This window comes from Bacillus sp. UNC438CL73TsuS30 (genome assembly GCF_000482325.1).
Lineage (GTDB): Bacteria > Bacillota > Bacilli > Bacillales > Cytobacillaceae > Neobacillus.
On record NZ_AXVA01000005.1, the window covers coordinates 199,653 to 257,323 of the forward strand.

Annotated in this window: 57 protein-coding genes, 1 tRNA gene and 2 other annotated features (1 of these 60 only partly in view); of the genes, 53 read left to right on the forward strand and 5 right to left on the reverse strand. The window is 39.4% G+C overall.

The genetic code is table 11. The features are described from left to right. The first annotated feature begins 615 nt into the window (after nt 1–615). From M028_RS0101110 to yihA, 15 genes are all read left to right on the forward strand, one after another. A complete protein-coding gene (locus M028_RS0101110) occupies nt 616–1,080 on the forward strand; it encodes an acyl-CoA thioesterase (RefSeq protein ID WP_026572263.1) in 465 nt (154 codons plus the stop codon). A 128-nt stretch (nt 1,081–1,208) separates the two neighbouring features. Continuing rightward, nucleotides 1,209–1,433 carry a spore germination transcription factor GerE gene (gene gerE / locus M028_RS0101115; protein WP_026572264.1) on the forward strand — a complete coding sequence of 75 codons (225 nt, stop codon included), beginning with the start codon at nt 1,209–1,211 and terminating at the stop codon, nt 1,431–1,433. Between the two features lie 243 nt (nt 1,434–1,676). Then, nucleotides 1,677–2,126, forward strand: a complete 450-nt coding sequence (locus M028_RS0101125; protein WP_026572265.1) for a MarR family winged helix-turn-helix transcriptional regulator — start codon at nt 1,677–1,679, stop codon at nt 2,124–2,126. A gap of 16 nt (nt 2,127–2,142) precedes the next feature. Continuing rightward, nucleotides 2,143–2,937 (forward strand): glutamate racemase, encoded by a 795-nt coding sequence (racE, locus tag M028_RS0101130; RefSeq protein ID WP_026572266.1) that lies wholly within the window; start codon nt 2,143–2,145, stop codon nt 2,935–2,937. Between the two features lie 134 nt (nt 2,938–3,071). Further along, the gene (locus tag M028_RS0101135; RefSeq protein ID WP_026572267.1) at nt 3,072–4,130 is read left to right on the forward strand and encodes a GerMN domain-containing protein; all 1,059 of its coding nucleotides are present in this window, start codon (nt 3,072–3,074) and stop codon (nt 4,128–4,130) included. A gap of 173 nt (nt 4,131–4,303) precedes the next feature. Next, nucleotides 4,304–5,059: a ribonuclease PH gene (rph, locus tag M028_RS0101140; protein WP_026572268.1), complete on the forward strand. Its 756-nt coding sequence runs from the start codon at nt 4,304–4,306 to the stop codon at nt 5,057–5,059. Further along, a complete protein-coding gene (locus M028_RS0101145) occupies nt 5,056–5,667 on the forward strand; it encodes an XTP/dITP diphosphatase (RefSeq protein WP_026572269.1) in 612 nt (203 codons plus the stop codon). The genes rph and M028_RS0101145 overlap by 4 nt, the downstream gene beginning before the upstream one ends. Next, entirely contained in the window at nt 5,664–6,182 is a 519-nt protein-coding gene (locus tag M028_RS0101150) for a metallophosphoesterase family protein (protein ID WP_026572270.1), read from the forward strand. The genes M028_RS0101145 and M028_RS0101150 overlap by 4 nt, the downstream gene beginning before the upstream one ends. 106 nt (nt 6,183–6,288) lie before the next feature. Continuing rightward, nucleotides 6,289–6,365, forward strand: a tRNA-Arg gene (locus M028_RS0101155). A gap of 105 nt (nt 6,366–6,470) precedes the next feature. Continuing rightward, nucleotides 6,471–7,502 carry a tetratricopeptide repeat protein gene (locus M028_RS0101160; protein WP_026572271.1) on the forward strand — a complete coding sequence of 344 codons (1,032 nt, stop codon included), beginning with the start codon at nt 6,471–6,473 and terminating at the stop codon, nt 7,500–7,502. A 165-nt stretch (nt 7,503–7,667) separates the two neighbouring features. Then, nucleotides 7,668–8,945 carry a trigger factor gene (gene tig / locus M028_RS0101165; protein ID WP_026572272.1) on the forward strand — a complete coding sequence of 426 codons (1,278 nt, stop codon included), beginning with the start codon at nt 7,668–7,670 and terminating at the stop codon, nt 8,943–8,945. A 410-nt stretch (nt 8,946–9,355) separates the two neighbouring features. After that, nucleotides 9,356–10,612, forward strand: coding sequence for an ATP-dependent protease ATP-binding subunit ClpX (clpX, locus tag M028_RS0101170; RefSeq protein ID WP_026572273.1), 1,257 nt, complete (start codon nt 9,356–9,358; stop codon nt 10,610–10,612). 173 nt (nt 10,613–10,785) lie between these two features. Further along, on the forward strand, nt 10,786–12,453 hold the full coding sequence (gene lonB / locus M028_RS0101175; protein ID WP_026572274.1) for an ATP-dependent protease LonB: 1,668 nt from the start codon (nt 10,786–10,788) through the stop codon (nt 12,451–12,453). 195 nt (nt 12,454–12,648) lie between these two features. Continuing rightward, nucleotides 12,649–14,976, forward strand: coding sequence for an endopeptidase La (gene lon / locus M028_RS0101185; RefSeq protein ID WP_026572275.1), 2,328 nt, complete (start codon nt 12,649–12,651; stop codon nt 14,974–14,976). Then, on the forward strand, nt 14,973–15,557 hold the full coding sequence (yihA, locus tag M028_RS0101190) for a ribosome biogenesis GTP-binding protein YihA/YsxC (protein WP_026572276.1): 585 nt from the start codon (nt 14,973–14,975) through the stop codon (nt 15,555–15,557). The genes lon and yihA overlap by 4 nt, the downstream gene beginning before the upstream one ends. A 101-nt stretch (nt 15,558–15,658) precedes the next feature. Here the strand turns inward: yihA and M028_RS0101195 are convergent, their stop codons facing one another. Next, on the reverse strand, nt 15,659–16,147 hold the full coding sequence (locus tag M028_RS0101195; protein WP_026572277.1) for a LiaI-LiaF-like domain-containing protein: 489 nt from the start codon (nt 16,145–16,147) through the stop codon (nt 15,659–15,661). A gap of 215 nt (nt 16,148–16,362) precedes the next feature. On the opposite strand from M028_RS0101195, the gene hemA reads away from it, so the two are divergent. The 8 genes from hemA (at nt 16,363) to ysxE (ending at nt 25,096) form a co-directional block, all read left to right on the forward strand. Next, on the forward strand, nt 16,363–17,706 hold the full coding sequence (hemA, locus tag M028_RS0101200; protein WP_026572278.1) for a glutamyl-tRNA reductase: 1,344 nt from the start codon (nt 16,363–16,365) through the stop codon (nt 17,704–17,706). 11 nt (nt 17,707–17,717) lie between these two features. After that, a complete protein-coding gene (ccsA, locus tag M028_RS0101205) occupies nt 17,718–18,551 on the forward strand; it encodes a cytochrome c biogenesis protein CcsA (RefSeq protein WP_026572279.1) in 834 nt (277 codons plus the stop codon). Between the two features lie 164 nt (nt 18,552–18,715). Beyond that, nucleotides 18,716–19,651 (forward strand): hydroxymethylbilane synthase, encoded by a 936-nt coding sequence (gene hemC, locus M028_RS0101210; protein ID WP_026572280.1) that lies wholly within the window; start codon nt 18,716–18,718, stop codon nt 19,649–19,651. Beyond that, complete coding sequence (locus tag M028_RS0101215; RefSeq protein WP_026572281.1) at nt 19,648–20,424, forward strand: uroporphyrinogen-III synthase; 777 nt, start codon at nt 19,648–19,650, stop codon at nt 20,422–20,424. The genes hemC and M028_RS0101215 overlap by 4 nt, the downstream gene beginning before the upstream one ends. Then, nucleotides 20,425–21,405 carry a porphobilinogen synthase gene (gene hemB / locus M028_RS0101220; RefSeq protein ID WP_026572282.1) on the forward strand — a complete coding sequence of 327 codons (981 nt, stop codon included), beginning with the start codon at nt 20,425–20,427 and terminating at the stop codon, nt 21,403–21,405. Between the two features lie 22 nt (nt 21,406–21,427). Then, nucleotides 21,428–22,717 (forward strand): glutamate-1-semialdehyde 2,1-aminomutase, encoded by a 1,290-nt coding sequence (hemL, locus tag M028_RS0101225; RefSeq protein WP_026572283.1) that lies wholly within the window; start codon nt 21,428–21,430, stop codon nt 22,715–22,717. Between the two features lie 181 nt (nt 22,718–22,898). Continuing rightward, nucleotides 22,899–23,981, forward strand: coding sequence for a stage VI sporulation protein D (gene spoVID, locus M028_RS0101230; RefSeq protein ID WP_026572284.1), 1,083 nt, complete (start codon nt 22,899–22,901; stop codon nt 23,979–23,981). Between the two features lie 77 nt (nt 23,982–24,058). Further along, nucleotides 24,059–25,096 carry a spore coat protein YsxE gene (gene ysxE, locus M028_RS0101235; protein WP_026572285.1) on the forward strand — a complete coding sequence of 346 codons (1,038 nt, stop codon included), beginning with the start codon at nt 24,059–24,061 and terminating at the stop codon, nt 25,094–25,096. A 19-nt stretch (nt 25,097–25,115) separates the two neighbouring features. On the opposite strand, the gene M028_RS0101240 is transcribed toward ysxE, so the two are convergent. Continuing rightward, on the reverse strand, nt 25,116–25,310 hold the full coding sequence (locus M028_RS0101240) for a hypothetical protein (protein ID WP_026572286.1): 195 nt from the start codon (nt 25,308–25,310) through the stop codon (nt 25,116–25,118). Nucleotides 25,311–25,477: 167 nt separating this feature from the next. Here M028_RS0101240 and M028_RS0101245 point away from each other — a divergent pair, with 167 nt between their 5' ends. The 3 genes from M028_RS0101245 to M028_RS0101255 all read left to right on the forward strand — a co-directional run bounded on the left by M028_RS0101245 (nt 25,478) and on the right by M028_RS0101255 (nt 31,202). Further along, nucleotides 25,478–26,797 (forward strand): O-antigen ligase family protein, encoded by a 1,320-nt coding sequence (locus M028_RS0101245; protein WP_026572287.1) that lies wholly within the window; start codon nt 25,478–25,480, stop codon nt 26,795–26,797. 82 nt (nt 26,798–26,879) lie between these two features. Continuing rightward, nucleotides 26,880–27,111, forward strand: a binding site (T-box leader). A gap of 64 nt (nt 27,112–27,175) precedes the next feature. Then, nucleotides 27,176–29,821, forward strand: coding sequence for a valine--tRNA ligase (locus M028_RS0101250; RefSeq protein WP_026572288.1), 2,646 nt, complete (start codon nt 27,176–27,178; stop codon nt 29,819–29,821). Between the two features lie 61 nt (nt 29,822–29,882). Beyond that, on the forward strand, nt 29,883–31,202 hold the full coding sequence (locus tag M028_RS0101255) for a bifunctional folylpolyglutamate synthase/dihydrofolate synthase (protein WP_035423581.1): 1,320 nt from the start codon (nt 29,883–29,885) through the stop codon (nt 31,200–31,202). Nucleotides 31,203–31,255: 53 nt separating this feature from the next. Here the strand turns inward: M028_RS0101255 and M028_RS0101260 are convergent, their stop codons facing one another. The 3 genes from M028_RS0101260 to M028_RS0101270 form a co-directional block, all read right to left on the reverse strand. Continuing rightward, the gene (locus M028_RS0101260; RefSeq protein ID WP_197031356.1) at nt 31,256–32,095 is read right to left on the reverse strand and encodes a hypothetical protein; all 840 of its coding nucleotides are present in this window, start codon (nt 32,093–32,095) and stop codon (nt 31,256–31,258) included. 103 nt (nt 32,096–32,198) lie between these two features. Continuing rightward, nucleotides 32,199–32,645 carry a type II secretion system protein gene (locus M028_RS0101265; protein WP_026572291.1) on the reverse strand — a complete coding sequence of 149 codons (447 nt, stop codon included), beginning with the start codon at nt 32,643–32,645 and terminating at the stop codon, nt 32,199–32,201. Nucleotides 32,646–32,649: 4 nt separating this feature from the next. Continuing rightward, nucleotides 32,650–33,108: a PulJ/GspJ family protein gene (locus M028_RS0101270; RefSeq protein WP_026572292.1), complete on the reverse strand. Its 459-nt coding sequence runs from the start codon at nt 33,106–33,108 to the stop codon at nt 32,650–32,652. Nucleotides 33,109–33,269: 161 nt separating this feature from the next. Here M028_RS0101270 and M028_RS0101275 point away from each other — a divergent pair, with 161 nt between their 5' ends. From M028_RS0101275 to M028_RS0101405, 27 genes are all read left to right on the forward strand, one after another. Beyond that, complete coding sequence (locus tag M028_RS0101275) at nt 33,270–34,118, forward strand: hypothetical protein (RefSeq protein WP_026572293.1); 849 nt, start codon at nt 33,270–33,272, stop codon at nt 34,116–34,118. A gap of 53 nt (nt 34,119–34,171) precedes the next feature. Next, a complete protein-coding gene (locus M028_RS0101280; RefSeq protein WP_026572294.1) occupies nt 34,172–35,506 on the forward strand; it encodes a G5 domain-containing protein in 1,335 nt (444 codons plus the stop codon). A gap of 23 nt (nt 35,507–35,529) precedes the next feature. Beyond that, on the forward strand, nt 35,530–37,191 hold the full coding sequence (locus M028_RS0101285; protein WP_026572295.1) for a GspE/PulE family protein: 1,662 nt from the start codon (nt 35,530–35,532) through the stop codon (nt 37,189–37,191). Nucleotides 37,192–37,202: 11 nt separating this feature from the next. After that, complete coding sequence (locus M028_RS0101290) at nt 37,203–38,252, forward strand: type IV pilus twitching motility protein PilT (protein ID WP_026572296.1); 1,050 nt, start codon at nt 37,203–37,205, stop codon at nt 38,250–38,252. Next, nucleotides 38,245–39,450: a type II secretion system F family protein gene (locus M028_RS0101295; RefSeq protein ID WP_026572297.1), complete on the forward strand. Its 1,206-nt coding sequence runs from the start codon at nt 38,245–38,247 to the stop codon at nt 39,448–39,450. Before M028_RS0101290 ends, M028_RS0101295 begins: the two co-directional genes overlap by 8 nt. Before the next feature lie 140 nt (nt 39,451–39,590). Further along, the gene (locus tag M028_RS33800; RefSeq protein ID WP_051590879.1) at nt 39,591–40,055 is read left to right on the forward strand and encodes a prepilin-type N-terminal cleavage/methylation domain-containing protein; all 465 of its coding nucleotides are present in this window, start codon (nt 39,591–39,593) and stop codon (nt 40,053–40,055) included. Continuing rightward, nucleotides 40,052–40,807: a prepilin peptidase gene (locus M028_RS0101305; protein ID WP_035423582.1), complete on the forward strand. Its 756-nt coding sequence runs from the start codon at nt 40,052–40,054 to the stop codon at nt 40,805–40,807. Before M028_RS33800 ends, M028_RS0101305 begins: the two co-directional genes overlap by 4 nt. A gap of 15 nt (nt 40,808–40,822) precedes the next feature. Further along, nucleotides 40,823–41,818, forward strand: coding sequence for a type IV pilus biogenesis protein PilM (gene pilM / locus M028_RS0101310; protein WP_026572299.1), 996 nt, complete (start codon nt 40,823–40,825; stop codon nt 41,816–41,818). Then, nucleotides 41,818–42,693, forward strand: a complete 876-nt coding sequence (locus tag M028_RS31360) for a PilN domain-containing protein (protein WP_051590880.1) — start codon at nt 41,818–41,820, stop codon at nt 42,691–42,693. The genes pilM and M028_RS31360 overlap by 1 nt, the downstream gene beginning before the upstream one ends. Beyond that, nucleotides 42,690–43,496, forward strand: coding sequence for a hypothetical protein (locus tag M028_RS29200; protein WP_051590881.1), 807 nt, complete (start codon nt 42,690–42,692; stop codon nt 43,494–43,496). The genes M028_RS31360 and M028_RS29200 overlap by 4 nt, the downstream gene beginning before the upstream one ends. A gap of 119 nt (nt 43,497–43,615) precedes the next feature. Further along, a complete protein-coding gene (locus M028_RS0101325) occupies nt 43,616–44,692 on the forward strand; it encodes an SPOR domain-containing protein (RefSeq protein ID WP_026572300.1) in 1,077 nt (358 codons plus the stop codon). 228 nt (nt 44,693–44,920) lie between these two features. Beyond that, a complete protein-coding gene (locus M028_RS0101330) occupies nt 44,921–45,493 on the forward strand; it encodes a Maf family protein (protein ID WP_026572301.1) in 573 nt (190 codons plus the stop codon). 55 nt (nt 45,494–45,548) lie between these two features. Beyond that, nucleotides 45,549–46,220 (forward strand): RadC family protein, encoded by a 672-nt coding sequence (gene radC / locus M028_RS0101335; protein ID WP_197031363.1) that lies wholly within the window; start codon nt 45,549–45,551, stop codon nt 46,218–46,220. 163 nt (nt 46,221–46,383) lie between these two features. After that, a complete protein-coding gene (locus tag M028_RS0101340; RefSeq protein ID WP_026572303.1) occupies nt 46,384–47,406 on the forward strand; it encodes a rod shape-determining protein in 1,023 nt (340 codons plus the stop codon). A 21-nt stretch (nt 47,407–47,427) separates the two neighbouring features. Next, the gene (mreC, locus tag M028_RS0101345; RefSeq protein ID WP_026572304.1) at nt 47,428–48,306 is read left to right on the forward strand and encodes a rod shape-determining protein MreC; all 879 of its coding nucleotides are present in this window, start codon (nt 47,428–47,430) and stop codon (nt 48,304–48,306) included. Next, a complete protein-coding gene (gene mreD / locus M028_RS0101350; RefSeq protein ID WP_026572305.1) occupies nt 48,303–48,821 on the forward strand; it encodes a rod shape-determining protein MreD in 519 nt (172 codons plus the stop codon). Before mreC ends, mreD begins: the two co-directional genes overlap by 4 nt. Before the next feature lie 275 nt (nt 48,822–49,096). Beyond that, nucleotides 49,097–49,777 (forward strand): septum site-determining protein MinC, encoded by a 681-nt coding sequence (gene minC / locus M028_RS0101355; protein ID WP_026572306.1) that lies wholly within the window; start codon nt 49,097–49,099, stop codon nt 49,775–49,777. A gap of 1 nt (nt 49,778) precedes the next feature. Continuing rightward, complete coding sequence (minD, locus tag M028_RS0101360) at nt 49,779–50,582, forward strand: septum site-determining protein MinD (RefSeq protein ID WP_026572307.1); 804 nt, start codon at nt 49,779–49,781, stop codon at nt 50,580–50,582. A gap of 193 nt (nt 50,583–50,775) precedes the next feature. Then, the gene (locus tag M028_RS0101365) at nt 50,776–51,558 is read left to right on the forward strand and encodes a M23 family metallopeptidase (protein ID WP_026572308.1); all 783 of its coding nucleotides are present in this window, start codon (nt 50,776–50,778) and stop codon (nt 51,556–51,558) included. Continuing rightward, nucleotides 51,551–52,417 (forward strand): M50 family metallopeptidase, encoded by an 867-nt coding sequence (locus tag M028_RS0101370; RefSeq protein ID WP_026572309.1) that lies wholly within the window; start codon nt 51,551–51,553, stop codon nt 52,415–52,417. The genes M028_RS0101365 and M028_RS0101370 overlap by 8 nt, the downstream gene beginning before the upstream one ends. Before the next feature lie 358 nt (nt 52,418–52,775). Next, nucleotides 52,776–54,230: an Rne/Rng family ribonuclease gene (locus M028_RS0101375; RefSeq protein ID WP_026572310.1), complete on the forward strand. Its 1,455-nt coding sequence runs from the start codon at nt 52,776–52,778 to the stop codon at nt 54,228–54,230. 47 nt (nt 54,231–54,277) lie between these two features. Then, nucleotides 54,278–54,360: a sequence feature (ribosomal protein L21 leader region), on the forward strand. A 13-nt stretch (nt 54,361–54,373) separates the two neighbouring features. Then, on the forward strand, nt 54,374–54,682 hold the full coding sequence (rplU, locus tag M028_RS0101380) for a 50S ribosomal protein L21 (RefSeq protein ID WP_026572311.1): 309 nt from the start codon (nt 54,374–54,376) through the stop codon (nt 54,680–54,682). A gap of 15 nt (nt 54,683–54,697) precedes the next feature. Continuing rightward, a complete protein-coding gene (locus tag M028_RS0101385; RefSeq protein ID WP_026572312.1) occupies nt 54,698–55,039 on the forward strand; it encodes a ribosomal-processing cysteine protease Prp in 342 nt (113 codons plus the stop codon). Then, nucleotides 55,040–55,333, forward strand: coding sequence for a 50S ribosomal protein L27 (gene rpmA / locus M028_RS0101390; protein ID WP_026572313.1), 294 nt, complete (start codon nt 55,040–55,042; stop codon nt 55,331–55,333). Nucleotides 55,334–55,564: 231 nt separating this feature from the next. Continuing rightward, nucleotides 55,565–56,110: a Spo0B C-terminal domain-containing protein gene (locus M028_RS0101395; RefSeq protein WP_035423646.1), complete on the forward strand. Its 546-nt coding sequence runs from the start codon at nt 55,565–55,567 to the stop codon at nt 56,108–56,110. Nucleotides 56,111–56,171: 61 nt separating this feature from the next. Next, on the forward strand, nt 56,172–57,461 hold the full coding sequence (obgE, locus tag M028_RS0101400; RefSeq protein ID WP_026572315.1) for a GTPase ObgE: 1,290 nt from the start codon (nt 56,172–56,174) through the stop codon (nt 57,459–57,461). 27 nt (nt 57,462–57,488) lie between these two features. Then, a protein-coding gene (locus tag M028_RS0101405) for an ACT domain-containing protein (RefSeq protein WP_026572316.1) crosses the window boundary here: on the forward strand, nt 57,489–57,671 show its 5' end (the start). The gene runs 273 nt beyond the window's last position; the window shows 183 of its 456 coding nt (coding positions 1–183); it begins with the start codon at nt 57,489–57,491; its stop codon lies beyond the right edge, outside the window.

Sequence of the window (57,671 nt, forward strand, 5' to 3'; positions counted from 1 at the left end):
GCGCATTCGGACAGCTATGACTGACCCCAAGGGAAATCGAGTCCGAATCAAGGGTACATTCGGACAGCTATGACTGAAGCCAAGGGAAATCGAGTCCGAATCAAGAGCGCATTCGGACAGCTATGACTGACCCCAAGGGAAATCGAGTCCGAATCAAGGGAGCATTCGGACAGCTATGACTGAATCCAAGGGCAATCATGTCCGAATCAGGGGCGCATTCGGACAGCTTTAACTGAACCCAAGGGAAATCGAGTCCGAATCAAGGGTACATTCGGACAGCTATGACTGAAGCCAAGGGCAATCGAGTCCGAATCAAGGGCGCATTCGGACAGCTATGACTGACCCCAAGGGCAATCGAGTCCGAATCAAGGGAGCATTCGGACAGCTATGACTGAAGCCAAGGGCAATCATGTCCGAATCAAGGGTACATTCGGACAGCTTCGATGAATCCAAAGGCAATCGCGTCCGAATCAGAAGTCTGGGAGAAATGTTAACCATTAATTCTGTACGAAAAACAACAATCTTTGCGAAAACAGCCAAATTTGAATTATAATTAAGACTAAAGGGGAATGAATGACTATTCATCTTGCGTGGAAAAGGAGCGTGACAAATAAGATGGTGAAAGCAATTTATATAGATGATTTTCATAAGTGGCAGCATGAATTTGAATATTTTCTCCCAATCAGGGTTAGGTTTTCTGAAACGGATATGTTTGGACATTTAAATAATACAGTTCCATTCGTTTATTTTGAGGAAGCCCGGACTGAATATTTGAAATCCATTGGTTTTATGGATGAGTGGGTAAAGCCTGAAAGTGAGACATTTCCAGTTGTTGCTGATCTCCAATGTGATTTTTTACAGCAAATTTTTTTCGGTGAAAATTTAAAAGTATATGTAAAAGCCGCTTCAGTCGGAAATTCCTCTGTCGATCTTCATTATATGGGCAAAAAAGAAGATGGTTCTGTTGGATTTGTAGGAAGAGGAACGCTTGTTCAAATCTCAAAAAAGGCTGGGAAAGGCGTTCCTTGGACAGAGAAAATGAGAAATCTGCTTGTACGGCATATCGATGTTAATATATAACGAAACAAAATCATTTTTCAGATAGTATTTATAGTCACTACATTTGTAGAGTTCACATAAGATATGGTGACTAAATATATACCCACCCCACGGTTCATAACTGGCGAAGGCAAGGAGGGTCACAATACTTGAAGGAGAATGATTATACTCACAAGCCATTACTCACCAAACGCGAAAGAGAAGTATTCGAACTGTTAGTACAAGACAAAACAACGAAGGAAATCGCTGGTGAATTATTTATAAGCGAAAAAACGGTTAGAAATCATATTTCCAATGCCATGCAAAAGCTTGGTGTTAAGGGGCGTTCACAAGCCGTTGTAGAGCTCCTTCGAATGGGAGAGCTAGAACTTTAATCATGACCGGCATCCTTTTTTGGGAGGCCGGTTCATATTTTTATAAAGTTATTTTCATAGTGGATGCGGGTGTAAAACGCCGTATTCGTTTTTTTTTGAAAAAAAGAACGCTTCATGTTTCTGCTTGAAATTTAAGCGAAAAAAGTAGAAAATAAATACAAGCTTAACTCATCTTTTGAGAAAACAACTCGTTAAGCGGCGCTTTAAGTTGAGGGGAAAGCATATTATAGGAGTGTATAATACATGAAACTCGAAAATTCACAAAAAGTGAACGGGGAAATAGTGGCGAATATTGAAAAAGATTTACGGTACATATCCGGGATTATTAAACAAAAAGGAAGAGAAATGTTAAGTAATTATAAAATTACTCCTCCCCAGTTTGTTGCCCTGCAGTGGCTTTTTGAAGATGGCGATATGACAATTGGGGAATTATCTAATAAAATGTTTCTTGCCTGTAGTACCACTACAGATTTAGTCGATCGCATGGAGAAAAATCAACTCCTTGTCCGGGTTAAAGATCCGAATGATCGCCGAGTAGTGAGAATTCATCTGCTCGAGGAAGGCGAACGAATTATCAATGAGGTTATCAAGAAGCGTCAAGTATATTTAGAGGAAATCTTAAAAAACTTTACCACAGATGAGATTCTTCTGGTCCAAAACAATTTAAGTAAACTGCATCAGGAAATGCGTTAAGAATGAGGCGAGAAGCTTGAAACAACCAATAGGTGTAATTGATTCCGGCGTTGGAGGGTTAACGGTTGCAAAGGAAATAATGCGACAGCTGCCAAATGAAAAAATCATTTATTTGGGAGATACGGCACGTTGTCCTTATGGGCCAAGACCAACAAAGGAAGTTAGAAAATTCACTTGGGAATTAACAACCTTTTTATTAGAAAAACAGATTAAAATGCTGGTCATCGCTTGCAATACGGCAACAGCTGTTGCTTTGGATGAAATTCGGAGGGAATTAAAAATTCCAGTGATCGGAGTCATTTATCCAGGAGCGCGGGCCGCGATAAAGCGAACAAAAAACTATCGGGTTGGTATTATAGGCACCCAGGTTACCGTAGAAAGTGGCGCTTATGAAAAGGCATTAAAATCGTTAAACAGCAGGCTGTTTGTGAAAGCCCATGCCTGTCCAAAATTTGTTCCGCTGGTTGAAAGCGGCGAATATGACGGGGCGATTGCGGAAAAAATTGTTACGCAATCCTTGCAGCCGATGTTAAATTTAAATTTAGATACATTAATTTTAGGATGCACGCATTATCCGTTGCTTGGACCGCTTATTAAAAAAGTAATGGGTCCGGAGGTTAACGTGATTAGTTCCGGTGATGAAACTGCGAGAGAAATCAGTGCCATCCTTCAATACAACGGCCAGCTCGAAGAATCTGAGGACGAGCCGGAGCACGAGTTTATTACTACCGGATCAAGAGGAATCTTTTCCAAGATCGCCTCGGAATGGCTGGACATGCCGGTTGACAATGTACAAAAAATTAAATTATAAATGGGAGCTCCTCTGGGGGCTCATTTGTTTTTAAAAAGTTTTTTAGAGAATGTCCAAATTTTTTTTTCAAGACGGTCTAAATTTCCGGAAGGCTCGTATACATGGTAGTACAAACTGTCTTGGGAGGGAATTGTATGTCTAAAAATAAAAATAAAGCAGTCATCCTTGTGTCGGCTATGTTTGCTTCGAGCGTTCTATTATCAGGCTGTGGCTTATTTAATACTGAAACGGAAAAGAAAATCGACCCGCCGAAATCCGTCTCCATGGACACTGGAAAAACGGTAAGCAAAGAAACAGTGGCTAAAACCGAAAATGCAAAAAACACCATCAAAACAGAACTATACCTCATCGATAAAAATGGCTATGTAGTGCCGCAGACAATAGCACTGCCGAAAAAAAGTTCTACCGCAACACAAGCTCTCGAATACTTAGTAGATAACGGACCCGTTGAAGATATGCTGCCAAACGGATTTAGAGCAGTCATCCCGGCAGAAACTTCATTGTCTGTTAACATTAAGGATGGCGTAGCCCATGTTGATTTTTCAAAGGAATTTAAAAACTATCAACCTGAAGACGAGTTGAAAATTCTTCAATCCATTACCTGGACATTAACCCAATTTGACTCCGTTAAGTCCGTACAGTTATCCATGACCGGGCATCCATTAACCGAAATGCCGGTAAACGGTACACCAATCAGTGATCACTTAACGAGATCCATCGGAATCAATATTGATACAACGGATGTTGTAGACATTACCAATACAAAACCGGTAACCGTATACTATATTGGCGGTGAAAAAGAAGGCTCGTACTACTATGTACCGGTAACACGACGGGTTAGCAATAATGTAACCGATAATATCACTGCTGCTGTAAATGAATTAATTGAAGGGCCAAGTCAGAAGTCAAACCTTCTTTCAGAGTTTATGTCTGACGCAAAACTTCTTGAAGCGCCAAAAGTGGAAAATGGACAGGTGACATTGAACTTTAATGAGAATATTTATGGAAGCTTCGAAGAAAAGGAGATTTCGCAGGCCGTGTTAAACACTCTTGTATTATCATTAACAGAACAGCCGGGAATTGAAAAAGTTGCAATCGAAGTGAAAGGGAAAGCAGGGCTCAAAAATGAACAGGGTAAAAAAATATCTGAGCCTGTAACTCGTCCGGAAAAAGTAAATACAGGTAGTTTTTAAAAAAAGTTTTTTGTTATACTATATAATGACCATGAAAGAGGTTGGCTTCCCGCCGCCTCTTCTTTATTTGTCTGGCTCTTTAGCGTCCTTAAAAAGACGATTATGCTTTTCTATTTGCCAGATAGGCCGGCTTATACCAACAAGGCGAGCTTGATCATGAAGGAGGAAGGTTAGTGCGTGTTGATGGACGTGAACCATTGCAGTTAAGACCCATACATATTGAAACAAACTATTTAATGCATCCGGAAGGCTCGGTGCTCATTTCTGTTGGGGACACAAAAGTAATTTGCACCGCTACAATTGAAGACCGGGTGCCGCACTTTATGAGGGGAGAAGGCAAAGGCTGGATTACAGCGGAATATTCGATGCTCCCAAGAGCGACGGCATCAAGGAATATCCGAGAATCTTCTAAAGGGAAAGTGTCCGGGCGTACCATGGAAATTCAGCGGCTGATTGGCCGTGCCTTAAGGGCTATTGTAGATTTAAAGTCTTTAGGGGAAAAAACAGTTTGGATTGATTGTGATGTCATTCAGGCTGACGGAGGAACCCGTACGGCTTCCATTACCGGAGCATTTGTCGCGATGACGCTTGCTTTAAATGAATTAGCCGAAAAAAGAGCGATAAAATTCCCCATCACTGATTTCCTGGCAGCGACCAGTGTCGGAATTTTAGAAGAGAACACAACCATCCTAGATTTAAATTACCCGGAGGACTCCGGTGCTTTGGTTGACATGAATGTTGTCATGACCGGAAGCGGAGAATTTGTTGAACTGCAGGGAACAGGTGAGGAAGCTACTTTCTCTTACAACCAGCTTCAAGAATTACTTCATGCAGCACAAGCCGGATTGAGTGAGCTTTTTGAGCATCAAAAAATTGCTCTTGGTGCAGACATAACCGAAAAAATTGAAGAAAGAAGAAAGAATAAATGAGAGAAGTTATTATTGCTACTAAAAACCCCGGAAAAGCGAGAGAATTTGAGAGTATTTTTGCCAAAAGGGGAATCGAAGTCAAAACACTATTAGATTTTCCAGAGATACCTGATGTAGAGGAAACAGGAACTACTTTTGAGGCAAATGCCATCCTTAAAGCAGAAGCGATCTCTAAGGCCTTGAATAAAATGGTCATTGGAGACGACTCCGGTTTAATTGTGGATGTATTAGAAGGCAGACCTGGTATCTATTCAGCCCGATATGCCGGAGAACATAAAAATGATCAGGACAATATTGATAAGGTTCTTTTTGAGCTAAAGGATGTCCCTGAGGAAGAGCGGAAGGCAAGATTTTATTGTGCACTGGCTGTGGCTGTGCCAAATCAAGAAACGATGACGGTTTCGGGAACTTGTGAAGGCCGGATTTTAACAGAAAGAAAAGGGACGCACGGCTTTGGTTACGATCCGATTTTTTATGTTCCGAATTTGGGACTTGCAATGGCTGAGCTCCCTTCAGAGGAAAAAAATAAAATCAGCCACCGCGCAAACGCCTTAAAGAAGCTTGATACGGTGCTGGATTCAATTTTAGAAAGAGCAAATCAATCATGAGCAAAATTTTGATTGTCAGTGATAGTCACGGAATGACAAAAGAGCTTGAAATTCTGCGGGACAGACATATGAAAGATGTCGATTTAATGATTCATTGTGGAGATTCGCAGTTAATGCCAGATGACCAAGCGATTTCAGGGTTTGTCACCGTATTAGGGAATTGTGATTTCGGTGGTTATCCTTTAGAAGTGATCGAAGAGGTAACTGGCCGGAAAATTTTCGTTACGCACGGGCATAAGTATTCGGTTAAGTCATCTTTGATGAATTTAAAGTATAAGGCGCAAGAGGTAAACGCCGATATTGTTTGTTTCGGGCATTCCCATATATTAGGGGCGGAGGTCATTGGTGGAACCTTGTTTTTGAACCCCGGAAGCCTTCGGCTGCCTCGGGAGCGCTTTGAAAAAACGTACGTTATTCTAGACCTAGCAGATGAAAAAATAAAGATGACTGTTTTTGAATTGAACGGTCGTGAATTAGTCGATTTAGGCTATGAATTTACCTTGCCGACAAGATAATGGGGAGTGTATCTCCCTATTTCTTGTTTTTAAAAAACAGCAAATTTATTATTGACTTTTATTTTTTAGGACTATATAATAAATCTTGTCTTTGATAAATGACTACGTCCCAGTAGCTCAGCAGGATAGAGCATACGCCTTCTAAGCGTACGGTCGGGAGTTCGAATCTCTCCTGGGACGCCATCTACATACCAAATGAACTTTACTCACCCAGAAAAAGGTGAGTTTTTTTGTTTTTTACCTAATTCATGCTACACTAATTTTCATCAACCATAAGGGCGGAATTTTATGAAAAAACGGGAACGAGTTAAAAGAAAAGAGAATGTAATCTTCTTTCCCGGGCTAGAACAGCGATTAACGGAAAAGGGCTTAGAAAGCTTGCAATTAAAAAAGTTTGAAGAAGCCATCGAGCTTTTAGAAGGCGCGAAAGAACTTGATCCGGAAAATGGCGATGTCCTAATGGGCTTAGTCTTAGCCTATTTTGAAGCCGGTGCTTACCGCAAAGCAAAAAAACTTGCAAACGAACTTTTACTTAAAGGAATCGGCGATTATTATCAGATGGTCGATTTATATTTGACCATTCTAATCCAGCTGCACGAATATCAAGAAATTGTTTCAACGATTGAAGTCTTATTGGATGAAAAAGAAATACCACCCGAAAAACAGGATCATTTTCTAACCATCCTGCAATTTAGCAAAAGGATGGCGGAACAGAATCAAGCAGATGTGGAAAATGACAATTCGGATGAAACTGGTCTAATGAACAAAAGCCTGAACCTTTTTTCCTTACAAAATACAACCGAACAAATGCTGCTTCTATCCAAACTGGCGGAGAGGAACATTAGACCTTATATAGAGGAAATTAAAGCCTATCTAATCGCAGAAACAGGACAGTCCTTTTTTAAAACAACCCTGCTAACTCTACTAAAAGAGCAGGAATATGACAAGGAAATCGAGGTCCAAAAGTTTCATCAGATCATCAAGATTATCCCGACAAAATTGCCTGAAGTTCATGCCCAGCCCAGGATGGAAAAAATCATAGAACATTTAGAAGATTATCTGGAAAATAGTAACCCGGTTTTATTGTCGGATATAACAGGTATGGTAGAACGAATCTTTTTTATCAGCTATCCTTTCGAGCTGGAGCCGAAGAATGCTAAAGCATGGGCAGCAGCCTTTCATGTTCTAGCAGAGGAATACATGGGAAACGATGCAGAAATAATTGATAGAGCGGAAGAATACGGTGTTCCCAGTGAAGAAATCAATCTAGCAATCGTTAAAATACGAGAAATAGAAGAAATTTCTTACCCTAATTTTTAGGCAGTGTGTTGAAAGAAATCAATCCTATGATATAATGTAGGGGTCGCATTCTGAAGAAATTCGATATTTTACAACAAAAAGTGGATAATGACTTGATAGAACAAGACATATTCATACAATTCGTTACGAATGAAATGAGAATAGATGTTGGAGGGAAAAAACGGTATGACAGCTAAGTGGGAAAAGTTAGAAGGAAACCGCGGTGTTCTTACAGTTGAAGTAAGTGCTGAGGAAGTAAGCAAAGGATTAGACGCAGCTTTCCAAAAAGTTGTAAAACAAGTAAATGTTCCAGGATTCCGTAAAGGAAAAATGCCTCGTGGCATGTTTGAAAAGCGTTTTGGTGTTGAATCACTATATCAAGATGCTTTGGATTTCATTCTTCCAGAAGCATATGGAAATGCAATCGATGAAACAGGCATCGAGCCAGTTGATCGTCCTGATATTGATATTGAGCAAATGGAAAAAGGCAAAGAGCTTATCTTCAAAGCTACTGTTACTGTAAAGCCTGAAGTGAAATTAGGCGAGTACAAAGGCTTAGAAGTAGAAGAACTTGATACAAATGTTACAGATGAAGACGTACAAAAAGAATTAGAAACACTTCAAAATCGTCAAGCTGAGCTTGTTGTAAAAGAAGAAGGTAAAGCTGAAAACGGCGATACTGTTATCCTCGACTTTGAAGGTTTCGTTGATGGCGAAGCATTTGAAGGCGGAAAAGCAGAAAACCACTCACTTGAGTTAGGTTCTGGCTCTTTCATTCCTGGCTTTGAAGAGCAGCTTGTTGGAGTTGCTGCCGGCGAATCAAAAGACGTAGAAGTATCTTTCCCTGAAGAATATCATGCTGCAGAGCTTGCAGGTAAGCCAGCAGTTTTCAAAGTAACTGTTCATGAAATTAAAGGAAAAGAACTTCCAACACTCGATGATGAGTTTGCAAAAGATGTAGATGAAGAAGTTGAAACATTGGATGCATTAAAAGAAAAAATCAAAACTCGTTTAGAAGACAGCAAAAAGCATGAAGCAGAGCATCACCTACGTGATACTGTAGTGGAAAAAGCAGCTGAAAATGCTGAAGTAGAAATCCCAGCTGTTATGATCGATAGCGAAGTAAACCGTATGCTTCAAGAGTTCGAACAACGCTTGCAAATGCAAGGTATGAACCTTGAGCTTTACTTCCAATTCTCAGGTCAAGATGAAAATGCCCTTCGCGAGCAAATGAAAGAAGAAGCAGCTAAGCGTGTACGTGTAAACTTAACGCTTGAAGCAATTGCGAAGGCAGAAAATCTTGAGGCAACTGATGAAGACGTTAATGCTGAACTTGAAAAAATGGCTGGCATGTATAACATGACAGTTGACAACATTAAAGCAGCACTTGGCGGAGTTGAAGGAATTAAAGCAGATCTTCAGCTTAAAAAAGCAGTTGACTTTCTTATTGAAAACAAAAAATAATTAATTTTTAGCAAGGCACGATTCCATCGTGCCTTGTTTTATACATTTTATCGATTACATATTATAATAGGGGTAGGGAAACCTTTTTATTAAACCTCATGAAAAGCCTTATACATTTTTGCAGATGGGCAGGAAAAATGGAATTACATATCGAATTAAATTAAACCAAACGGATTTAAGGTTGATTTTTTAAAATTTTGGTTATGCTTAATGGGTACATAAGTTTCTGTTATGATGGCGAATCCCAGTAAATTTAACAGTAGCAAACATAAGGCTTTTTATTTCCAGTCCATCGGCAACATGTGTTACAATGCAATACATACCACTAAAAATAGAAGAAAAAGATTCGAATTTATTTGGGATTCGCAGCTTTAAAATTGTGTGACAACAAGTATCAAGGGGTGAAAAGATTGTTTAAATTTAATGATGAAAAAGGGCAATTAAAATGTTCTTTCTGTGGTAAAACACAGGATCAAGTTCGAAAGCTGGTTGCGGGTCCAGGAGTTTATATATGTGATGAGTGTATCGAGCTTTGCACAGAGATTGTTGAGGAAGAACTTGGAACAGAAGAAGAGGTAGAATTTAAAGATGTTCCAAAGCCAAAGGAAATTTGTGAAATTCTTGATGAATATGTCATCGGCCAGGATCAGGCAAAGAAATCATTATCGGTAGCCGTTTATAATCACTATAAGCGGATTAATTCCAATAGTAAGATTGATGATGTTGAGCTTGCGAAGAGTAATATTTGTATGATTGGACCAACTGGTAGTGGGAAAACGTTATTGGCACAAACATTAGCCCGCATCCTTAACGTACCATTTGCGATTGCTGATGCAACTTCATTAACCGAGGCTGGATATGTTGGCGAAGATGTTGAAAATATTTTGCTTAAATTAATCCAAGCTGCTGATTATGATGTAGAAAAGGCAGAAAAGGGCATCATTTATATTGATGAAATTGATAAAATTGCCCGTAAATCGGAAAATCCATCGATTACAAGAGATGTCTCCGGTGAAGGCGTTCAACAGGCATTATTAAAAATTCTTGAAGGTACGGTTGCAAGTGTTCCTCCACAAGGCGGCAGAAAACATCCGCATCAAGAATTTATCCAAATTGATACAACGAATATTCTATTTATTTGCGGTGGTGCATTTGATGGCATCGAACCAATCATTAAACGCCGTTTAGGGCAAAAAGTCATTGGATTCGGCTCAGATGTTAAGACTCAAGAAATTGGACAAAAAGAGCTTCTTTCAAAAGTATTGCCTGAGGACTTGCTTCGCTTTGGCTTAATTCCGGAATTTATCGGACGTTTGCCTGTTATTGCAAGCCTTGAGCAATTAGATGAAGGTGCTTTAATTGAAATCTTAACGAAGCCGAAGAATGCTTTGGTGAAGCAATATCAAAAAATGCTTGAGATTGATGATGTAAATCTTGAATTCGAAGAAGGCGCTCTAGTGGAAATCGCGAAAAAAGCGATTGAACGAAAAACAGGTGCCCGCGGGTTACGTTCTATTATTGAAGGAATCATGCTTGATGTGATGTTTGATCTTCCATCAAGAGATGATATCACGAAGTGTATCATCACGCAGGAAACGGTTTTAGATAACAGTGAACCGAAGCTGATTCTAGAGGATGGAACTGTAGCCAACGAAAAATCTGCATAATGAAAAAGTGTTAAAGTACCTAATTACAGGCACTTTAGCTAAACAATCAAAGAACCCGGCGTTGTGCCAGGTTCTTTTTTTTCTTACCAAACCGCACAATTTGTGGTTTATTACACCCAATCGCAGGAAATACTGAAAATATCTATCAGAATTAATCTGCAGGAGGGGATAGTATGAGTTGGACGGGGATTGCCTTATTTATACAGCTCTTTTTTGGAATCATCATTGGACTATATTTTTGGAATTTGCTTCGAAATCAGCGAACACAAAAAGTATCCATCGATAGAGAATCAAGAAAGGAAATGGAGCAGCTTCGTAAAATGAGATCCATTTCTTTAACCGAACCATTATCAGAAAAAGTACGTCCTACTAGCTTTAAAGATATTGTTGGGCAGGAGGATGGAATTAAATCATTAAAGGCGGCATTATGCGGTCCCAATCCACAGCATGTCATCATTTACGGACCGCCTGGTGTGGGGAAAACAGCTGCAGCCCGCCTAGTTCTTGAGGAAGCGAAAAAAAATAGCAAATCACCATTCAAACCGGCATCTGTTTTTATTGAACTTGATGCGACAACCGCCCGTTTTGATGAACGGGGAATTGCCGACCCATTAATCGGTTCTGTTCATGACCCAATCTATCAAGGGGCTGGGGCTATGGGACAAGCTGGAATTCCACAGCCAAAGCAAGGCGCTGTAACAAATGCACATGGCGGTGTATTATTTATTGATGAAATAGGTGAATTGCATCCTATCCAAATGAATAAATTGTTAAAGGTGTTAGAGGATCGGAAGGTTTTCCTAGAAAGTGCCTATTATCATGAGGAAAATAATCAAATCCCAACACACATCCATGATATTTTTAAAAATGGACTCCCAGCCGATTTCCGGTTAATTGGGGCAACAACAAGAACACCGAATGAAATTCCCCCGGCGATTCGTTCGCGCTGTATGGAAGTGTTCTTCCGTGAATTAAGCGAGGAGGAAATTAGTTTAGTTGCAAGAAAAGCAGCAGATAAAGTGAATCTATCCATAAGTGAAAACGGTGTGGAAACACTTTCAAACTATGCAAGAAACGGACGGGAAGCAGTTAATTTAGTGCAAATTGCAGCCGGCCTCGCCATTCAAGAGGAACGAGACTTTTTAAAAGACGAAGATATTGAATGGGTGATTCATTCCAGTCAAATGTCACCGCGCATGGAAAGAAAAATTAATGATGATTCCCAAGTTGGTCTTGTGAATGGGCTTGCTGTTTATGGCCCGAATTCCGGTGCGCTTCTAGAAATTGAAGTAACGGTCATTCCGGCAAAGGAAAAGGGTTCGATTAATATTACTGGTATTGTGGAAGAGGAAAGTATTGGCGGTCAAGGCAAATCGATTCGCCGCAAAAGTATGGCACGCGGTTCGATTGAAAATGTGATTACCGTATTACGTTCGATGGGAGTTCCTGCTGATGACTTCGATATCCATGTGAATTTTCCAGGTGGAGTTCCAATTGACGGACCGTCAGCGGGAATTGCGATGGCAACCGGAATTTATTCGGCCATTTATAAAATCCCAATCGATAACAAGGTAGCCATGACTGGGGAAATTAGCATTCATGGAAACGTCAAACCCATTGGCGGTGTTTATCCAAAGGTAAAAGCAGCGAAAAAGGCCGGTGCAGAAACGGTTATTATCCCGGAAGAAAATATGCAGTCAATTTTAAATGAAATTGAGGGCATCAATATCGTTCCAGTCACTCATTTACATGAAGTATTTGAGATTGCCTTGGTCAATGAGTTAGCTCTGAACAAAGTCATTCCGGCATCCATCGAACTTTCAAAGAAAGAATCTATTTGAAAAATAAACTTCGGTTTGTAAACCAAAACAAACCGAAGTTTTTTATTGGCATGGAAGAAAACAAGGGGATTGGGGAAAATAGAATTATTGTAGTTATTAGCTTATATTAGACACTTTTTTTTAAATAGGATAGAATTGTACAAAGATGAATTCTAATTCACTAATGGAAATATTGATTTTTGGAGGTGCAGTAATTTGGCGAAAAACAATGAAATAATCGTCCCCCTCCTGCCGCTTCGGGGGCTGCTTGTTTATCCGACAATGGTCCTTCATTTAGATGTAGGACGGGAAAGATCGGTTCAAGCCCTAGAAAAAGCGATGGTAGATGACCACTTAATTTTTTTAACAACCCAAAAAGATGTGTCGATAGATGAGCCTTTGGAAGAAGACATATATAAGCTTGGGACTTTGACAAAGGTAAAGCAAATGCTGAAGCTCCCAAATGGGACCATCCGCGTCTTGGTGGAAGGGTTAAGCAGGGCTGAAATCGTATCATTCCATGACGAAGAAGATTATTATTCTGTTGTCATTCAAACATACGATGACCCGGATACAAAAGATGTGGAAGATCAAGCCCTGATGAGAACGATGCTTGATTATTTCGAGCAATACATAAAACTATCGAAAAAAATCTCTGCTGAAACCTTTGCATCCGTTACCGATATTGAAGAACCCGGAAGAATGGCAGATATCATTGCCTCCCATTTACCGATTAAACTAAAGGATAAGCAGACGATTCTTGAAACGATTGACGTGAAAGAACGGATGAGCCTCGTCATCGATACCATCCATAATGAAAAAGAAGTCCTTAATCTTGAAAAGAAAATCGGCCAGCGAGTAAAGCGCTCAATGGAAAGAACGCAAAAGGAATATTATTTGCGTGAACAGATGAAGGCGATTCAAAAAGAATTAGGTGATAAGGAAGGCAAAACCGGAGAGGTTGCTGATCTTACTGAAAAGATTGAAAACGCCGGAATGCCGGACCATGTAAAACAAACCGCATTGAAAGAATTGGATCGTTACGAAAAAGTTCCATCCAGCTCTGCTGAAAGTGCTGTAATCCGCAATTATATTGAATGGTTAATTTCGATTCCATGGTCAAAGAAAACGGACGATGATATTGATATTAATCGTGCGGAGCGAATTTTAAATGAAGATCATTATGGTCTTGAAAAGGTGAAAGAGCGAGTACTTGAATATTTAGCGGTTCAAAAGCTGACCAATTCCTTGAAAGGACCCATTCTTTGTTTAGCTGGACCTCCAGGGGTTGGGAAAACAAGTCTGGCAAAATCGATTGCGACTTCACTAAATCGTAATTTTGTCCGAATTTCTCTTGGCGGTGTTCGTGATGAATCGGAAATTCGCGGCCACAGAAGAACCTATGTCGGTGCAATGCCGGGAAGAATTATTCAAGGAATGAAAAAGGCAGGCACGATTAACCCAGTCTTTTTACTCGATGAGATCGATAAGATGTCCAGTGATTTCCGCGGCGATCCTTCGGCAGCCATGCTTGAAGTCCTTGATCCGGAACAAAATCATAATTTTAGCGATCATTATATTGAAGAGACGTATGATTTATCAAAGGTCATGTTTATTGCCACGGCCAATAATTTGTCTACCATTCCGGGGCCGTTGTTAGACAGAATGGAAATTATTACGATTGCGGGCTATACCGAAATTGAAAAAGTTCATATTACAAGAGATCACTTGTTACCAAAACAAATTAAAGAAAATGGACTTTCAAAGGGAATTCTTCAGGTTCGTGATGATGCAATTTTAAAGGTTGTCCGATATTATACACGTGAAGCAGGGGTTCGGAGTCTTGAACGGCAAATGGCGACCCTTTGCCGAAAAACGGCTAAAATCGTTGTTTCCGGTGAGAAAAAACGAGTTATTATTACCGAAAAAAACATCGAGGAATTTTTAGGCAAGCCAAGATTCCGTTATGGCCAGGCGGAAGCTGAAGATCAGGTGGGGGTTGCAACCGGATTAGCGTACACAACTGTTGGCGGGGATACGCTGCAAATTGAAGTTTCATTGGCACCAGGGAAAGGCAAGTTAGTCTTAACAGGTAAACTTGGTGATGTTATGAAGGAGTCGGCCCAGGCGGCATTCAGTTATGTTCGTTCGAAGGCGAAGGAACTTGGCATCGAGGAAGATTTCCATGAAAAACATGATATCCATATTCATGTTCCGGAAGGTGCCGTTCCGAAAGACGGGCCATCTGCAGGGATCACCATTGCCACGGCGCTTGTCTCAGCATTATCCGGCAGACCAATCCGCCGCGAAGTCGGAATGACAGGAGAAATCACGTTAAGAGGACGTGTTCTTCCAATTGGCGGATTAAAAGAGAAAACTTTAAGTGCTCATAGAGCCGGATTAACAAAGGTCATTCTCCCGAAGGATAATGAAAAGGATATAGAGGATATACCAGAAAGTATTCGAAATGAAATTGAGTTTGTGCTTGTATCGCATGTAGATGAGGTATTAAAACATGCTCTGCTTGAAGGAGTCATAAAATGAAAGTAACAAGTGCAGATATTGTTATCAGTGCTGTAAGGCCAGAGCAATATCCTGAAACAGATATACCGGAATTCGCCTTAGCAGGGCGATCCAATGTAGGAAAATCATCGTTTATTAATCGAATGTTAGGTCGAAAAGCTTTAGCAAGGATTTCTTCCAAGCCAGGAAAAACACAAACCTTAAACTTTTTTATCATAAATGAAGTGCTCCATTTTGTTGATGTTCCTGGTTATGGCTATGCTAAGGTTTCAAAAACGGAGCGTGCTGCCTGGGGGAAAATGATTGAAACATACTTAACAACCCGGGAACAGCTAAATGCCGTTGTCTTAATTGTTGACTTAAGACATCCGCCGACACAGGACGATATCATGATGTATGATTTTTTAAAGCATTACGAAATCCCCTGTATCATTATCGCCACGAAGGCGGATAAAATCCCAAAAGGGAAATGGCAAAAGCATTTAAAGGTAACCCGTGAAACCTTGGATCTAGACCCGAATGACCATATTGTTCTTTTTTCATCAGAAACTGGTTTAGGGAAAGATCAGGTCTGGTCGCTGCTGCAAAGCTATATGAAATAAGAAAAGCGAAAGCGCCTCGTTCAGCCCCGACAAGTGCTGAAGCAACCTAGAGGGGCTAGGCGCTGCAGCTAGACAAAATAAACGCCCGGGATCCCGGGCGTTTATTTTTTGCGTTTCAGTATAAAATAAATACCAACAATGATTAAGAGGACGGGCCAATATTTCCAAACAACGGACAAACCGTTTTGCAGAAAGTCGAAATATCCGGCAATTTTATCATAAAAAAGCAGCAAAACTGCTAAAATTAAAAATAAGAAGGCTTGAAATAAACCTGTATTCGCTTTTTGAAAACGAAGAAAAAACCCTAAAGAAATAATCAGCATGAGCATTCCAATCGTGTTCTGCGGCCAAAAAGATACATGTCCGACAAGATGAAAATGCAAACCAAAACCAAACATAATCACCCCGGGAAGAATTCCCTCATGGTCCTTAGCGGCATAGCCTTGACCAAGGAAAGCTGCGCCAACAATAAGAAGCAAGGTCGGCCACGTATAAAATTGTTTAAAAAGAGTGAAATGAGATTGCTGTAGTAAAAAATAGGCTCCAAAGCCAATCAGAATAATTCCAGGAAAAATTCGTTGATTTTTCATCTAAACCACCACTTCCAGAAAGGTTTACTTGAATATCGTTCGTTTTTTTGATACTGTACATAAGGAAGGAATTTGTCGAAATAGAATCCTTATCAATTCATAATCATATCATATAGTTTCATTTTCTGTTCACATTTTTCGGGTAAATAAACAAATTACCCATGGTATAATCATACTAGTTAAATTTGCAATCTTATGTGGGGGTGTCTTAATCAATGCATATATTAGTGATCGGTGTAAACTATAAAACTGCCCCTGTAGAAATCCGTGAGCGGTTGACATTTAATCAATCCGATCTTGTGGATGCCATGAAAAAATTAAACGCAAAGAAAAGCATCCTGGAAAACATTATTCTTTCTACATGTAATCGTACGGAAATTTATGCGGTTGTCGATCAATTACATACAGGCCGCTATTATATAAAGGAATTTCTGTCAGAATGGTTCGGACTTGACCAAGCGGAGTTTTCTCCGTATTTATTTGTGTATGAAGAAGATGGTGCAGTGGAGCATCTGTTCAATGTAACATGCGGATTAAATTCCATGGTTTTAGGGGAGACGCAGATTCTTGGACAGGTACGAACAAGTTTTATGCTTGCACAAGAAGAAAATATTACCGGCACCGTGTTTAACCACCTATTTAAACAGGCGGTAACGGTGGCAAAACGGGGGCATTCTGAAACGGATATCGGGGCAAATGCCGTATCTGTCAGCTATGCTGCAGTTGAATTAGCGAAGAAAATCTTCGGTTCGTTATCCGGCAAGCACGTTTTAATTTTTGGTGCGGGAAAAATGGGCGAATTAGCTGCTCAAAACCTACATGGCAATGGGGTTAAAAAAGTAACGGTAATCAACCGTACATTTGAAAAAGCACAAGAGCTTGCCACACGCTTTGGCGGTGAGGCAAGAGGACATGAAGAACTTCAAAAAGCGCTTGTAGAAGCAGATATTTTAATCAGCTCAACAGGAGCAAAGGATTTTGTCATCACAAAGCCAATGATGGCAAAGGTCGAAAAAGCGCGGAAGGGCAAGCCCTTATTTATGGTCGATATTGCCGTGCCGCGTGATCTAGATCCGCAAATTGCTGAGCTTGAAAATGTATTCCTTTACGATATTGATGACCTAGAAGGCATAGTGGAAGCGAACCTGCAGGAGCGCAAGAGAGCTGCTGAGAAAATCATGCTGATGATTGAAAAGGAAATCGTTGAATTCAAGCAATGGCTTGGCACGCTTGGTGTCGTACCGGTCATTTCAGCACTTAGAGAAAAAGCCCTTGCGATTCAGGCCGAAACAATGGTTAGCTTGGAACGAAAGCTTCCAAACTTATCAGACCGAGACATAAAAGTATTAAATAAGCATACAAAGAGCATTATTAATCAGCTCCTAAAAGATCCAATTTTATCAGCAAAAGAATTGGCTGCAAGACCAGATGCGGAGCAGGCGATGGCATTATTTAAACAAATATTTAATATTGAAGAGCTTGTAAAGGAACAACAATTGAAAGCAGCTGAATCAAATCCTACACCCGTTTCTAAAGTTCAGGCTGCCTTTGAAGTCTAAGGGGCCGTTCGATGTTTAGTGTCTTAATGACAAGGCTGCACGAACTTACCGTTGTTTTATATGCCTTCAGTGTGTTGTTATATTTTTTCGACTTCATTCACCATAACCGGAAGGCAAACCGTATTGCCTTCTGGTTACTTGCGTTTGTATGGATTTTGCAAACCGTCTTTTTATTTTTCTATATGGTTAAAACAGGGAGGTTCCCTGTGCTCACCATTTTTGAGGGACTCTATTTTTATGCCTGGGTATTAGTCACCTTATCACTTGGGATCAATCGTTTCTTACGGATTGATTTTATCGTCTTTTTTACCAATATCCTTGGCTTTATTGTCATGGCGATTCATACCTTTGCCCCGATGCAATACCATTCGCATGTGATGGCAAATCGGCTGGTTTCTGAATTGCTGCTGATTCATATCACGATGGCCATACTATCTTATGGTGCCTTTTCATTATCATTCGTTTTTTCCTTGTTGTATCTGCTCCAATATGATTTATTGAAACGAAAGAAATGGGGTAAGCGATTATTAAGGCTTGCGGATTTGGAAAAACTGGAGAGACTGTCATACATAACTGCGATTATTGGTGTTCCAATGCTATTGCTAGGCTTGATTTTAGGGCTGCAGTGGGCGTTTCTCAAACTGCCCGGGATGGATTGGTATGATATGAAGATCATCGGGTCGTTTTTATTGCTGACCGCCTATAGCATCTTTTTGTATTTACGGACTGTAAAAAACATCCATGGGAAAAATTTAGCCTTATGGAATGTCGCATCCTTTTTAATCGTATTAATTAACTTTTTCTTATTTGGTCGATTATCATCATTTCATTTGTGGTACTCGTAAAGTGAAACTTCAATCAGTGTGTTTTTTTCATCCCCCACTGATTGTTAGTTGAACCAATCGGGCTTTTACGGGCAGTTGATCCCCCATTTACACTTCCTGCATACGCTAAGCCTTAAAGTGGGGGTCTTACTGCCCGTTAATGCGGGATAAATTAGGAGGCAATCATGAGAAAAATTATCGTAGGTTCCAGACGAAGCAAATTAGCATTAACTCAAACCAATTGGGTTATTGATCAGCTAAAAAAACTTGGTGCACCCTTTGAATTTGAAGTAAAAGAAATCGTGACCAAGGGTGATAAAATCCAAGATGTAACCCTTTCAAAGGTTGGCGGAAAAGGGTTATTTGTGAAAGAAATTGAACAGGCCATGCTAAACAAAGAGATTGATATGGCTGTGCACAGCATGAAGGATATGCCCGCCGTGCTGCCGGATGGACTTACGATTGGCTGCATTCCTTTCCGTGAGGACCACCGTGATGCACTCATTTCCAGAGACCATATTAAGTTAAAGGATTTAAAACCAGGTGCGATTATTGGGACAAGCAGTTTAAGACGTAGTGCTCAGCTCTTAGTCCAGCGCCCTGATTTAGAAATTAAATGGATTCGCGGCAATGTCGATACAAGATTAAGCAAGTTGAAGGAAGAAGAATATGATGCCATTATTCTAGCAGCAGCAGGTCTTTCCCGCCTTGGCTGGGCAAGTGAGACGGTTACGGAATTTTTAGATGCGGATCAATGCATCCCGGCTGTTGGTCAGGGTGCCTTATCGATTGAATGCCGTGAAGATGACCATGAACTTCTCGAATTATTTGAGAAATTCACCTGCAAAAAAACAGAGCTTGCTGTCCGCGCTGAGCGTGCTTTCTTGCAAAAAATGGAGGGCGGCTGCCAGGTACCAATTGCCGGCTTTGCAACCGTTGAAGAGAACGATGAAATTGCCCTGAAAGTTTTAGTCGCATCCCCTGAAGGAAGAGACGTATATAAAGAAGAGCTTCGCGGGAAAAATCCGGAAGAGTTAGGGGTTCAAGCAGCTGACCTTTTAATTCAAAAAGGGGCGAAAGACTTGATTGACCGGGTGAAGCGGGAGCTTGAGGGGAAATGATTAAGCCTTCCCCTTTGCTTGAAAAAAAAGTCCTTGTTCCAAGGGGTGAAAATCAAGCAAAATCCTTTTCGCAGCTCGTCGAAACCTATGGAGGGATTCCCATTGAAATTCCTCTGATTGCCTTTCGGCCGATTGAAAGCAATCAACGCCTTCAAGCCTGCTTGAAGGCTCTTGATACATATGACTGGATTATTTTTACGAGCAATGTGACGGTGGAAATATTCTTCTCGTTTTTACCTGGACAGCAAAGCCTGCCGAAAATTGCCGTGATTGGGAAAAAAAACGCAGAGGGATTGGCAGCTAAGGGACTGGCGGCTGAATTTGTTCCCTCGGCATTTGTTGCGGAGACATTTGTGGAAGAGTTTTTACCGATTGTTCGTCCTGGTTTGAGGGTTCTAATTCCTAAGGGAAATTTGGCCAGAGATTATATTGCTACTTCATTACGGAATGCGGGTGCAATCGTTGATGAAGTCGTCATTTACGAAACATTTATGCCCGAAGAGAACCAAATGAAGTTAGCGAACATGCTTACTGAAAAACAATTGGATATTTTATTGTTTACCAGTCCTTCAACCGTTGACAATTTTATGGGGGTCGTTAATGCCTTACAATTGAGAGGTAAATTAACGGGCTGCATAATCGGCTGTATAGGCCCTATAACCAAGCAAAAATTACGTTCGTATGGATTGCCGGTTCATGTCTCTCCGGAGGAATACACGGTTAAGGAAATGATAAAAAGTACGATTGCTTATATTGAGAGGGAGGAATTATAAATGGATTTACAATTTTCACGTCACCGCCGCCTACGTTCAAGTGCAAGCATGCGTGCACTTGTGAGAGAGAATCACTTAAAGGCGGAAGACTTTATCTATCCACTGTTTATTTATGAAGGGGAAAACATTCGCAAAGAGGTCTCTTCGATGCCAGGAGTATTCCAGGTTTCAATGGATAATCTTCAAGCTGAAATGGAAGATATCGTTGCACATGGTATTAAAGCGGTTCTATTATTTGGAATTCCAGCTGAAAAAGATGAGTGTGGTACACAAGCATTCCATGATCATGGGATTGTTCAAGTAGCAACTCGTTTTATTAAAGAAAAATACCCAGATGTACTTGTTGTTGCAGATACATGCTTGTGCGAATACACCAGCCATGGTCACTGTGGTGTGGTCGAAGGGGAAAAAGTTCTGAATGACCAGTCGCTGGACTTACTGGTGAAAACAGCGGTAGCCCAAGCGAAGGCCGGAGCGGACATTATTGCACCTTCCAATATGATGGATGGGTTTGTGGCGGCTATCCGTGTCGGACTAGATGAAGCTGGCTTCACAGAAATCCCAATCATGTCCTATGCTGTTAAATACGCATCTGCATTTTACGGACCTTTCCGTGAGGCAGCAGAAGGTGCACCGCAATTTGGCGATCGTAAAACGTATCAAATGGATCCGGCAAACCGTATGGAAGCGTTTAGAGAAGCAGAATCCGACGTTGCTGAAGGTGCTGATTTCTTAATTGTAAAACCAGGTATGCCATACCTTGATATCGTTCGTGATATTAAAAATAACTTCAATCTTCCAGTGGTTGTTTACAACGTCAGCGGTGAGTATTCGATGATTAAAGCAGCAGCATTAAACGGATGGATTGATGAGAAAAAGACTGTTCTTGAAATGTTATACGGCATGAAGCGGGCCGGAGCTGACCTAATTATCACTTATGCAGCAAAAGACGCGATTCGCTGGTTAAAAGAAGAAGAATAATCACGTGAAATGAGGGATTGCAATGCGTTCGTATACAAAATCGATTGAAGCCTTTAAAGAAGCCCAAACGCTCATGCCCGGCGGCGTAAACAGCCCTGTGCGCGCTTTTAAATCGGTCAATATGGATCCGATTTTTATGGAGCGGGGTAAAGGCTCAAAAGTTTATGATATTGATGGAAATGAGTACATTGATTATGTGTTATCATGGGGGCCGCTTATTCTTGGCCACTCAAACGATCAAGTGGTCGAGTCTTTGAAAAAACAAGCAGAAATGGGTACAAGCTTTGGCGCACCGACAGTTTTGGAAAACCAATTAGCCCAGCTTGTAAAAGAACGTGTACCTTCGATTGAAATCATTCGTATGGTTAACTCCGGAACGGAAGCAACGATGAGTGCTTTACGCTTAGCTCGTGGATATACCGGTCGTGACAAGATTCTAAAATTTGAAGGCTGCTACCACGGTCATGGCGATTCATTGTTGATTAAAGCCGGTTCTGGTGTGGCGACTCTTGGTTTGCCTGACAGCCCAGGGGTGCCTGAGGGGATTGCGAAAAATACCGTAACGGTTCAGTACAATGATCTTGAAGGTGTACGCTATGCATTTGAGCAATTTGGCGAGGATATTGCCTGTGTGATTGTTGAACCAGTTGCAGGTAATATGGGTCTAGTGCCGCCACAACCAGGATTTTTAGAAGGTCTTCGCGAAATCACTACTCAATACGGAGCATTATTGATTTTTGATGAGGTTATGACAGGTTTCCGTGTGGGCTATAATTGTGCGCAAGGTTACTTTAACATTACTCCTGACTTAACCACTCTCGGTAAAGTAATCGGCGGCGGACTTCCTGTTGGGGCTTACGGCGGTAAAGCGGAGATCATGGAGCAAATCGCACCAAGCGGTTCGATTTATCAGGCTGGAACATTGTCTGGAAATCCGCTAGCCATGACTGCCGGCTATGAAACATTAAGCCAGTTAACACCGGAACACTATGAAGAATTTATCCGTAAAGGCGACCTGCTTGAAAAAGGCTTTAAAGCCGCTGCGGAAAAATACGAAATTCCAATTACGTTTAACCGTGCAGGTTCCATGATTGGTTTCTTCTTTACGAATGAAGATGTTATCAATTATGAAACTGCGAAAACATCGAATCTCGAGTTCTTTGCGGAATATTTCCGTCAAATGGCGGATCAAGGGATCTTCGTACCGCCTTCCCAATTTGAAGGACTATTCCTATCCACAGAGCATTCGCATGAAGATATTGAAAAAACCATCCAAGCTGCAGAAAATGCCTTTTCAAAGCTGAAAAAATAATTTTTTTAGGACACTCACCTTTATTGGTGAGTGTTTTTTTTATGAAAAAAAGATAAAGCCAAACACCATTGACGAAATTTTGCGCACTACAAACGCTTTTTTATCATATTTAAAAACGATACCTCATAAAGTGTAATTGACATAGTGATTTTACGTGAAGGTAACGAAAGGAGGAGTCGCTTTGTCTCAGGAGAATCAATCGAACCTACGATTTTCCTTGGAGGAATCTTTGTGGTTTAGAAAGGGACAGGAAGTCGCAGAACTTGTATCGATCTCCCTAGACCCGGATATTACCATCCAGGAAAATGATCAATACGTAACCATTCGTGGTTCGTTGGAATTAACCGGCGAATATAAGAGCTTCCAAGAGAGTGATGCAAACGAACAAGATCAAGCTGCCAGTCAGAAATATGTTGAAAGAGTAGATGAACAGGAGGAAGGCGTCTGCCAATTTGCACACCGCTTTCCAGTGGACATTACAATCCCAAATAATCGGATTCAAAGCATCTACGACATTGACGTCCTTGTCGAATCCTTTGATTACTCCCTTCCGGAGCGCAGTTGTCTAAAACTATCAGCTGAGCTGACGATTAGCGGCTTATATGGCAATGAAGAACAGCTTGAACCGCAAATTGAAGAAGAACAGCCTGAGTTGGAAGTTCTCCATCGTACTCAAGATGAAAACGAAGAGGAGATATACCAACAGCCAGTACAGGCAAATCCATATGCGGAATCCTTCCTATTCGAAGCAGAAGCAAGAAAGCCTCGTGAAGAGGAAGAGAAACCAGAAGCATTTCCGCAATTCCCGAACTTTTCCTACCAAGCACAGGACTATGAGCCGGTAGAGCAATACCAGCCTTCCTGGAGCTTCCAAGAATCACGCAGTGAAGGGAACCATCCATTTGAAGTGGTTGAAGAAATTACAGAAGTTCAAACCGAGAATGTTCATTATGAAGAGGATGTAAACATGATGGAAGAAAGTTCTTCATCCTCTGAACAGGCTCCGAAGCAAACGAAGAAGAAAAAGCCTGCCAAAAAGAAAAGCATGACGTTAACTGAATTTTTTGCACGCAAGGAAGATGGTGCAGAACAAGCCAAACTTAAGGTTTGTATTGTTCAAAAAGGAGAAACAATCGAAAGCCTTGCGGACCGATATGATGTGACCGTGCAAAATCTCCTTCGTGTTAACAATCTTGAACTGAGTCAGGATGTAAGCGAAGGGCAGGTATTATATATACCGGTTGGATTTGCAAAAAAATATTAGAAATATCTAACAGATGAGCGGGTTTTAAACCCGCTCACCTTGTTGTAAAATCCGAAAAACAAAGAGAGTTGAGTAACATGGATGACTCCAATTGGCTTGAAAGGCTTTCTCCCATTCTTGAAAATTATCAGATTAAGCCTTATTTTGTAGAGGATTTCGGCAGTGTCCTGAAGGTCTATTCCAATAAAGGGACCTTTGCCCTCAAAAAAATCACTCCTACAACAGGAACGGATTTTATCCGCCATGTTCATCTGTTATACCAAAAGGGCTATAACCGCATCGTTCCTATTTATCCAACCATGGATGGCCGGTATGCAGTCCTCCATAATAATGAGCTGTATTATTTGATGCCGTGGATGTCAAACGAACTAAAAGAAGACCGTGTTCACCGAAATCAGCAATTATTCCGTGAACTGGCAAGGCTTCATACTCTATCGGCAAAAGAAATCGATGTGAGCAAGGAAGAACGTACCGAGCATTACGAAAAGACCATTCAGCAGCTGGAAAAACATCAGGAATTTCTAGAAGGTTTCATTGAAGAGTGTGAAAATAAGACCTATATGTCACCGTTTGAATTATTGTATTGTCTGTATTACAACGAAATTAGTCTGGCCCTGCGTTTTTCAAAGGATCGATTTGAAGATTGGTATGAAGAAACAAAGGACTCAGAAAAAGCCAGGATGGTCATAATCCATGGAAAATTATCATCAGAGCATTTTCTATATGATGACAGAGGATACGGCCATTTTATCAATTTTGAAAATGCCCGTTATGGGTCGCCCATTCATGACATGCTGCCATACCTATCAAGATCCTTAGAAACCATGCCAAAACGGAATAATGATGCTATTGAGTTAGTCCAGCACTATTTTAAATATTTTCCTTTTAAACAGGATGAAAAATTACTATTTTACAGCTATTTAGCTTATCCGGTCCCAATGATCCAGTGTGTGGAAGGCTATTATCGAAGGCAGGACACAAAAAATGAATTAAAATTTGTCCGGCAGCTGCAGCGCCGTTATTGGCATTTGAAAAACTCGGAATATGTAGTGACAAGTATGTTCGAAATGGATAAACAGCAGCAGCAAGCAAAAGAAGGAGCCCAGCAGCAATAATCTTGCTACAAAGGCTCCTTTAAATAATTTCAAACATAAGTGAAAGGCCGACGACGATAAAAAATGATAATAACAGTACATCAAAGACTGTCGGTAAAAACAGTGTACGAATAAATTGAAAAATAATAAACGGAACAATAAATTGCGCGGCGATTCTGCGGCAGGCTCGAAACCAGGGATGGTAGGCAAATTTGTTGAATCTTCTCCTTCGCACCGAAAGAGTCCTCCCTTTTTAACTGACTTTCTTTATGTATATTCTTGACCCCGTTCAAATTCCCCAAAAAAATACTAAAATCCTTCCAATTTTCCAATTGAATTGTCCCGGATTTAATGAAATAATAAAAAAGTTAACAAAAAATTTACACTACGAGGAACTTTTATATGTATTGGTTTATCCTGTTGTTTCCGCTGTTGATTTATCCGATGGGGCCTGAGGGTCCGGATACCTATTACGCAAAACTAAAGGTATTATATTTAGATGGATTTGTATTAATTTATTGGTTATATATTATCTTTAAAAGAAAATATTGGACACTTGAAAAAGAAAAATTTTATTTAACCATGGAGTTTTTAATTTTAATTTTTATCAGTTTAGTTGGTTTATCAACTACCTTTTCTGTAGACAAGATGAATTCTTTTTATGGTAGAGTTTTTCGTAAAGAGGGTTTTGTTACGTATTTTTCATATTGTAGTTTACTTATTTTTTCATATCGGTTCTTGAATATTAATAAATTAAAAAAACTTCTTCATGGTATTGGGATAGTATCAATTTTTGTTTCATTTTATGGAATCCTTCAACATTATGGGGTAGACCCCCTCCGAAGTGACGGAAAAAGTATATTTGGTTCAAGAAGTTCTGCCTTTTTTGACAATCCAAATTTCTTTGCATCCTATCTTGTATTGGTTATTTTGTTAACTATTACTTTATTACTTATAACTAATTACAAAAAGGTATTGTTATTTTACTTTATTATAATCGGTATGTCTTTTACAGCCTTAATCTTTTCAAGTACAAGAAGTGGTTGGGTTGGTTTGTGTATAGGAATCCTTTTTTTATCTATGGTTGTTATTCTTAAAAGAAGGTATCTTTGGAAAAAATGGGTTACTTTATTACTATTATTAAGTTTAATTGCAGGTGTAATAAATACTTTCGAAAATGGAGTATACACTAATAGATTGAATGCAGCTGTTTCAGACTCATATCATGTCGTTGCCAATAAAAGTACTGGTATGGAGGGCTCTTCAAGGCTTTACATATGGAAAAAGTCATTTCCATTATTAAAAAATTATTTTTTGATTGGATCTGGTCCAGATACATTTGGAGAGATATTTCCTGCAAAACCTGATGAATTAATAAAGTATTTTGGTACTCCAAATTTAACCGTTGATAAAGCACATAATGAATACTTACAAATTGCTGTTACATTGGGAATTCCTGCGCTATTTGTTTATTTATTTTTATTGGTTGCGGTTTTAAGAAATGCTTATAAAGCTTTAAAAATTGCATCTGGTCCTGACCAGATCTTATTATATGGATTAATTTCTACGATTTTGGGTTATTTAGCACAGGCTTATTTTAATATAAGTACTGTTCCAGTTGCTCCACTTTTTTGGAGTATATTAGGTATTACCTTAGCCAAATCATCTGTTTATCTAAAAAGTAAAACATCCTATACAGAAAAATTTAATCAAAGTGCTTAAACCAGTATAAAATTTTAAAAAATAGGCAATCATTATTGACGTCAACACCCTATTTTGGGTAGTATAACAATATAATTTAATTAGCTAAGCACTGACAGGGAAGAGTACATTGCAATCTGCTTTTAGAGAGGGAAATCATTAGCTGGAAGATTTTCTAAGCGGAACATTGGAAGGTCGCCCTTGAGCTTCTTCTGCGAAAGGATATACATATCTCATTAGTAGAAGACGGATGAAATCCGTTATCCGATGAAGAGCCAATCGTAGTTTGATTGGAAAAAAGGTGGTACCGCGAAGCAACTCCATTCGTCCTTTTATGACGAATGGAGTTTTTTTATTTTTCGGTACAGTTTTTGTAAGAAACAAAGGAGGCAAATTTAGATGGAAACAAAAGAAATTACAATGCCGACCAAATACGATCCGCAATCGATTGAACAAGGTCGTTATGATTGGTGGCTGAAAGGCAAGTTTTTTGAAGCGAAGGATGATGAAGGGAAACAACCTTATACAATAGTCATCCCTCCGCCAAACGTAACAGGAAAGCTTCATTTAGGTCATGCATGGGATACAACCCTTCAAGATATCCTTACCCGGATGAAACGGATGCAAGGCTACGATGTTCTTTGGCTTCCAGGAATGGACCACGCAGGTATCGCTACACAAGCAAAGGTTGAAGCTAAATTACGTGAAGAGGGCAAAAGCCGTTATGATTTAGGTCGTGAAGCATTTGTCGAAGAAACTTGGAAGTGGAAGGAAGAATATGCTTCCCATATCCGCCAGCAGTGGTCGAAGTTAGGACTAGGGCTGGATTACAGCCGAGAGCGTTTTACTCTTGATGAAGGTTTATCCGCTGCCGTTCGTGAAGTTTTTGTTACGCTTTATAAAAAAGGCTTAATTTATCGCGGTGAATACATTATTAACTGGGATCCTTCTACAAAAACAGCTCTATCTGATATTGAAGTTATTTATAAGGATGTACAAGGTGCGTTTTATCATATGAGATATCCACTAGCTGATGGATCTGGACATATCGAAATCGCAACTACCCGTCCAGAAACAATGCTTGGGGATACAGCAGTTGCCGTTCACCCGGAAGATGACCGTTACAAGCATTTAATTGGTAAAACGGTTATCCTACCAATTACTGGCCGTGAAATCCCAATCGTTGGCGATGACTATGTTGATATGGAATTCGGTTCAGGGGCCGTTAAAATTACTCCGGCACATGACCCGAACGACTTTGAAATTGGTAACCGTCATAATCTTGAACGTATTTTGGTTATGAACGAAGATGGTTCAATGAATGCAAATGCCGGAAAGTATCAAGGTCAAGACCGCTTTGAATGCCGCAAGCAAATCGTAAAGGACCTTCAAGAAGAGGGAGTTCTTTTCAAAATTGAAGACCATCTTCATTCTGTTGGACATTCCGAACGAAGCGGTGCGGTTGTTGAGCCATATCTGTCCACTCAATGGTTTGTAAAAATGCAGCCGCTTGCAGATGAGGCAATTGCCCTACAAAGCAAGGAAAACAAAGTAAACTTTGTTCCAGATCGCTTTGAAAAGACATACATGAACTGGATGGAAAACATTCGTGACTGGTGTATCTCCAGACAGCTATGGTGGGGCCACCGCATTCCTGCTTGGTATCACAAGGAAACAGGTGAGGTTTACGTTGATCATGAGCCGCCGGCAGATATCGAGAATTGGGAACAGGATAACGACGTTCTTGATACATGGTTCAGTTCGGCGTTATGGCCATTCTCAACAATGGGCTGGCCGGACAAAGAAGCGGCTGATTTCAAACGTTACTTCCCTACTGATGTATTAGTAACTGGCTATGATATTATCTTCTTCTGGGTATCAAGAATGATCTTCCAAAGCATCGAATTCACAGGAGAACGTCCATTTAAAGATGTATTAATTCACGGACTTGTTCGTGATGCACAAGGACGCAAGATGAGTAAGTCTTTAGGAAACGGTGTAGACCCAATGGATGTCATCGATCAATACGGTGCTGACTCACTCCGTTACTTCCTTTCAACTGGAAGCTCACCTGGCCAAGACTTGCGTTACAGCACTGAAAAAGTTGAAGCAACTTGGAACTTTGCCAATAAAATTTGGAATGCTTCCCGCTTTGCCTTAATGAACATGGACGGTCTTACATTTGAGGAAATTGATTATAGCGGCGAAAAATCAGTTGCTGACAAGTGGATTTTAACCAGATTGAATGAAACCATTGAAACGGTAACAAGACTTTCCGCCCGCTATGAATTTGGTGAAGTCGGTCGTGCTCTTTACAATTTCATTTGGGATGATTTCTGTGATTGGTATATTGAAATGGCGAAGCTTCCTTTATATGGGGAAGATGAGGTTGCGAAGAAAACGACTCGCTCCATCCTTGCCTATGTACTGGATAGCACGATGCGTTTGCTTCATCCATTTATGCCATTTATCACGGAAGAGATTTGGCAAAACCTTCCTCACAGTGGCGAATCGATTACAACTGCTCAGTGGCCTGAGGTAAACCCTTCGTTTACAGACGAAGATGCAGCACAAGAAATGAAAATGTTAGTAGAAATGATTCGTTCTGTACGGAATATCCGCGCTGAAGTGAATACCCCAATGAGCAAAAAGATTAAAATGCTCGTAAAAGCAAAGGACGAATCAGTGCTTAAATCGCTTGAGAAAAATCGTGCTTATATCGAACGTTTCTGTAATCCTGAAGAGCTTCAAATAGGCATCGAGATTGAAACGCCGGATAAAGCGATGACAGCTGTTATCACTGGTTTAGAAATCATGCTTCCGCTTGAAGGGTTAATCAATATTGAGGAAGAAATTGCTCGTCTACAAAAAGAGTTTGAAAAGTTCACAAAAGAAGTAGAACGGGTTCAAAAGAAATTAAGCAATGAAGGTTTTATTAAAAAAGCTCCAGAAAATGTTATTGTCGAAGAACGCGCTAAAGAACAGGATTATCTCGAAAAGAGGGCGGTTGTAGAAGCGCGATTAAATGAGTTAAAAGGTTTATAATAAATAAGACGAATCCTTCATTGGATTCGTCTTTTACATAACAAAAAACGGGGTGTCAATTATGTTTGCAACCTATCAAGAAGCCCTTGACTGGATCCATGCTAGGCTAAGACTTGGAATCAAGCCTGGTTTAAAAAGAATGGAATGGATGATGGACAAGCTGGGGCATCCAGAAAATAAATTAAAAACAATTCATATTGGCGGGACGAACGGTAAAGGATCGACGGTCACCTTTTTGCGTTCGATGCTTCAAGAACAGGGATACAAAGTCGGAACCTTTACATCTCCTTATATTGAGCAGTTTAATGAACGGATTAGCATCAATGGAAAACCAATCGGTGATGATGAATTATTGCAACTTGCAAATGTTATTCGCCCACTCTCCGATGAATTAGAGGAAACAGAGCTTGGCGGTCCGACAGAGTTTGAAGTGATTACGGCTATGTCTTTTTATTATTTTGCTGAAATAAATCCGGTAGATATTGCCCTTTATGAAGTAGGGCTTGGCGGCCGCTTTGATTCAACGAATGTAATCTTGCCGATTGCTTCGATTATAACGAATATTGGACTCGATCATACCAGTATTTTAGGGGATACTTATGAGGAAATTGCCTTTGAAAAGGCGGGAATTATTAAAACTCAAACCCCTATTTTTACTGCAGTAAAACATCCTGGAGCATTAAATGTGATTGAAGAGCAGGCCAGGCAAAAAGATGCGCCGATTTATCGTCTTAGCGAGGAATTTACAATCAGCGGTCATCAGTCGGTTTCGAAAGGTGAAATCTTTTCAATGAAAAATGCCTTTGATTCATTGGGGGAAATTGAAATCAGTATGATTGGCAAACACCAAACCGAAAATGCCGCTCTGGCTATTACATCCGCTCAATATTTAAATCAAAAGGGATTGATTTCAATCACCGATCAGTCCATCAGAGCGGGATTAAAAAAGGCATATTGGCCGGGAAGATTTGAGATTCTTTCGGAAATGCCGTTAGTTATTATTGACGGTGCGCATAATGATGAAGGAATTGCCGCGCTTGTTAACGAGTTAACTAACCGATACTCAGATCGAAACATCCACATTGTCTTTGCTGCATTAAAGGATAAAAAGTTTGATAAAATGATTGAACAACTTGACTCAGTTGCCGTCCGTATTTCATTCGTTTCATTTGATTATCCGCGAGCGGCAACTTCTCAGGACTTATATGAAAAAAGCCAATCGAAAAAAAAGGAAATCGTGGGAAATTGGCAGGTGTATTTAAATGAAGCCATTCATACTATTCAACAGGATTGTTTACTAGTTGTGACTGGATCGCTTTATTTTATTTCCGAAGCTAAACCATTATTGTGTAAATACTTAAATAGGGCAAATTCTTTGTAATAAAAGGAAAAACCAGCCAGATTTTTTCTGACTGGTTTTTTCTATTTCATAAATTAATATATGACCGATACTCCATTATTTGCATCGATATACCAGTCGGCATTTGAATTTGAACAAGTATTCGTAAAATACTTGGTAAAGTCGTTATAGGATTGTAATTTACCATTTGAATCCAATGTATAAATATTTCCCTTTATACAAATACTGGCTTTTCCCACGAATTTATCAATCCGCGGTGCTCCGCTTAGAAAAATCGCATCGCCATTAACCGTAATATTTGTAATTCCGTTCATTGAATTAATGGTGTTAAAAATTGCTGTGTTCGTAACATTAACAATAGAATTTCCATCTAATTCCAATGAGTTGAAATTGGCATTGTTATAGACCAATAGACTCGTATTTCCCACAAGAGTAACTTTTCCGGTATAGGAAACGGAATCATCATAGGTGGCATCTTTGTTAAGTTTAACTTCGCTGTCAGTTATTTGATACTTAAATGTATTAGGATCTGGAGGGCTTTGGCCATCTCTTGTCCTTTTTGTTACGATGATGCTGCCTTTTAAGGTGGAACTTTGTTTAGCAGCTGTATTTCCAGTACTATTAAAAGCAATGACAACTTGATTATTTCCAGAACAAGTAATCGTTGGCAATGCTGATATTTGGTAATTATTAAATCCTTCTATGGGTTTGGATTGATAATATTCTTTTGTTTGATCATTTAGCAGTTTAGAAAATTCAGTACAAAATGTAGTGGAATTGTTATTTGCAAGAGCAGTCTTTGCTGTGGGAATAAGATTATTGCTAATATTTTGAAAAAATGTTACGCCCATTTCAGCAAGATCAGTAGCCTTATTCTGATTGTCAGTTTTACTAAGCTGCTTACCTGCGGTCATAACTGAACTACTTAATGCAAGCCCTAATATCATCATTAAAGAAACAATAACCATTACAAGAATTAACGTATACCCTTTTTCATTATTAATAGTTGTCGCCCCCTCAATACTTTTTTATTCTAGTATCTATCTTAAAAGTATCACCTTGTTCATTTTTTAATTCAATATAGACACTAACGTTTTTGGTTGTAGATAAATCAATTAAAATGGAATTAGAATCAGTTAGTTCACTTGATATAGGTATATTATTTATTAAAAATTTATTCACCAAGTTTTTCTTTACTAATTGGTTGTTAGCCGATGGAGTTCCTATCAAATAATACCCAGAACTCGAATCACATTTAATGGTATAAGAGACTTGATGTAGGTGGTAACTTTTTATGGTAGATACAATAAGATTAGCTTGTTGTTCCAGATCGGTTTTTTTTGAGATTTTTTGGTAGTTTTTATTTACTCCTAAGAAAACAACAAAAATTAAAAGTGAAATGATTCCTAGTATAACAAGTGTAGCTAATACCTCCACTAATGTTACTCCTTTTTCATCCTTCATGGTCTTATCTCTCTTTCCGAATATACGTATAAGTTTCAGATTTGTTTTTTTGATTACTTGGATCTTGTACTATAATTTTAAATTGGATTAAATTTGCTGGGGTATTAAGGTTTGTGATGACCCCGGTAACGGTATAATCACTTGTGTAAGTGGTTTTAACAGGTTGACTATTGTTTATTAATTGATTAATTACTCCTAAATCAACTGTTATTGTATTTGTACCTGTCGTAATGGAAGAGGTTGCTGGTGTTGCAGCTAAATCAGATTTGCTAATGTCCTTAATCAGATTAATAAATTTTTGTGCAGTTTGAACAGTCCCAAGCTTCTGTTCATTTTTTTTAGTAAATATTGCCGATTGGGTAAAAAAGCCCATAAAAGAAGTTAGTATAATAGAAAGTAATACAATAGACACAAGGATTTCTATTAAGGTTAGTCCTTTTTGACTTTGGAAATTTTCTTTCATAAAAAAATTCTCCGCCTTCTTTTAAAATACATAAGAGTATTATACAATATTTTGTAGGTGATTTTTGTCTAATTTTTGAAGAAAACAACAAAAAAATATATACTTTGAAATAATTTGTAGTTTAATAGTATGCAAGTACTATATTAAATGGGAGTGATTAAATGCAAACAATTATTTGGGCCTTTGGTTCTATGATTGTTCTTTTACTAGTTCTAATCTTTTTGCCACTTGGCTTTACATTAAAAGGAAAGGTTTCTATCGTTATGGCAAGTTTTGTTATTTCTCTAGGGGGGCTAGTAGCTAGCAATACATTTTCTCTCCCCTTAATTGCAGTATTGTTAATTGGACTTATCTTTTTTACAGCTTATTTGTTAGAACATAGAGCCGGTCGCATTCTTTATGCTGAAGATCAATCACATGAAGAAAAGTATTTTGATTTAATAGATAATGGAAATTCCTCAGAAGTTTTCAATGTGGAAATAGCAAAAGTTTCTAAATTTCAGGAACTTAATGCATTAGAAAGTGGAGAACCTACCGTACTAAACAAAGTGGATGAAACAATAAGTGAAGAGGCTTTGACTTTTACATCAACAATAGAGGAAACAGGAAATGAAGAGGTTTCTGAAATGTTAGGTGAGGATACTTCTCTCTTGCTAAAAGATGAGGCAGAACAAATGGGGAGTTTTCATGAAGAAGAACTTGAAATAGATGAAAACTATTTTTTGGCAGTTGATAATGATTTAAGTCTTGATGAAGTTAAAGAAGACATTTCAAATAACGATGAGAGTTATTTATCTGACATAGAAAATTTATTGATAGAAAATTTAGAAGATGCATTTAAAGAAGAAAAAAACGAAGGGCATCTTGAAGAAAATGAAAAAGCTAAGATTAGCATGCTTGAACTTGATGAATTAAAACCTTTAGATTATTTATATGCCGCAAAAGAAGTTGCAAGTGGGATTGATGAAGAAAATGAAAGAACAGAGATAGAGAAATTATTGCAAAAGTAAAAATTTCTACCAAAACTTTATTATTTAAATAGGTAGAGAGGAAGGCGGAAAATGTGGGTAAAAATCAGCAAATGATCAAATTATTTGTTGTACTGTTCTTCAGTACCGCATTTATTTTTAGTTTTTCCCATTATGGTGCTCTAGCATTTGAAAATTTTTCAAACCCGGATGGAAAATATTCAAATGGAACCACTATCGGAGGAATAGATATTTCCGGAAAATCCCAAAGTGAAGTCGTTGATTTATTAAATAACCACTATACTGATTGGTTAAAGAATTCAAAGGTAAATCTGCAGTATACTGAAAAAATTGCTCCGTTTGATTTAAAGGATTATAAATTTGATTCTGCTACAACTATTAGTTCGATAAAGGATGGGCAAAGTAATTCATTATTCGTGACGATTGATAAAGCTCAAGTAGAAGAGCAACTCCAAATTAATTTTCCACAAGTGAATAGCAAGGATATTGATGTAGATAAACTTACGAAAAGTTTATCGGATACTGCATCAAAATTAGAAGTAGGTACTTTTAATTTTAATTTATATAATGATTATTTGTTAGCTGGTACTCATGAAAAAAATGCAGTAATTAGTAAGGAAATCCTAAAATTAACTGACGTTCCTGTTGACCTGCCTGATTTGGTAAATCAAATATCTAAAATTGAAATTCATGGACAATCTACTTTTTCAATTTTAGAATTTGCCAAGAAACATCATATTGAAAATTTTTCTTCACTTAATATAATGGTAACTGGCTTCTATCAATCAATTTTACCTACTAATTTTTTAATTGTAGAAAGAAATATTAGTAGTAAACTTCCAAGCTATGCCACTTTGGGGAATGAAGCAAGGGTTGGAGTTAAGACAAATTCTGATTTAATTATTGAAAATCCAAATCAAGGGAATTTTACTTTGGAATATAAATTGGATGATAAACGTCTGATTGTAACCTTAAAAGGTGAAAGGTTTATGTATTCCTATAAAATTAGTAAAAAGAATAAACAGGATTTAAAGCCGAAAACGATTTTACAATATAGTCCGCTTCTTCTTGCAGGGCAATCAAAGATTCAAACCCAAGGAAAAAATGGTCATATGGTTAAAGTTTATCGTGAAGTTTATGAGGGTGAAAAGTTAGTTAAAACAAATTTAATTTCCGATGATTACTATCCACCAATTTTTCAGGTAGAAGTACACGGTTTGTCGGGGAGTACACAGGATGCCGAACAATCTACTAATAATGGTGGAACCAAAAATACCAGTGATAATATCCAATCAGGAACGGGTACAACAGATGATACGAATGGCAATCCAACCAAGGCAACCGATTCAACTCAGAACAGCTCAAACGATAGCAACCTTTGGGGGAAACCAAATGAGCAACCAAAATAATGTAGACAAAGCAGGGATGTAAAATGAAGCAAGTAAGAAAACGACTTGGCGATTTATTAATCGAAGAAGGGTTAATTACTGATGAACAGCTTCAAAACACATTAAAAGAAAAAAATTCAAACCAAAAACTTGGAGAAGCCCTTGTTCAAAGAGGCTTAATCACTGAGCAGCAATTAATTGAAGTGCTGGAATACCAACTTGGAATTCCGCATATCAGCTTAACTCAATATCCATTTGATACAAATATTTTCTCACTTGTAGCGAAAGAAACTGCAAGAAGGAATCTAATTATCCCTTTAAAAAAGGATGGCAATAAGCTTTATATAGCAATGGTCGATCCGATGGATTTCATTGTGATGGATGATTTAAGGCTCTCAACCGGATTTCAAATTGAAGCTGCAATTGCTACTAAAGATGATATCTTAAAAGCGATTAATAAATATTATGATGTTGACGATGGTTTGGATGAATTGCTCGATGAATTGCCACAAACGGAGAGGGGACGGAACGATGACGTCACCGATCTTAATTCTCCAATTGTTAAGCTTGTGAATCAGATTTTGACTAATGCAGTAATCCAAAAGGCAAGTGATATACACATCGATCCACAGGAAACGAAAATTGTTGTTCGCTACCGTATTGACGGGGTATTACGCAATGATCGGGTATTACCGCGCCATATGCAAAGTGTTTTAACAGCAAGGATTAAAATTATGTCTAACCTTGACATTACTGAACATCGCATTCCGCAGGATGGGCGGATTAAATTAAATCTTGAATTTCATCCTATTGACCTTCGAGTCTCAACACTGCCAACTGTTTACGGTGAAAAGATTGTAATGCGGCTGCTCGATATGAGTTCAGCATTAAATGATATAAATAAACTTGGATTTAATGCGCTGAATTTAAAAAGGTTTGGAGAATTAATCGATAATCCAACAGGGATTGTGCTTATTACTGGTCCAACTGGATCAGGTAAATCCTCTACTTTGTATGCAGCACTTAATAAGATGAACAGTGAAGAAGTCAATATTATTACGATTGAAGACCCAGTTGAATACCAACTTGAAGGTATTAACCAAATTCAAGTGAACCAAAATGTCGGAATGACCTTTGCGGCTGGATTGCGATCGATTCTGCGTCAAGACCCAAATATCATCATGGTCGGAGAAATACGTGATAAGGAAACCGCAGAAGTGGCGATTCGGGCTTCGTTAACAGGTCACTTAGTCTTAAGTACTTTGCATACCAATGATTCAATTGGAACAGTAACAAGGCTGATCGATATGGGTGTAGAGCCATTTATGGTGGCTTCATCCTTATCAGGTGTTGTAGCACAACGGCTTGTTAGAAAGATTTGTCGGGATTGCATGGAGATCCATGAACCATCGAAGCGGGAAATTGAGATTTTTGGAAGACGTGGAATAAAAATTGAAAAGATTCATCGTGGTAAAGGCTGTTCCTTCTGCAATATGACGGGCTATAAGGGAAGGATTGCCCTTCATGAAGTATTGGTAATTAACGAAGAAATGAAACGATGCATCATGAATGGTGAAACATTTCAAAAGTTAAAAGAATTAGCAAGGAAAAGTAAGACGATCTTTTTAATGGATGATGGCTTACTAAAGGTAAAGCAAGGACTCACAACAACTGAAGAAGTATTACGAGTAGCAACTCTTGAATAGGAGTAGTGGAAATGAAAGATAAAATTGACCAAATACTAAGAGCTGCGATTGAATATAAGGCATCCGATGTACATTTAACCGTAGGTGTTCCACCGATTTTTCGAATTCATGGTGATTTAAGACGGTATGGGCAGGATAAACTGCTTCCTGATGATACGGAAGGAATGGCAAAAGCGATAATCCCGGAACATTTGTGGAATGCATTTAAGGAAAAGGGGGATCTTGACTTTTCCTATGGGGTACCGGGAATATCTCGTTTTCGTGTCAATGCTTTTCATCAGCGAAAGAGTGTTTCAATCGCATTAAGGACCGTCGCCTCGAAAACACCAACGATTGAAGAGTTGGACTTGCCTGAAATTATTACAAAATTAGTTGAAAAACCACAAGGATTAATTCTTGTTACGGGACCTACCGGTAGCGGTAAGTCAACCACTCTTGCATCGATGATTGATTATATGAACAGGACAATGAGAAAGCACATTATTACGCTTGAAGACCCAATCGAATATCTTCATAAACATGGAAATTCTATTATTGATCAGCGCGAAGTAGGATTTGATACAAATTCCTATGCAAGTGGATTAAAAGGTGCACTTCGTCAGGACCCAGATGTCATTCTTGTCGGTGAGATGCGTGACCTTGAAACAATGGGTATCGCCATTACGGCTGCGGAAACAGGGCACCTAGTCCTTGGTACTCTCCATACTTCTAGTGCTCCAACCACAATCAACAGGATAATTGACGTTTTCCCGCCTGCACAACAGACGCAAATTCGAATTCAGTTAGCCTCTGTTTTAGTTGGAGTTATTTCACAGCGTTTATTTCCTACAGTTGATAAAAAAGGAAGAAAAGCGGCGACAGAGATTTTAGTTAACAATCCGGCAATTGCAAATCTTATTCGGAATGAAAAAGTTCACCAAATCCAAAGTACGATGCAAACCTCCCGTGCCCAGGGAATGCATACGCTTGAAATGAGTATTCGAGAGTTGCTTGATCGAAATCTTATTCAAATGGAAGCGGCAACAAAGTACTTACAAGAAAAGATGATCTTGGATGCCTAGATTTAAATATTCAGGTCGTGATCGCCGCGGAAAGAAACAGGGCACAGTAACTGCAGCATCAAGACGGGAGGCCATGGTCAAGCTAAAAGAAGAGGGTATCAGGGTTGTTGAAATGACTGAAGTTCCAGAAACGCTCATGACTATGGAATTAACAATTGGGAATCCAGTCAAGCTTCAGGATTTTGTCATTTATTTGAGGCAATTTGCCACTTTGCTTAAAGCAGGTGTTACCATTGTAGATGCTACCGGGGTGCTTGCCGCTCAAACAGAAAGTAAAGCACTGAAACGTGTATTATTAGATGTAGAACAAGAATTAAGAGAAGGAAATGCCTTTTCTGATACTGTTTCAAAGCACAACAAGGTCTTTAATTCGATGTTTGTCAATATGGTTAAAGCTGGAGAAGTTAGTGGAAACATGGACGGGACTCTTGAACGTCTAGCGGAAGATTTTGAAAAACAACACCATACGAGGCAAAAAGTAGTTTCAGCGCTAACGTATCCCCTTGCAATAGGAATTCTTGCTATTTTAGCTGTTATCTTCTTGTTAGTCGGTGTTGTCCCAAAGTTTGTAACGATGTTTGCTGATATGAAAATTGAACTACCAGCTATTACGAAATTTGTCTTAAAATGTAGTGAATTTATGCAGTCATTTTGGTGGCTTGTTTTACTTCTATTTATTGCTTTTTACTTTTTCTTTATGTTCATGAAAAAAAATAAGAGGGCTAAATACTTTTTAGATTACGCCCTTTTAAGGATGCCAATATTCGGCAAAATGATGCAAAAAGCACAAATTGCAAGAATGATGAGGACACTGAGTACGTTATTTTCTAGCTCTGTTCCCATACTACAATCGATGTCAATTGTTGAAAAGGTTGTTGAAAATGAAGTCATTTCTAAGGTCATTCGTGAGTCCCGTAATTCCCTTGAGAAAGGGCGGTCGATGACTGAGCCGATGACTAATCATTGGGCCTTTCCTCCCCTTGTAACTCAGATGATTTCGATTGGTGAGGGAACTGGGGCTTTAGACGCAATGTTATCTAAGATAGCAGAATTCTATGAAAAAGAAGTTGAAGCAGGGACTGACAGATTAAAATCATTAATTGAGCCAATTATGATTGTCTTTTTGGCAGGAATTGTAGGGGTTATTGTTCTTTCTATCATGATGCCAATGTTCTCAATGTACGACCAAATGAGCTAAAAAAATATTTTTAACATCACAATACAATTTCCCAAAATTTGCGACAGAAAATGATAAAAAACATCTTTTCTATTTCTGTCAGTTATTGTATACTCATAGAGAAATAATACTAGGTTCATAGAACCAGAGGGAGTGGAAAAATGGTACAAGCTTTAAAACAAAGAATGAAGGAACAAAAAGGTTTTACCTTAATTGAACTGTTAGCAGTAATCATTATTTTGGGGATTATTGCTGCAATTGCAATTCCAGCAATTGGAAATGTGATATCGAAATCTGATGATAAGGCTAAAGTACAAGAAGCATTACAAATCGTTAATGCTGCAAAATACTACATTGCTGATAAAAATCCCAACGCTACAACAAACTTTACGGCTACAGCCAGTGTACCTTCAGGGTTGACTGCAGCAAATAATGTTTCTTTAGCAGATTATCTTGACCATATAAAGGATAGTAATTTTGTAGTTACTGCGACCTACGATCAAGCTACAGGGAAATATAAATACACTATCACTGGCCATGGTGCTGTTAGTGTTGTTAAAACTAAATTTACAACTATAACTACTGATTATGTTTCAGAGCAAGATTTAGTGAATTATAGTAAATGATAAAGGTTTTATTACTCATTTATGGTCTTATACTCGGCTCCTTCTTCAACGTAGTGGGCCTGAGAGTCCCATTAAAGAAGTCAGTTGTAACACCAAGATCTGCATGTCCGACTTGTGGGCATCAGTTGACACCATTTGAACTTATTCCGGTTATATCATACATGTTTCAAGGGGGAAAATGCCGCGGCTGTAAGTCGCGGATTTCTCCTATCTATCCGATTTTTGAATTACTAACTGGAATCCTTTTTTTAACAGCACCATACTTGGTAGGATGGTCTTGGGAATTATTGATTGCCTTAACACTAATCTCAATGTTTATGATAATCATTGTTTCAGATATTCACTATATGATCATCCCTGATAAAATTTTACTTTGGTTTGCAGGGATTTTTTTATTGGAAAGAATCTTCATACCGTTAAGCCCCTGGTGGGATAGCCTGCTGGGAATGGTAACAGGATTTCTCCTCCTCCTCATCATTGCTCTCGTTAGCAAGGGTGGAATGGGGTTTGGGGATGTGAAACTTTATGCATTGCTTGGTTTTGTACTAGGAATTAAACTAGTACTTTTATCCTTCTTTTTATCGACATTATATGGTGCAGTGATTGGCGGCCTTGCATTAATCTTTAAAATTGTAAAAAGACGCCAGCCAATTCCGTTTGGTCCCTTTATAGCAGCGGGAACATTGACTGCATATTTTTGGGGAACCGATTTAATCAACATGTATTTTCAATTTCTTAATCAAGGATTTTAATAAGGGGTTTTTAAAATGGCTTTTTCCCTTTTCACACCCAAAAATCGAATCATTAACCTGGTATTGAATGACCATTCGGTTCGCCTTGTTGAATTAAAGCAAGCGAATCCGCCTATTGTACAGAGATGGAATGAACGCTTCATACCGCCTGGGCTAATTAGTGATGGGAAGATTGCTGATGTTGATTCCTTATCTGGCATTCTTGAAGAATGTATTGATGAATGGAAAATTCAGCGTCGGCCCATCCGCTTTATCGTTCCAGATCAGTTGGTGATTATCCGTAAGGTCTCAATTCCAGCAGAAATTCAGGATGATGAACTGAAGGGATATCTTTATTTAGAACTTGGTTCAAGTATTCACCTGCCATTTGAAGAACCGGTTTTTGATTATTATTTATTAGATGACAATGGTAAGACAAAGGAATTATTGCTATTTGCTGCACCCGAACAGCATGTTACTGAATACGCTGACTTATTTTCACAACTGAAGCTAAACCCGATTGCAGCAGATATTTCACCGCTTGCTTTATATCGGTTATATCATACGCTTGAAATGAACCGACCAAACGAAGTTCTATTTACCATTCAGTTTGATTTGACAAGTGTAAATTTGTGTATTTTTGAAGAAACGGTCCCGCTAGTGATGCGTCAGTTTCCATTACCTTTTAATTTAGAACAATGGGAAATCAAACGGAATGTGCTGGGTAAAATGGACTATAAATTTATTGGTGAATCAGAAGAACTAGCGATACAGATTGAAGATATCTTTAGAGAAATCAATATGCTTCATGATTTTTACCGATATTCCCTCAGTAACGACAAGCATGATGTCACCAAGTTTTTGTTAAATGGCGACCATCCCATGCTTACAGCTATATATGATGAAATGGTCGAAAGATTTGAAATGCCGATCGATCGAATTTCACTAGAAAATGATTCAAAAGGAAAAACCGAAAGCGTACCCGAAAATATTTTATTAACTCTAGGACTCGCTTTAAAAGAGGTGAAATAATGCTAGTAGAAATTAACCTGCTTCCTAAGAAAGAACCGAAAAAGATTAACTTGATCATTGCTCTAGGCAGTGTACTAGCATTATTTTTGCTGATTGGCGGTTTCTATCTTTGGCAAATCAATTCAACAAAAAGCGACGTTGCAGAGGTTGACAGACAAATCTCGATGACACAGAAAATTGCTGAACAGCAACAGCAAAAAACGGATTCAGCTGAATCTACCAATTCCGTTAGCCAATTAAAAGGTGCTATCGAATGGGCGAACAGCTATCCAATCCATACGATTCCTGTCATGAAACATCTGACTTTACTATTACCGGAGCGAGGTTTTATTCAATCGTTTGGTTATACGGAAGCAGGAACTGTTTCGCTAACTGTTCAATTTGATAGTGCTAGAGAAGCTGCCTATTTCTTGGACAGCCTTAATGAATCCAAATGGATTGAGGAAGCCAATTTGAATTCATTATCAACTACTGAAACTAATACAGCAGATACCGCAGCTGTTTCAAATAATCAAACAAACACAACAAGTGCAAATACAAGTACTAATAATCAATCAAATACAACTAATAACGCTTCAAATGATACCAGCCAGAGTAATAATTCAGATAAGTCGGATAATAATTCATCACAAACAACTACAAATTCAAATGAATCGAATAGTACTACTACAAGTCAATCAAATCAAACAAGTAGTACAACAAGTACATCATCTACAAACAATTCAAGTAGTACTTCAAATTCAACGAATAATAAAAAATTCAAAAAGTATTTACCTCGTTATATAGGACAATTTGAAATCAAATTAAATAAAGATAAAATCAAAGAAATTCTTGATAAGGGTATAAAGGATAAGGAAGGAGTGACCGGTTCATGAAACTATCATTCCTAAAAAAACGTAAATTTCTTGCGCTAATCGGCATACTTTTACTTGTTTTACTTATCGTTATTGCCCAATTCAGCTTATTATCACCATTAAAATCCGATTTAACAATGAAACAGCAGCAATTGCAATCAGAACAAAAGCTATTGGATATCGCTAGTCAAAAGACAGAAGAAGCAGCTGCGAATGTTGCAGATGATACACGGGAGCTACAGAAAAAGATTCCTGTTAAGCCACTTCAAGACCAGTTTATCTTGGATTTGGAAAAAGCTGAGACTGTTTCTAATAATGAAATAAAATCCTACGGTTTTTCAAAGGATGCAGATGTTAGCACAGGAACAGATCAAGCAAACACTGGAAATACGACAGCAGGAAATACCAACTCAACTCAAAGTACATCAGCAAATGCAAATGCAAGTGGAACGGACCAAGCAGCTGCCAATCAAAACACATCAACTCAGCAGGCAGCTTCAGCAGTACCGAGCGGAATGAAAAAGCTAACCGTTTCATTAAGTGTAGAATCACCTAGCTATGAAGACTTTGAAAAGTTTGTTCAATCACTAGAATCTTTAAAACGCATTGTCGTAGTAGAAACTATAAGTTATTCTAGTAGTGGTGAAATAACTTCGCTTGACCAAAAAAATCAACCGCTTTTGTATACTCTCACTGTTTCAACTTATTACATGCCCGGCCTAGCTGACTTAGCCTCACAAGTACCAAAACTTGATGCACCGGCACCTGCGCATAAGGACAATCCATTAAGTACATTTGCAGATACTACCGAAAAGGCTAATTAAAAACTGAAAAATTTGACGAAAGTCTACGATAACAAGACGACAAAAGTCTTGTTATTTTTTTTTGTCAATATGATAGGATGGAACAAATTAGCAGTTTGGTAGAGAGAGGTGTACAAATAGTGGACAAGCCCAATAAAAATGGACGGACCATCACAATTAAATTAAATGGTGAACCACATACGTTTCAGGAAGAGATAAAAGAAGATGAAAAAATAGAAACAAGGCAGCTCCAGCCGGAAGTAATAGATGTAGAATCTAATCAGGAAGAAAAGGATGTTTTTTTGGAAACAGCTGCTGCTCAAGAGTCGATGGATGAAAGTTTTGATTGGATTATCCCTGAGACAACTGAGCATGAAATCGAAGAATACAAAATTGTTCATCACCAAAAAAACAAGAAAAGCAATTTACCTAAGATTGCATCCTTTACCACCAGCACCAAAAATAAGGATGGAAAAGGATTCCAATCCATCATTATTTCAGCCGTATTTGCCATCATTCTTGGTACCGGTTTTGGTTTTCTTATGCTTAAACTCGTGCTTACCGAACATAGCAATAAGCCGGCAACCGAGCAAGTCCTAACAGAGGAGCAAGGTGGCCAAAAAGCCGAAACACCTGCAGCAACAGGTGCAATAGCTTCCGTAAAGCCTCTTACCACCTTTGTTATTCAGGGCGGTGTTTTTTCTTCGAAAGATGGGGCTCAAGCAACTGCCGGTCAGTTAGCGGAAAAAGGAGTACCTGCACAGTCAGTTGAAATTGACAGCAAACAGTATTTATTTTTAGGAGTGGCAAGTACGATTGATGATGCTAAAAAGCTTGGGAGTAATTATAAAGATGATGGAGTCGCAGATGTATGGGCTAAATCGCTTCCGGTTGACCAAAAGGATATCACTGGAGTAAATGCCGCAGATAAAACATTCCTTGATACAGCAGGTGCCGTCTATCAGGACCTTTCCGAAGTAACAGCAGTTGCCCTGTTAACTGAAAGTATTCCAGAGGAATCGTTTAAAACCGTATCCGCATTAATCGCGAAAACAGATAGTACGGGACTGAAAAATACAAAGGTAAAAAGCCTGCAAAATTTTCTGGCTACAGCTGCCGAAAAAGTAGCGAACTATCAAAAAAACAAAGATCAGAATAATCTTGTAGAAGCTCAACAAAATCTACTAAATTTTCTTTCCTTATATTATTCTCTGTAATCAAATTTCGACATCGATAACACAAATCGCTATTTTCCGGGAAATAAAAATAGCAAAAAAGCCTGTTCAAAAATGGACAGGCTTTTCATCATGAACATAAATTTAATTGTATAATTTGACAATTTTCTTCAAATTTTAACGATATATAAATTGTTTGCAAAGGCATTATCTGATACGATTGTTTTGTATCTCCCTATAATGAAAAATGCAAAAAGGTAAGGTGATGAAATGCAGAACCTCATTTTAGCCTCTTCTTCTCCACGGCGAAAAGAACTTCTAGAAAACCTCCGCCTATCTTTCGCAATTTCAAGTAGCGATGTTGATGAAAGCTTTGAACCACATCTTTCACCAGAGGAAGTCGTAATGGAGCTTGCCAGCCGCAAAGCCCGGGTCGTTTTTAAAGAGAACCCCGAAGCTTTTGTGATTGGGGCTGATACCATCGTGGTTGCGAATGGCCAAATCTTAGGAAAGCCAGCGAATGAAGCAGAAGCTAGCAGTATGTTAAGGAAACTTTCAGGAACACAGCATGAAGTATACACAGGTGTTGCCATCATTTCTTCAGAAAGCTCTACCCAATTTTATGAAAAAACAGAAGTTTGGTTTTGGGAGTTAACGGATGAGGAAATTAACTTTTATGCGCAAAGTGGGGAACCGCTTGATAAAGCAGGTGCATATGGCATCCAAGGACTAGGGAGCATGCTTGTCAAAAAAATAAATGGAGATTATTTTGCGGTTGTCGGCCTGCCGGTTGCACGAACGGTTCGGGAATTAAAACGGCTAGGCTATCCATTGCCGTATTAAGTGTTCATTAACTCCCAATTAAAAGGGAGGAAAAAAAGTGTCCACTAATTCATTAATGATTCGGGATTTCCCTCAGGATGAACGTCCAAGAGAACGGTTTATTCAACATGGTCCACAAAGCTTGTCCAATCATGAGCTCATTGCCATTTTATTAAGAACGGGTACAAAGGATGAGTCCGTTCTGCAATTATCGAATCGCCTTTTAACCCATTTTGAAGGATTACGTTTGCTGAAATCGGCCACCTTGGAAGAAATTACTGAAATAAAAGGGATTGGTTCAGCAAAAGCGATTCAAATTCTTGCGGCCGTTGAAATTGGCAGAAGGATTGCCAATTTAAATTACAATGATCGTTATGTCATTCGCTCCCCAGAGGACGGGGCCAATTTTGTCATGAATGACATGCGCTTTTTGTCACAGGAGCACTTTGTCTGCCTCTATTTAAATACGAAAAATCAGGTGCTTCATAAACAAACCATTTTTATTGGCAGTTTGAATGCATCGATTGTACATCCTAGGGAAGTATTCCGCGAGGCATTAAAACGTTCGGCAGCTTCTATTATCGCTTTGCATAACCACCCCTCTGGAGATCCGTCTCCGAGCCGTGAGGATATTGAGGTGACGAAGCGTTTAGTTGAGTGTGGAAAAATGATTGGAATCGAGGTCCTTGATCATCTGATCATTGGTGAAAACAAATTTGTCTCACTCAAGGAAAAAGGTTATTTATAACAATAGGTTTTTATTTGACTCTAGGCTATAATATTAGTTATGATTTTTTAGGACTGTTTTGGAATTTTACGTTTTTTTTACAAACAATAAAGTTCGATTAAATGGTAAAGACATTACCTTTAAGAATATTTGCATTTTCGTATCAGAAAGGGAGATACAACGTATGTTTGGAATTGGTTCAAGAGACCTAGGAATTGATTTAGGTACTGCAAATACACTTGTATTTGTAAAAGGAAAAGGAATTGTTTTACGGGAGCCATCCGTAGTGGCTTTACAAACCGATACAAAATCGATTATCGCTGTCGGAAATGACGCAAAGAACATGATTGGCCGTACACCGGGGAATGTAGTTGCCTTAAGGCCGATGAAAGACGGCGTCATTGCCGATTTTGAAACGACTGCCAAGATGATGAAGCATTATATCAGCCAGGCACAGAAGAACAAGGGTGTTTTTGCAGGTAAGCCATATGTCATGGTTTGTGTACCATCTGGAATTACTGCGGTTGAAGAAAGAGCAGTAATTGATGCAACACGTCAAGCTGGGGCGAAAGATGCCTATACCATTGAAGAACCGTTTGCAGCTGCGATTGGGGCAAATCTCCCGGTTTGGGAACCAACAGGAAGCATGGTAGTGGATATTGGCGGCGGAACTACAGAGGTCGCAATTATTTCCCTTGGTGGTATCGTAACGAGCCAATCCATCCGCACTGCCGGCAATGATATGGACGAATCGATTATTTCGTTTATTCGCAAGAATTACAACCTCATGATTGGGGATCGTACTGCCGAAACCATTAAGATGGAAATTGGTTCTGCTGGTGATCTGGATGGAATTGAAAATATGGAAATCCGCGGCCGTGACTTATTAACTGGTCTGCCAAAAACCATTGAAATTACAGCTAAAGAAATTGCGGTTGCCTTAAAAGACACCGTATATGCCATCGTTGACGCGGTGAAAAATACGCTTGAAAAAACTCCGCCGGAACTTGCGGCTGATATTATGGATCGCGGCATCGTGTTAACAGGCGGTGGAGCGCTCCTCAGAAACTTGGACAAGGTGATTAGTGAAGAAACAAAAATGCCGGTTCTTATTGCTGAAAACCCGCTTGACTGTGTGGCAATCGGAACAGGTAAAGCATTAGATCAAATTCACATATTTAAAAATAAAGCGAAAGACTCACGCTAGAAAAATAGAGGTGTATAAATCATGCCACAGTTCTTTTTGAATAAACGACTGATTGTTTTGCTTCTCAGCATTATTATTCTCGTGGCATTGATTGGGTTTTCTTTGAGGGAGAGGAGTAAACTTACCTGGCCGGAGCAGTTTGTTAAAGACTCGGTCGGCTGGGTTCAATCCCTGGTTTCAAAGCCTGCGTATGTTGTTGCAGGCTTTTTTGAAAATCTCAAGGATTTAGAAAGTACATATCAAGAAAATAAGGAATTAAAATCACGTGTCGAACAGATTGTCAGTCTTGAATCACAGGTTCAAGATTTGAAAAAAGACAACGCAGATTTACGAAACGTTCTTGGTGAGAAAAAAACTCTGAGAGATTTTAAACCGCTGCCAGCTACAGTTATTGGCAGAAACCCTGATCGCTGGCATGAAATGATTATCATCGACAAAGGTAAAATCAATGGGATCAAGCAAAATATGGCGGTTGTTACCGCAAACGGACTAATTGGAAAAGTGAAAAATGTCAATCAATTTAGTTCGACTGTTCAATTATTAAGTGCAATGGATCCGAAAAACCGGATATCAGCTGTCGTCCAAGGACAAAAAAATTCGTTTGGATTTGTTGAAGGCTTTGACAGCGAGAAAAAATTACTTCAAGTAAAAACCATCCCCTCTGGAGCGAAAATTAAGAAAGGACAAACCGTTGTCACCTCAGGTCTTGGCGGTGTGTTCCCAAAAGATTTGCCAATTGGGAAGGTAGTGGAAGTGAAACCGGACCAATATGGTCTGAATCAAACAGCATTAGTAAAACCTGGCGCGGATTTTTATGATATTCAAAATGTTTTGGTTATCACAAGAACGATGACTTCGCCTGATGTAGGACTGGTTGATAGTAAGGGGTTGGGATTGTGAAAAAATTCCTTCTTCCTCTTTTATTTTTGTTTTTATTTATATTAGAAAGTCTTTTTGTCCAATTAGTTCCTGCAGATCTTTTTGGACAAAGTAAAATGTGGGTTCCGCATTTTTTATTTTCGGCTGTTCTTTTTCTGACTATTTATGGCGGCAGAAAGTACGGCATTATTTATGGTGCTGTTTTTGGGCTGTTATTTGATATTGTTTATACGGAAATCCTTGGAATTAATCTTTTTTTATATCCGTTTGTAGCTTATATCGTTGCAAAAATTATGCATGTATTGCAAAACAATATTATTGTTGCATTTATCGTTTCTCTTTTCGGAATTGGGCTATTAGAGATTGGTGTGTACGAAATGGATTCCTTAATTCATGTGACACAGCTTAGTTTTATGAGCTTTGTCCAAATGCGTATGTATCCAACCCTACTTTTTAATGCAATCTTTTTATTTCTGGCCGGCTATCCCTTCAAAAAATATTTTGAAAAATATTCTCAAGTATTACGGGACGAATAATGAATTAAAAAAGAGGAGAATAGACTGGGCTTGTCGAATTTATATAGTGCGTGTACTCTGACTCATTTAAATGCATGATTTTCATGCATTTTTTGGCTGGAGAGAAAGTATAAACTTATTCTAAGTTAATACTTTCTTCCTGCGTATAAGTGCAACTACGCCTCTGTCTTCGCCCTTACGGGCTCGCCAGTCGGCGAGTTTTCTTTAAATCCTTTGGGGTTTGTGTTTGATCGACGGCGCAGCCCTTTTCTTTAAACTTGAGGTGAAAATTCTCCATGAAAAAACGACAAAATGTAACGATAAAGGGAACAAAGGAAGGCTTGGTCCTTCAACTAGATGACTGCTGTTCCTATGAGGAACTTAAAAAAGAACTGGATGAAAAGCTTTCTACTAACCTAAGAACCGAGGAAGACAGTCATTTCCTTGCGGTAAAGGTGAATGTAGGAAACCGATTTTTAAGTGATGATCAAAGAGAAGAACTTAAAAACCTAATTCGGCAGAAAAAGAATTTGGTTGTTGATGATATTGAATCAAATGTAATTACGAAAGAGGAAGCGAAACGGTTAAAGGCTGTAGATGAAGTTGTAACGGTTTCAAGAATCATCCGCTCAGGCCAAGTATTAGAGGTTCCGGGGGATTTATTGTTGATTGGTGACGTAAACCCTGGAGGAACGGTTATGGCTGGTGGTAATATTTTTATCATGGGAACATTAAAAGGAATTGCCCATGCAGGCTGTACAGGAAACGATGAAGCGATTATTGCCGCATCCAATATGAGGCCAACACAGTTAAGGATTAGCGATTGCTTAAATCGAGCACCCGACATCGTCCAAGAAAAAGAAAAACATGAAATGGAATGTGCCTACATAGATGAGGACCGAAAAATCAGCGTAGATAGATTACAAGCTTTAATACATTTAAGACCTAATTTAACTAGATTAGAAGGGGGACAATAAAGTGGGGGAAGCTATAGTAATTACATCTGGTAAGGGTGGCGTCGGCAAAACAACGACTTCTGCTAATATTGGGACATCTCTGGCCCTTCAAGGAAAAAAGGTTTGCTTAGTCGATACAGATATTGGTCTTCGTAACTTGGATGTTGTGATGGGACTCGAGAATCGTATTATCTATGACCTTGTTGATGTTATTGAGAAAAGATGTAAGATTCATCAAGCCTTGGTCAAGGACAAACGCTTTGATGATTTATTGTATTTGTTGCCTGCCGCTCAGACTGTTGATAAATCTGCGGTGAAACCTGAGCAAATGAAAGAGTTAATTACCCAACTAAAACAAGACTATGATTATATTATCATCGATTGCCCGGCTGGTATTGAGCAGGGCTTTCAGAATGCTGTTGCCGGGGCTGATAAAGCGATTGTGATTACTACCCCAGAGGCTTCTGCTATTCGTGATGCGGACCGGGTGATCGGTCTTCTTGAAAAAGAACAACATATGGAGCCGCCGAAATTAGTGATTAACCGGATTCGTAACCAAATGATGAAAAATGGCGATATGCTGGATGTCGATGAAATAACCCAGCATTTGTCGATTGAGCTTTTTGGGATTGTGGCGGATGATGAGGAAGTCATTCGCGCAAGCAATCACGGGGAGCCGATTGCGATGGATCCAAACAGTAAAGCATCGCTTGCATATCGGAATATTGCCAGAAGAATTCTAGGCGAATCCATTCCTCTCCAGTCTTTAGAAGAACCGAATAAAGGTATGTTTACAAGGCTTAAAAAGTTTTTCGGTGTAAGATAATTTATACATTTGTAAGTCTGTTCACAGGGCGTGGACAGGCTTTTTTGTTTTGGTATTTCTTTTCATATTTCCATAAATACCTTTCACTTCAAACCTACATGTCCAGACAACAAACCAAGGATTTTTTTAAGAGTCATACTCCTTAAATCTCTTTCATAAACTTGTACAAAAAGTGGGAAAAGGGTTGATGGATATGGCGCGGTCGACACCGGATGAAATACGCAAAAGAATCAATAAACGGAAAAAAGAACTAGGCATGCAAGAAAAGAATCCAGACCGCCAACTGGCTTGGCCTGGGGAAGAAGAAAAGTACGGATTCAATCAGGTATCTTCCTATGGAAGTGGACCTGATGACGAAGGGCACCCGCTGTTTCGCATGGAAGTATTTATTTTTAAAATACTGGCTTCAGCGTGTCTTTTTTTAGTAGTTGCGATTTTGTTTCGAAATCATACCGCAACATTTGATCAAGCCAGGGATGTAGTCCGAACCACAATGGACAAGGAGTTTAAATTTGCCGTGGTATCCCAGTGGTATGAAGAAAAGTTTGGCAAGCCACTTGCTTTGCTGCCTTTCAATGAACCGAAAAAAGAAAAGCAAACGGAAACAGAAACAGCAGAAAAGCCAGCTTTGCCTGCAACTGGTAAAGTTCTAGAAAACTTTGAGAAAAACGGCCAGGGGATTATGATTGAAACGGCAAACGGAGCGTCGGTCAGAGCGATGAATGGGGGAACAGTTACATTTTCAGGTGTAAAGGATGGTATCGGTAAGACCGTCATTATCCAGCACTCCGATGGAACAGAAACCTGGTATGGTAACTTAACCGACATTCAAGTCAAACTTTATGATTATGTGGAAAAAAGAAAAGTGGTCGGAACGGTATCATCGAGTGAAGAGAAATCAAAGGGTAAGTACTATTTTGCCATTAAAAAAGGGGATGATTTTATCGACCCGGTCCAGGTGATCCGCTTTGAGTAGAGTGAGAGATTTACTTCAACACGTTTATATTCATCCGCTGTTATGGATTGTTGTCGCACTATCGATTGCAACAGCACATTTTCGAGAGGTTTGTCTCTTGTTAGGAATTATTTTTATACATGAAATGGGGCATGCAGCTGCAGCTTCATTTTTTTCATGGAGAATAAAAAAAATAACGCTCCTGCCGTTTGGCGGGGTCGCTGAAATGGATGAACACGGCAATCGTCCGTTAAAGGAAGAGACCATTGTCGTCCTCGCAGGCCCTTTGCAGCATGTATGGATGGTGGGCCTTGGCTTTTTGCTTTATTCCTTTTCCTTAGTCCCTGCGGATTTATTTTATTTATTTTTTCAATACAATTTAATGATTTTCATCTTTAATCTCTTTCCGGTATGGCCGCTTGATGGCGGTAAGTTAGTTTTTTTATTCATGTCACTCAAAAAATCGTTTCCATTCGCGCACCGTGTCACCTTGCAGATTTCCTTTTTCAGTCTTACCATTTTCTCGTTGCTGATACTTTTTACCGCTCCGTATCATCTCAATGTCTGGGTGGTCATCGCGTTTCTGTATTTCTCGCTTTACCACGAGTGGAAGCAGCGTCGCTATATTTTCATGCGCTTTCTGCTTGAACGCTATTACGGCAAGAAAAGTGATCTACACTTATTAAAACCGATTCAAGCGAACGAACATGATTTGTTAATTCATGTCCTCGAAAAATTTCAACGCGGCTGCAAGCATCCGATTATTGTTGAGGGGAACGGCATGGAAAAAGGAATGTTAGATGAAAATGAGCTGTTGCACGCTTATTTCACAGAAAAACGCTTAACCGACAAAGTCAGTGATTTGCTGTTTATGTTTTAAGCCCCTGTTGAAGGGGCTTTTCGTTTGAAAGAGCAGCTGTTCCGCCAATAGGCGTAGTCTATCCGCTAGTAAGAGCAGGCTCCGCCAATAAGCGTAGTCTAAACGCCAGTAAGAGGAGCTTATCCGCCAGTTAGCGTAGTCTATCCTCCAGTAAGAGCAGGCTCCGCCAATAGGCGTAGTCTATCCGCCAGTAAGAGGAGCTTATCCGCCAATTAGCGTAGTCTATCCGCCAGTAAGAGGAGCTTATCCGCCAATAAGCGTAGTCTATACGCCAATAAGGGCATCCTATCCGCCAGTTGGCTCTCCTCCTCTAAAAAGGGTATAATAAATGCATCATAAATAAAGTGGGGCCGCCCGATTGGATCAATTAATTATCAATTATCATTCAAGAGAAAAAAGATTTGCCTTCATGCGAAATCATAAGGTGGAAAAAATGGTGTTTGACCGGCCAGAGCAGCGATCTTTGGTCGGTAATATTTATTATGGGACCGTTTCAAAGGTACTCCCCGGAATGAATGCTGTATTTATCGACATTGGCGAAGAAAAACACGCCTATTTGCACCGGGACCTGCTTCCTTCCTATGTTTTATCATTAGATAAAATAAAAGAAAAAAAGGGCATCTCTACATTTGTTCATCAAGGTGAAAAACTGCTCGTACAGGTGAACAAAGATGCAACAGGAACTAAAGGGATGCGGGTAACAGGGATTATTGAAATCCAGGGGAATCAACTGATCTATATGCCGCAAGGCCGCTATGTGGCGGTGTCGAAAAAAATTGCCGATGATCACGAGAAAGCCAGACTCCGCCGGGTGGGCCATCAGCTCAAAACAGCGGACGAGGGAATTATTTTTCGCACCTCAAGTTTATTTGCAACAGAAGAAGCAATACATCAAGAACTTGAACAACTGAGAGTTCAACATCTTGAATTAATGAAGCAGGCTGAAACCTTTAAAAAGCCCGGGTTGATTTTTCAAAAAGATACGTTCGTTGAAATGCTAATCGAAGTGATGGTAAATATGGATAACGGCGAAGTCATCGTAGATGATCTGCCATTAAAAGGAATATTAGATGAACACAATCAAAACACCACTGTAAGTTATTACGGAGGAAAAGAGAATATTTTCGCAGTGAACCGGGTTGAGCATGAAATCGACAAAGCGCTCAAACGAGTCGTTTGGCTCGAAAATGGTTCCTATCTCATTTTCGATGAAACGGAAGCCTTAACGATTATTGATGTGAATACTGGCAAGTTCTCTGGAAAAAGCGACTATCAGGAAACCGTATTAAAAACAAACCTCTTGGCAGCAAAGGAAATTTGCCGGCAGCTGCGCCTTCGTGATATTGGCGGCATAGTCCTGATTGATTTTATTGATATGCATCGCGAGCAGGACAAGCAGTCGGTACTGAATGTTTTTGAACAGAATAAAGATGAGAATCGTATTAAATTGATAGGATATACACCACTAGGCATTTTGCAGCTGACACGAAAGAAAACAAAGGTTTCCTTGTCAGAAGCGTTAACGGTAAAATGTCCCGTTTGTGAGGGGACGGGCAGGATTTTAAGTCCGGAAACGGTGGCTTTCCGGCTTGAAAGGGAATTAGTCGAGCACCGGAACGGAGATATTGAAGCGGTGCTGGTGGAAACAACGAAAGAGGTAAAAAATGCAATAGAGCATCACCTTGAATTCTTAGAGGAATCTCTTAAATTTAAAGTTTATTTTTCCCTGAAGCCAAGTCCAAGCCATTATTATCTATTAAAACAATTTGGTGAAGAAACTGAGATGGCCCAAAAAGCTGGCGATTTCTATTGACACTTTCGTTTAAAATATGTTAGTATCTTAATGTTATGTTTGTAGCACCCGTGCTACAACCGCACAGAACAGGTAGTAAGTTTTATGCTTAAAGCATAGACGCCTGTGTATGGCGAGTCTGAGTTTATAAGGAGGTGCAGTTCATGTACGCAATTATCGAAACTGGCGGTAAGCAATTGAAAGTTGAAGAAGGCCAAGCAATCTACATTGAAAAATTAGATGCTGAAGCTGGTGAAACAGTTACTTTTGACAAGGTCCTTTTCGTTGGCGGTGAAGATGTAAAAGTAGGAAGCCCTGTTGTTGCAGGCGCTACAGTTACAGCTAAAGTTGAAAAACAAGGCCGTGCGAAGAAAATCATTGTTTTCAAGTACAAAGCAAAGAAAAACAACCGTAAGAAGCAAGGTCATCGTCAACCTTACACTAAAGTAGTCATCGAAAAAATCAACGCGTAAGGTGTTGAACGATAGATGATTGGAATTACGATTGATCGTAATCATTCCGGTGAAATTCAATCCTTCGAAATAAGCGGACATGCTTTTTTTGCCGACCGCGGCAAGGATATCGTCTGTGCAGGCGCATCTGCCGTTTCAGTTGGAGCAATCAATGCTGTTCATGCCATTACAGGCGTGACACCAATGATTGAACAGGGAGATGGTTTTCTCCGCTGTGTCATTCCTGATCATTTATCAGCTGACATACATGAGAAAATCCAGATTCTTCTCGAAGGTATGGTCGTTTCATTACGAACGATTGAAGAAGAGTACGGAACGCACATAAAAATTACCTTCAAAAAGCAGGAGGTGGAATAAATGTTATTAAAATTAGATCTTCAGTTGTTTGCATCTAAAAAGGGAGTAGGTTCTACAAAGAACGGACGTGACTCTATCGCAAAGCGCCTTGGTGCTAAGCGTGCAGACGGTCAATTCGTAACTGGTGGTTCAATCCTTTACCGTCAACGCGGTACAAAGATTTACCCAGGTGAAAACGTAGGCCGCGGCGGAGACGACACTCTTTTTGCAAAAATCGACGGCGTTGTAAAATTCGAACGTTTAGGTCGTGACCGTAAGAAAGTGAGCGTTTATCCAGTAGCTCAAGAAGCTTAAGCTTTTAATAAAACTCTAACCGGTTGGTTAGAGTTTTATTTTTGCAGATGTGAGAAAAAATTGCCAATTGGAATGATGGGAAATCATCCGAAACTCCATAAGTACTTCTTCATAAAAGCCGCTTTTTTTCCTCATTTGGACATAATTCGCAAAAAAACGCTTACTCATGGTTGCTTTTTTGATATACTATCAGAAAACGGTTATCGGACAATTAATGTGGGAGTGCTGGGAATGAAGGATTTAGATATTGTTGAAGTGCTTCGGCATTCGCGGCACGATTGGTTAAATCGGCTGCAATTGATAAAAGGAAATTTAGATTTAAATAAAATTGATCGGGCTAAAGAAATCATTGATGAGATCGTTATTGACACGCAGCAGGAATCAAAGCTCTCCAATTTACAGATGCCGATGTTTGCTTCATTGCTTTTAAAATCCAATTGGGATCAACAACATTTTCAGCTTGAATTTGAGGTTCTTTCCGATGGGGATTTTATAAAAATAGATGATGTATTATTAACAAATTGGACAAAGTCCTTATTTTTACATTTAAATCAAGCAGTTGAAGTTTTTAGTGAAAACCATTTATCGATTACCATTGACCCGCAAATTGATGGTGCTCGTTTCTTTTTCGATTTTAGCGGGATAATAATAAAAAGTGAACTGATTGAACAATTCCTTTCTGAAACCCAAGGACCTGAACTGGTTCATGAGATAAAGGAATTTTCTGAAAACGAACTCGCATTAGAAGTTTTTATGCCTTTTTTAAAAAGAGGATAGGGCTTCGCGATTCTCGTTGGTAGATCAGTTTGTTAAATGCAGACGGGAGGTCTACAACAAAATGTTTGTCGATCAAGTGAAAGTTTATGTTAAAGGTGGAGATGGCGGCAATGGAATGGTCGCATTCCGCCGTGAAAAATATGTTCCAAATGGCGGTCCTGCAGGCGGGGACGGCGGAAAGGGTGCAAACGTCGTATTTGTCGTTGAAGAAGGTTTGCGCACCTTAATGGATTTCCGCTATCAGCGTCATTTTAAGGCTCCGCGCGGGGAGCATGGCATGTCAAAAAGCATGCATGGAAGAAATGCAAAGGATATGGTTATTAAGGTACCGCCGGGAACGGTTGTGACCGATGCAGAAACAAATGAAGTTATCGCTGACCTTGTTGAACATGGCCAACGTGCTGTTATTGCTAAAGGCGGCCGTGGCGGCAGAGGAAATAACCGCTTTGCCACACCGGCCAATCCGGCTCCGGAAATTGCTGAGAACGGTGAGCCTGGTCAGGAGCGCGATGTAATCCTTGAATTAAAATTGCTCGCTGATGTTGGGCTTGTTGGGTTCCCAAGTGTCGGGAAATCCACTTTATTATCGGTTGTTTCAGCGGCCAGGCCGAAAATTGCCGAATATCATTTTACGACGATTGTTCCTAACCTTGGCATGGTGGAAACGGAAGATAATCGAAGTTTCGTCATGGCTGATTTACCTGGATTGATTGAGGGGGCCTCTGAAGGTGTAGGCCTTGGCCATCAATTTTTACGGCATATCGAAAGGACCCGTGTCATTGTCCATGTCATTGATATGGCAGCGACAGAAGGCAGAGATCCGTACGAGGATTATTTGACCATTAATAAGGAATTAAAAGAATATAATCTAAGGCTGACGGAGCGTCCGCAAATTATTGTTGCGAATAAGATTGACATGCCGGATGCGGAAGAAAATCTGCAAAAGTTTAAAGAGCGTATGGAAGACGAATATCCAATTTTTCCAATTTCCGCTTTAACAAGAAAGGGGCTGCGCGATTTATTATTTGCGATTGCCGATAAATTGGAGGAGACACCGGAGTTCCCTCTTGAGCATGAAGAGGAACAAACAGGTGTACATCGTGTACTATATAAACATGAGAAGGACCCTGACCACTTTAAAATTACGAGAGAGCCAGATGGTTCATTTGTAGTTTCCGGCGAAAAGGTGGAAAGGCTGTTTAAGATGACAGACTTTTCTCGTGAAGAATCTGTCCGCCGTTTCTCGCGGCAGCTTCGTGGTCTTGGGGTGGATGATGCCTTAAGGCAAAGAGGAGCAAAAGACGGGGATATCGTAAAATTATTGGAGTTTGAATTTGAATTTATAGAGTAGCCTTCCTTGGTGGTTGGAGGTATAGAGATGAAAAGGAATAGAGTAGAGAAAAAATTCTATTTAGTACGTGAGGATGTTCTTCCGGAGGCAATGAAAAAAACGATTGATGCGAAGGAATTGCTTGAACGCGGTAAGGTGGAATCCGTCCAGGAAGCTGTCCAGCAAACCGATTTAAGCCGAAGCGCGTTTTATAAATATAGGGATACTGTT

Bases quoted from the DNA above. Each gene is read 5' to 3' on its own strand.
- M028_RS0101110 (WP_026572263.1), top strand. From the start codon at position 616: ATGGTGAAAGCAATTTATATAGATGATTTTCATAAGTGGCAGCATGAA.
- M028_RS0101125 (WP_026572265.1), top strand. From the start codon at position 1,677: ATGAAACTCGAAAATTCACAAAAAGTGAACGGGGAAATAGTGGCGAAT.
- M028_RS0101135 (WP_026572267.1), top strand. From the start codon at position 3,072: ATGTCTAAAAATAAAAATAAAGCAGTCATCCTTGTGTCGGCTATGTTT.
- M028_RS0101145 (WP_026572269.1), top strand. From the start codon at position 5,056: ATGAGAGAAGTTATTATTGCTACTAAAAACCCCGGAAAAGCGAGAGAA.
- M028_RS0101150 (WP_026572270.1), top strand. From the start codon at position 5,664: ATGAGCAAAATTTTGATTGTCAGTGATAGTCACGGAATGACAAAAGAG.
- M028_RS0101160 (WP_026572271.1), top strand. From the start codon at position 6,471: ATGAAAAAACGGGAACGAGTTAAAAGAAAAGAGAATGTAATCTTCTTT.
- tig (WP_026572272.1), top strand. From the start codon at position 7,668: ATGACAGCTAAGTGGGAAAAGTTAGAAGGAAACCGCGGTGTTCTTACA.
- lonB (WP_026572274.1), top strand. From the start codon at position 10,786: ATGAGTTGGACGGGGATTGCCTTATTTATACAGCTCTTTTTTGGAATC.
- yihA (WP_026572276.1), top strand. From the start codon at position 14,973: ATGAAAGTAACAAGTGCAGATATTGTTATCAGTGCTGTAAGGCCAGAG.
- M028_RS0101195 (WP_026572277.1), bottom strand. From the start codon at position 16,147: ATGAAAAATCAACGAATTTTTCCTGGAATTATTCTGATTGGCTTTGGA.
- hemA (WP_026572278.1), top strand. From the start codon at position 16,363: ATGCATATATTAGTGATCGGTGTAAACTATAAAACTGCCCCTGTAGAA.
- ccsA (WP_026572279.1), top strand. From the start codon at position 17,718: ATGTTTAGTGTCTTAATGACAAGGCTGCACGAACTTACCGTTGTTTTA.
- hemC (WP_026572280.1), top strand. From the start codon at position 18,716: ATGAGAAAAATTATCGTAGGTTCCAGACGAAGCAAATTAGCATTAACT.
- M028_RS0101215 (WP_026572281.1), top strand. From the start codon at position 19,648: ATGATTAAGCCTTCCCCTTTGCTTGAAAAAAAAGTCCTTGTTCCAAGG.
- hemB (WP_026572282.1), top strand. From the start codon at position 20,425: ATGGATTTACAATTTTCACGTCACCGCCGCCTACGTTCAAGTGCAAGC.
- hemL (WP_026572283.1), top strand. From the start codon at position 21,428: ATGCGTTCGTATACAAAATCGATTGAAGCCTTTAAAGAAGCCCAAACG.
- ysxE (WP_026572285.1), top strand. From the start codon at position 24,059: ATGGATGACTCCAATTGGCTTGAAAGGCTTTCTCCCATTCTTGAAAAT.
- M028_RS0101245 (WP_026572287.1), top strand. From the start codon at position 25,478: ATGTATTGGTTTATCCTGTTGTTTCCGCTGTTGATTTATCCGATGGGG.
- M028_RS0101250 (WP_026572288.1), top strand. From the start codon at position 27,176: ATGGAAACAAAAGAAATTACAATGCCGACCAAATACGATCCGCAATCG.
- M028_RS0101255 (WP_035423581.1), top strand. From the start codon at position 29,883: ATGTTTGCAACCTATCAAGAAGCCCTTGACTGGATCCATGCTAGGCTA.
- M028_RS0101260 (WP_197031356.1), bottom strand. From the start codon at position 32,095: ATGACCGCAGGTAAGCAGCTTAGTAAAACTGACAATCAGAATAAGGCT.
- M028_RS0101265 (WP_026572291.1), bottom strand. From the start codon at position 32,645: ATGAAGGATGAAAAAGGAGTAACATTAGTGGAGGTATTAGCTACACTT.
- M028_RS0101270 (WP_026572292.1), bottom strand. From the start codon at position 33,108: ATGAAAGAAAATTTCCAAAGTCAAAAAGGACTAACCTTAATAGAAATC.
- M028_RS0101275 (WP_026572293.1), top strand. From the start codon at position 33,270: ATGCAAACAATTATTTGGGCCTTTGGTTCTATGATTGTTCTTTTACTA.
- M028_RS0101285 (WP_026572295.1), top strand. From the start codon at position 35,530: ATGAAGCAAGTAAGAAAACGACTTGGCGATTTATTAATCGAAGAAGGG.
- M028_RS0101290 (WP_026572296.1), top strand. From the start codon at position 37,203: ATGAAAGATAAAATTGACCAAATACTAAGAGCTGCGATTGAATATAAG.
- M028_RS0101295 (WP_026572297.1), top strand. From the start codon at position 38,245: ATGCCTAGATTTAAATATTCAGGTCGTGATCGCCGCGGAAAGAAACAG.
- M028_RS33800 (WP_051590879.1), top strand. From the start codon at position 39,591: ATGGTACAAGCTTTAAAACAAAGAATGAAGGAACAAAAAGGTTTTACC.
- M028_RS0101305 (WP_035423582.1), top strand. From the start codon at position 40,052: ATGATAAAGGTTTTATTACTCATTTATGGTCTTATACTCGGCTCCTTC.
- pilM (WP_026572299.1), top strand. From the start codon at position 40,823: ATGGCTTTTTCCCTTTTCACACCCAAAAATCGAATCATTAACCTGGTA.
- M028_RS31360 (WP_051590880.1), top strand. From the start codon at position 41,818: ATGCTAGTAGAAATTAACCTGCTTCCTAAGAAAGAACCGAAAAAGATT.
- M028_RS29200 (WP_051590881.1), top strand. From the start codon at position 42,690: ATGAAACTATCATTCCTAAAAAAACGTAAATTTCTTGCGCTAATCGGC.
- M028_RS0101330 (WP_026572301.1), top strand. From the start codon at position 44,921: ATGCAGAACCTCATTTTAGCCTCTTCTTCTCCACGGCGAAAAGAACTT.
- radC (WP_197031363.1), top strand. From the start codon at position 45,549: ATGATTCGGGATTTCCCTCAGGATGAACGTCCAAGAGAACGGTTTATT.
- M028_RS0101340 (WP_026572303.1), top strand. From the start codon at position 46,384: ATGTTTGGAATTGGTTCAAGAGACCTAGGAATTGATTTAGGTACTGCA.
- mreC (WP_026572304.1), top strand. From the start codon at position 47,428: ATGCCACAGTTCTTTTTGAATAAACGACTGATTGTTTTGCTTCTCAGC.
- minC (WP_026572306.1), top strand. From the start codon at position 49,097: ATGAAAAAACGACAAAATGTAACGATAAAGGGAACAAAGGAAGGCTTG.
- M028_RS0101365 (WP_026572308.1), top strand. From the start codon at position 50,776: ATGGCGCGGTCGACACCGGATGAAATACGCAAAAGAATCAATAAACGG.
- rplU (WP_026572311.1), top strand. From the start codon at position 54,374: ATGTACGCAATTATCGAAACTGGCGGTAAGCAATTGAAAGTTGAAGAA.
- M028_RS0101385 (WP_026572312.1), top strand. From the start codon at position 54,698: ATGATTGGAATTACGATTGATCGTAATCATTCCGGTGAAATTCAATCC.
- rpmA (WP_026572313.1), top strand. From the start codon at position 55,040: ATGTTATTAAAATTAGATCTTCAGTTGTTTGCATCTAAAAAGGGAGTA.
- M028_RS0101395 (WP_035423646.1), top strand. From the start codon at position 55,565: ATGAAGGATTTAGATATTGTTGAAGTGCTTCGGCATTCGCGGCACGAT.
- obgE (WP_026572315.1), top strand. From the start codon at position 56,172: ATGTTTGTCGATCAAGTGAAAGTTTATGTTAAAGGTGGAGATGGCGGC.